This window comes from Acidimicrobiales bacterium, from assembly GCA_036378675.1.
Classification (GTDB): Bacteria; Actinomycetota; Acidimicrobiia; order Acidimicrobiales; family Palsa-688; genus DASUWA01.
The window spans coordinates 1-57,671 of sequence record DASUWA010000058.1; the positions used below are offsets into that span (position 1 = coordinate 1).

General features: G+C 63.6%; 44 protein-coding genes and 1 tRNA gene (1 of these 45 running past the window's edge). 29 read left to right on the top strand and 16 right to left on the bottom strand.

What is annotated here, in order from left to right; genetic code table 11:
- A partial coding sequence (locus tag VFZ97_18435) for a VWA domain-containing protein (GenBank protein ID HEX6395419.1) occupies positions 1-1,334 on the bottom strand: 1,334 nt, incomplete at its 3' end.
- The gene (locus VFZ97_18440; protein ID HEX6395420.1) at positions 1,331-2,236 is read right to left on the bottom strand and encodes a MoxR family ATPase; all 906 of its coding nucleotides are present in this window, start codon (positions 2,234-2,236) and stop codon (positions 1,331-1,333) included. The genes VFZ97_18435 and VFZ97_18440, both read right to left, overlap by 4 nt.
- A 242-nt stretch (positions 2,237-2,478) precedes the next feature.
- On the opposite strand from VFZ97_18440, the gene VFZ97_18445 reads away from it, so the two are divergent.
- The 3 genes from VFZ97_18445 (at position 2,479) to VFZ97_18455 (ending at position 6,210) form a co-directional block, all read left to right on the top strand.
- Positions 2,479-3,783, top strand: coding sequence for an MATE family efflux transporter (locus tag VFZ97_18445; protein HEX6395421.1), 1,305 nt, complete (start codon positions 2,479-2,481; stop codon positions 3,781-3,783).
- Between the two features lie 257 nt (positions 3,784-4,040).
- Positions 4,041-5,249: an SPFH domain-containing protein gene (locus tag VFZ97_18450; protein ID HEX6395422.1), complete on the top strand. Its 1,209-nt coding sequence runs from the start codon at positions 4,041-4,043 to the stop codon at positions 5,247-5,249.
- A gap of 1 nt (position 5,250) precedes the next feature.
- The gene (locus VFZ97_18455) at positions 5,251-6,210 is read left to right on the top strand and encodes a transporter (GenBank protein HEX6395423.1); all 960 of its coding nucleotides are present in this window, start codon (positions 5,251-5,253) and stop codon (positions 6,208-6,210) included.
- A 7-nt stretch (positions 6,211-6,217) separates the two neighbouring features.
- Here the strand turns inward: VFZ97_18455 and VFZ97_18460 are convergent, their stop codons facing one another.
- The 4 genes from VFZ97_18460 to VFZ97_18475 all read right to left on the bottom strand — a co-directional run bounded on the left by VFZ97_18460 (position 6,218) and on the right by VFZ97_18475 (position 11,977).
- On the bottom strand, positions 6,218-7,960 hold the full coding sequence (locus tag VFZ97_18460; protein HEX6395424.1) for a hypothetical protein: 1,743 nt from the start codon (positions 7,958-7,960) through the stop codon (positions 6,218-6,220).
- A gap of 95 nt (positions 7,961-8,055) precedes the next feature.
- The gene (locus VFZ97_18465; GenBank protein ID HEX6395425.1) at positions 8,056-8,751 is read right to left on the bottom strand and encodes a phosphoadenylyl-sulfate reductase; all 696 of its coding nucleotides are present in this window, start codon (positions 8,749-8,751) and stop codon (positions 8,056-8,058) included.
- Between the two features lie 24 nt (positions 8,752-8,775).
- Complete coding sequence (locus tag VFZ97_18470; protein ID HEX6395426.1) at positions 8,776-10,581, bottom strand: nitrite/sulfite reductase; 1,806 nt, start codon at positions 10,579-10,581, stop codon at positions 8,776-8,778.
- Between the two features lie 52 nt (positions 10,582-10,633).
- Entirely contained in the window at positions 10,634-11,977 is a 1,344-nt protein-coding gene (locus VFZ97_18475) for a 3-deoxy-7-phosphoheptulonate synthase class II (protein ID HEX6395427.1), read from the bottom strand.
- A 71-nt stretch (positions 11,978-12,048) separates the two neighbouring features.
- On the opposite strand from VFZ97_18475, the gene nadD reads away from it, so the two are divergent.
- Genes nadD through rsfS form a run of 3 tightly spaced genes read left to right on the top strand, consistent with a single transcriptional unit; the run spans position 12,049 to position 13,305 of the window.
- Positions 12,049-12,645 carry a nicotinate-nucleotide adenylyltransferase gene (gene nadD / locus VFZ97_18480; protein HEX6395428.1) on the top strand — a complete coding sequence of 199 codons (597 nt, stop codon included), beginning with the start codon at positions 12,049-12,051 and terminating at the stop codon, positions 12,643-12,645.
- The gene (locus VFZ97_18485; GenBank protein HEX6395429.1) at positions 12,642-12,875 is read left to right on the top strand and encodes a hypothetical protein; all 234 of its coding nucleotides are present in this window, start codon (positions 12,642-12,644) and stop codon (positions 12,873-12,875) included. Before nadD ends, VFZ97_18485 begins: the two co-directional genes overlap by 4 nt.
- A gap of 25 nt (positions 12,876-12,900) precedes the next feature.
- Entirely contained in the window at positions 12,901-13,305 is a 405-nt protein-coding gene (rsfS, locus tag VFZ97_18490) for a ribosome silencing factor (protein ID HEX6395430.1), read from the top strand.
- 15 nt (positions 13,306-13,320) lie between these two features.
- Here rsfS and VFZ97_18495 read toward each other — a convergent pair whose 3' ends face one another.
- Complete coding sequence (locus VFZ97_18495; GenBank protein ID HEX6395431.1) at positions 13,321-14,094, bottom strand: hypothetical protein; 774 nt, start codon at positions 14,092-14,094, stop codon at positions 13,321-13,323.
- Positions 14,095-14,763: 669 nt separating this feature from the next.
- Between VFZ97_18495 and lanKC the strand changes: the two genes are divergently transcribed.
- The 9 genes from lanKC to VFZ97_18540 all read left to right on the top strand — a co-directional run bounded on the left by lanKC (position 14,764) and on the right by VFZ97_18540 (position 30,578).
- The gene (gene lanKC, locus VFZ97_18500) at positions 14,764-17,484 is read left to right on the top strand and encodes a class III lanthionine synthetase LanKC (protein HEX6395432.1); all 2,721 of its coding nucleotides are present in this window, start codon (positions 14,764-14,766) and stop codon (positions 17,482-17,484) included.
- A 21-nt stretch (positions 17,485-17,505) separates the two neighbouring features.
- Entirely contained in the window at positions 17,506-17,649 is a 144-nt protein-coding gene (locus VFZ97_18505; protein HEX6395433.1) for a SapB/AmfS family lanthipeptide, read from the top strand.
- Positions 17,650-17,788: 139 nt separating this feature from the next.
- Positions 17,789-19,588, top strand: coding sequence for an ABC transporter ATP-binding protein (locus VFZ97_18510; protein HEX6395434.1), 1,800 nt, complete (start codon positions 17,789-17,791; stop codon positions 19,586-19,588).
- Positions 19,585-21,492 carry an ABC transporter ATP-binding protein gene (locus VFZ97_18515; protein ID HEX6395435.1) on the top strand — a complete coding sequence of 636 codons (1,908 nt, stop codon included), beginning with the start codon at positions 19,585-19,587 and terminating at the stop codon, positions 21,490-21,492. The genes VFZ97_18510 and VFZ97_18515 overlap by 4 nt, the downstream gene beginning before the upstream one ends.
- A 322-nt stretch (positions 21,493-21,814) precedes the next feature.
- Positions 21,815-22,912: a lysylphosphatidylglycerol synthase transmembrane domain-containing protein gene (locus VFZ97_18520; protein ID HEX6395436.1), complete on the top strand. Its 1,098-nt coding sequence runs from the start codon at positions 21,815-21,817 to the stop codon at positions 22,910-22,912.
- 64 nt (positions 22,913-22,976) lie between these two features.
- Positions 22,977-23,747, top strand: a complete 771-nt coding sequence (locus VFZ97_18525; protein HEX6395437.1) for a glycosyltransferase — start codon at positions 22,977-22,979, stop codon at positions 23,745-23,747.
- A 45-nt stretch (positions 23,748-23,792) separates the two neighbouring features.
- A complete protein-coding gene (locus tag VFZ97_18530) occupies positions 23,793-27,515 on the top strand; it encodes a glycosyltransferase (GenBank protein HEX6395438.1) in 3,723 nt (1,240 codons plus the stop codon).
- A 321-nt stretch (positions 27,516-27,836) separates the two neighbouring features.
- On the top strand, positions 27,837-28,928 hold the full coding sequence (locus VFZ97_18535) for a hypothetical protein (protein ID HEX6395439.1): 1,092 nt from the start codon (positions 27,837-27,839) through the stop codon (positions 28,926-28,928).
- 6 nt (positions 28,929-28,934) lie between these two features.
- Positions 28,935-30,578, top strand: coding sequence for a glycosyltransferase family 39 protein (locus tag VFZ97_18540; GenBank protein ID HEX6395440.1), 1,644 nt, complete (start codon positions 28,935-28,937; stop codon positions 30,576-30,578).
- Between the two features lie 29 nt (positions 30,579-30,607).
- Here the strand turns inward: VFZ97_18540 and VFZ97_18545 are convergent, their stop codons facing one another.
- Positions 30,608-30,874 carry a hypothetical protein gene (locus tag VFZ97_18545; protein ID HEX6395441.1) on the bottom strand — a complete coding sequence of 89 codons (267 nt, stop codon included), beginning with the start codon at positions 30,872-30,874 and terminating at the stop codon, positions 30,608-30,610.
- A gap of 185 nt (positions 30,875-31,059) precedes the next feature.
- Between VFZ97_18545 and VFZ97_18550 the strand changes: the two genes are divergently transcribed.
- From VFZ97_18550 to VFZ97_18580, 7 genes are all read left to right on the top strand, one after another.
- Positions 31,060-32,217, top strand: a complete 1,158-nt coding sequence (locus VFZ97_18550) for a glycosyltransferase (protein ID HEX6395442.1) — start codon at positions 31,060-31,062, stop codon at positions 32,215-32,217.
- A complete protein-coding gene (locus VFZ97_18555) occupies positions 32,214-33,377 on the top strand; it encodes a radical SAM protein (protein ID HEX6395443.1) in 1,164 nt (387 codons plus the stop codon). The genes VFZ97_18550 and VFZ97_18555 overlap by 4 nt, the downstream gene beginning before the upstream one ends.
- A complete protein-coding gene (locus tag VFZ97_18560) occupies positions 33,346-34,410 on the top strand; it encodes an NAD-dependent epimerase/dehydratase family protein (protein ID HEX6395444.1) in 1,065 nt (354 codons plus the stop codon). Before VFZ97_18555 ends, VFZ97_18560 begins: the two co-directional genes overlap by 32 nt.
- Before the next feature lie 110 nt (positions 34,411-34,520).
- The gene (locus VFZ97_18565; protein HEX6395445.1) at positions 34,521-37,262 is read left to right on the top strand and encodes a hypothetical protein; all 2,742 of its coding nucleotides are present in this window, start codon (positions 34,521-34,523) and stop codon (positions 37,260-37,262) included.
- Positions 37,263-37,827: 565 nt separating this feature from the next.
- Positions 37,828-39,300 (top strand): glycosyltransferase, encoded by a 1,473-nt coding sequence (locus VFZ97_18570; protein ID HEX6395446.1) that lies wholly within the window; start codon positions 37,828-37,830, stop codon positions 39,298-39,300.
- 5 nt (positions 39,301-39,305) lie between these two features.
- Positions 39,306-40,985: a glycosyltransferase family 39 protein gene (locus VFZ97_18575; protein ID HEX6395447.1), complete on the top strand. Its 1,680-nt coding sequence runs from the start codon at positions 39,306-39,308 to the stop codon at positions 40,983-40,985.
- Between the two features lie 181 nt (positions 40,986-41,166).
- Positions 41,167-42,729 carry a hypothetical protein gene (locus VFZ97_18580; GenBank protein ID HEX6395448.1) on the top strand — a complete coding sequence of 521 codons (1,563 nt, stop codon included), beginning with the start codon at positions 41,167-41,169 and terminating at the stop codon, positions 42,727-42,729.
- 34 nt (positions 42,730-42,763) lie between these two features.
- Here VFZ97_18580 and VFZ97_18585 read toward each other — a convergent pair whose 3' ends face one another.
- The 5 genes from VFZ97_18585 to VFZ97_18605 form a co-directional block, all read right to left on the bottom strand.
- Positions 42,764-43,789 carry an NAD-dependent epimerase/dehydratase family protein gene (locus tag VFZ97_18585; protein HEX6395449.1) on the bottom strand — a complete coding sequence of 342 codons (1,026 nt, stop codon included), beginning with the start codon at positions 43,787-43,789 and terminating at the stop codon, positions 42,764-42,766.
- A 13-nt stretch (positions 43,790-43,802) separates the two neighbouring features.
- Positions 43,803-44,606: an SDR family oxidoreductase gene (locus VFZ97_18590; GenBank protein HEX6395450.1), complete on the bottom strand. Its 804-nt coding sequence runs from the start codon at positions 44,604-44,606 to the stop codon at positions 43,803-43,805.
- Between the two features lie 2 nt (positions 44,607-44,608).
- Positions 44,609-45,643 (bottom strand): NAD-dependent epimerase/dehydratase family protein, encoded by a 1,035-nt coding sequence (locus tag VFZ97_18595; protein HEX6395451.1) that lies wholly within the window; start codon positions 45,641-45,643, stop codon positions 44,609-44,611.
- Between the two features lie 16 nt (positions 45,644-45,659).
- Entirely contained in the window at positions 45,660-46,661 is a 1,002-nt protein-coding gene (locus VFZ97_18600; GenBank protein ID HEX6395452.1) for an NAD-dependent epimerase/dehydratase family protein, read from the bottom strand.
- A gap of 562 nt (positions 46,662-47,223) precedes the next feature.
- Positions 47,224-47,296: transfer RNA gene (locus VFZ97_18605), tRNA-Ala, on the bottom strand.
- Between the two features lie 200 nt (positions 47,297-47,496).
- Here VFZ97_18605 and VFZ97_18610 point away from each other — a divergent pair.
- From VFZ97_18610 to VFZ97_18620, 3 genes are all read left to right on the top strand, one after another.
- Positions 47,497-48,141 (top strand): DUF2461 domain-containing protein, encoded by a 645-nt coding sequence (locus VFZ97_18610; GenBank protein ID HEX6395453.1) that lies wholly within the window; start codon positions 47,497-47,499, stop codon positions 48,139-48,141.
- Between the two features lie 43 nt (positions 48,142-48,184).
- A complete protein-coding gene (gene leuS / locus VFZ97_18615; protein ID HEX6395454.1) occupies positions 48,185-50,668 on the top strand; it encodes a leucine--tRNA ligase in 2,484 nt (827 codons plus the stop codon).
- Between the two features lie 136 nt (positions 50,669-50,804).
- Complete coding sequence (locus tag VFZ97_18620; GenBank protein HEX6395455.1) at positions 50,805-51,821, top strand: LLM class F420-dependent oxidoreductase; 1,017 nt, start codon at positions 50,805-50,807, stop codon at positions 51,819-51,821.
- 25 nt (positions 51,822-51,846) lie between these two features.
- Here VFZ97_18620 and VFZ97_18625 read toward each other — a convergent pair whose 3' ends face one another.
- The gene (locus tag VFZ97_18625) at positions 51,847-52,713 is read right to left on the bottom strand and encodes a PAC2 family protein (GenBank protein HEX6395456.1); all 867 of its coding nucleotides are present in this window, start codon (positions 52,711-52,713) and stop codon (positions 51,847-51,849) included.
- Between the two features lie 81 nt (positions 52,714-52,794).
- Positions 52,795-53,865 carry a phosphotransferase family protein gene (locus VFZ97_18630; protein HEX6395457.1) on the bottom strand — a complete coding sequence of 357 codons (1,071 nt, stop codon included), beginning with the start codon at positions 53,863-53,865 and terminating at the stop codon, positions 52,795-52,797.
- Positions 53,866-53,927: 62 nt separating this feature from the next.
- On the opposite strand from VFZ97_18630, the gene VFZ97_18635 reads away from it, so the two are divergent.
- From VFZ97_18635 to VFZ97_18650, 4 genes are all read left to right on the top strand, one after another.
- Positions 53,928-54,656: a tetratricopeptide repeat protein gene (locus VFZ97_18635; protein HEX6395458.1), complete on the top strand. Its 729-nt coding sequence runs from the start codon at positions 53,928-53,930 to the stop codon at positions 54,654-54,656.
- Positions 54,657-54,725: 69 nt separating this feature from the next.
- Positions 54,726-55,556 (top strand): dihydropteroate synthase, encoded by an 831-nt coding sequence (gene folP, locus VFZ97_18640; GenBank protein HEX6395459.1) that lies wholly within the window; start codon positions 54,726-54,728, stop codon positions 55,554-55,556.
- Positions 55,553-56,563 (top strand): DNA polymerase III subunit delta, encoded by a 1,011-nt coding sequence (gene holA, locus VFZ97_18645; protein HEX6395460.1) that lies wholly within the window; start codon positions 55,553-55,555, stop codon positions 56,561-56,563. The genes folP and holA overlap by 4 nt, the downstream gene beginning before the upstream one ends.
- Before the next feature lie 5 nt (positions 56,564-56,568).
- On the top strand, positions 56,569-57,453 hold the full coding sequence (locus tag VFZ97_18650) for a sulfite exporter TauE/SafE family protein (protein ID HEX6395461.1): 885 nt from the start codon (positions 56,569-56,571) through the stop codon (positions 57,451-57,453).
- Positions 57,454-57,459: 6 nt separating this feature from the next.
- Here the strand turns inward: VFZ97_18650 and rpsT are convergent, their stop codons facing one another.
- Positions 57,460-57,671 carry the 3' portion of a 30S ribosomal protein S20 gene (gene rpsT / locus VFZ97_18655; GenBank protein HEX6395462.1) on the bottom strand. Its footprint extends 76 nt past the window's final position, so 212 of the gene's 288 nt are visible here — the last part of the coding sequence; its start codon lies beyond the right edge, outside the window; it ends in the stop codon at positions 57,460-57,462.

The window sequence follows — 57,671 nt, forward strand, 5'->3', positions numbered from 1 at the left end:
AGCCAGTACACGTGGCGCGCTTTCTTCGACATCTCGGCGAGGACCCAGGCCTGGGCGGCGTGGTAGTTGTTGCGGGCGTCGCCGAGGAGCAGGACCGTCGTCTTCGGGTTGACCTCGCGTCCCCAGCGGTCCCAGAAGGTCTCGAAGGCGTGGCCGTAGTCGGAGTGGCCGTCGACCCAGATCACGTCGGCCTCGGTGTTGATCCGGTGGATGGCGAGGCCGATGTCCTCGTTGCCCTTGAAGTAGTCGGTGACCTCGTCGATGCCGTCGATGAAGACGAACGACCGGACCCGGCTGAACTGCGAGCTGATTGCGTACACCATCTGCAGCGTGAACCGCGCGAAGGCGGCGACCGAACCGGAGATGTCGGCGATCACCACGATCTCCGGCTTCGACGGCCGGGGATAGCGGAACTTGGGATCGGCAGGGACGCCTCCGTATGACAAAGAGTGACGCATGGTGTTGCGGAAGTCGAGCGGCCCCTTGCGGCCGTGACGACGCTTGCGGGCAAGACGGACGGCCAGCTTCCGTGTCAATGGAGCGATCGCCTTGCGGAGAGCGACCAGCTCCTCCCTGCTCGCGTGCATGAAGTCGATGTCCTCGGGAAGCGGCTTGCGCAAAGACTTGGCGACCGCTTCGGCTCCGCGGTCGGCGACCAGGCGCCGGCGGATCTCGGCTTCGATCTCGCGCCGCAGAGCGTCCAGGCGCGCTTCGTACTCCTCCTTGGCGAGCCGCTCCTCGAGTTCGGTCAGCTCGCCCGGTGCACGGTTTCTGGCCGATTCCATCATCCTGTCGAGCACCGCGTCGAGATCGAGCTGGCGGAGGGTGCGGTACAGGTAATAGGTGCCGCCGACGGGACGACCCGGCTCCATGCCCGCGAACCGGGTGACCGCTGCGCGGGCGATCGCGCGCAGCATCGCGTCGTTGCCGTCCATCAGCGCCTTGAACAGCAGCTCCGCGAGCTGCTCCGGAGTCAAGCCTTCGGTGCTTCCTGATGCGGACTCGCCCTCGCGTGATCCGAGGATGTCCTGGATCAGGTCGTCGAGACTCGAGGCCTCGTCGCCGGTGAGCTTGTACTCCCGGCCGCGCATCGAGAAGTAGACCTCGAAGACGGTTTCGAAGGCCTTCCAGTGGGCGTTGTTCTTCACGAGCGTCGCGGCGAGTGCGTACTTGAACGCGTCGCGGTCCTCGAGCGGGATGTGGCGCAACGCCTCCATAGCGTCGAGGTTTTCGGTGAGGCTCACCGGGATTCCCGCAGTCCGCAGCTCCTTCACGAACCCGGACAACGACTCCAGCAGCCCCGCCGAGCTCCCCTCCGGAAGGGTTGCGCTCACCGCGCCGGAGAAGACGAGCCGGCGAGGTCCTTCGCCGCCTTCTCGATGTCGGACTGGTACTTCAACAGGATGTGCAAGGTCTCGGTGGCAGTGTCGGCGTCGACCGATTGGATGCCCAGCAGCAGGAGCGTGCGTGCCCAGTCGAGCGTTTCGGACACCGACGGAGCCTTTTTCAGCTCCAGGTTCCGGATCGAGCGAACGATGCGCACCACCTGATCGGCGAGCGACTCGGAGATGCCGGGAACCCGGGTGAGCACGATCTCGCGCTCGCGGTCGATGTCGGGGTAGTCGATGTGCAGGAACAGGCACCGCCGCTTGAGGGCTTCCGAGAGCTCCCTGGTGTTGTTCGACGTGAGGAACACGAGTGGGATCTGGGTCGCGCTCACCGTGCCCAGCTCGGGAATCGACACCTGGTAGTCGGAGAGAATCTCGAGGAGGAGCGCCTCGGTCTCGACCTCGACCCGGTCGACCTCGTCGATGAGCAGCACCACGGGATCGTCCGCCCGGATCGCCTCGAGCAGCGGCCGGGTGAGCAGGAACGGCTCCGAGAAGATGTCCTCCTCTATGTCGGCCCAGCTGGTCGGCCCGTCGGACTCGGACACCCGTTGCGCCTGGATGCGAAGGAGCTGCTTCTTGTAGTTCCACTCGTAGAGCGCCTTCGACTCGTCGAGCCCCTCGTAGCACTGCAAACGGATCAGGCGCGAGCCGGTCAGCTCCGCCACAGACTTGGCCAGCTGCGTCTTTCCCGTTCCCGCCGGGCCTTCGATGAGCACCGGCTTGCCCAGCCGCTCGGCCAGGTAGACCACCCCGGCGATGCCCTCGTCGGCGAGGTAGTCGACTCGTCGCAGCCCTTCGCGGACTGAGGCGGGGGACTCGAACCGGCTCGGCGCAGCGTCGCTCACGTGTCAGATCCTTTGATGCTCTTGGTGCCCGAATGGCACGGCGTCCCAGCTTACCGAGAGGGTCCTGAGCGGCGCCCGTTCGGTAACACCGGCCCGGACGGGGCCCCAGCCCCATCCTCCTCCGGAGCGTGGGGACCCCAGCCCCACGCCCGTCCGTAACACCGGCCCGGACGGGGCCCCAGCCCCAGCCTCCTCCGGAGCGTGGGACCCCAGCCCCACGCCCGTCCGTAACACTGGGCCGGATGGACGGTGCGGCCCCACGGCGAATACTGGCCTTGGCGGGGTCGGCGTTCGTGGTGCTGGCGGCGGAGCCGTTGTACCTGCTGGTCGATACGGCGGTTGTCGGTCATCTCGGTCCGAAACCGCTGGCCGGGCTAGGTGTCGGCGCGGCGCTCATGACCCTGGTCCTGCTCCTGGGCACGTTTCTCGAGTACGGGACCACCAGCCGGGCGGCCAGGTGGTACGGCGCCGGCCAGCGCGACGCGGCGGTGAACGAGGGGGTGCAGGCCGGGTGGCTGGCTCTATCTATAGGAGTCGCCTCGATCGCCCTCGGCGAAGCGCTCGCGGGTCCGTTGACGAGCCTGCTTGCCGGGCACTCGGGCTCGCCGGTGCAGCAGGCCGCCGAGTCCTGGTTCCGGATCGCCGTGGTCGGCCTTCCGGGAGTGATGCTCGTGCTCGGCGGGAACGGTTGGATGCGCGGGATTCAGGAGACCCGCCAGCCGGTTCGGATCGTTCTCGCCGCCAACGGTGTGTCGGCAGCGCTCTCTCCGTTGCTGGTGTACAGCGCCGGCCTCGGACTGCGCGGCTCTGCGGTGGCGAACGTCGCCGGCCAGGCGGTGGGCGGGTTTCTGTTCGTGCGGGCCCTGTTGCGTACCGGTGTTGGGATGCGGCCGGAGTGGGCGGTCATGCGCAGGCAGCTAGTGGTGGGGCGCGACCTGATGTTGCGGAACGTCGGTTTTCAGGCGGCGTTCCTCTCTGCTGCGGGCGTCGCCGCGAGGATGGGGACGGCTCAGGTCGCTGCTCACCAGATCGCGCTGCAGCTGTGGGAGTTCGCCGCGCTGGTGCTGGACTCTTTCGCCATTGCGGCGCAGTCATTGGTGGGCGCGGCGCTCGGCGGTCGTGACGAGGAGGCCGCGCGGCGCACGGCGTGGCAGGTAGGGGTTTACGGTCTGTGGGCGGGGGTCGGTTTCGGGGTTTTCCTCGCCGCCGGCTGGTACCTCCTGCCGCAGGCGTTCACCTCGTCGCCGGCGGTGCTGAAGCAGTGCCACGAGCTGTGGCCGTGGTTCGTCGGCATGGAGCCGGCGGCGGGGCTGGTGTTCGCTTTGGACGGGGTGCTGATCGGCGCCGGCGATGTCCGCTTCATGCGCACGCTCACGCTGGTCGCCGCTCTGGGCGCCTTCGTTCCGATCAACCTGGCCGCCCTGCACTGGCACTGGGGGATCGGCGGCGTGTGGGCGGGACTGACCGCTTTCGTCGGCGTGCGGCTGGTCGGGATGCTTGCCCGCACACGGAGCAGCCGTTGGGTGGTGCTCGGGGAGCAGCTGTGAGCGCTTTCTGGGCGTAGATTTCGCGTTTGGGTGTGGGTTTCGACCTTCCGCTGCTGAAACCGCCCGCCCAAACCGCGAAAGCCACCACCAAAAAGGCGGCGAGCAGGCCGGCGGGCATACATCTCAAGGTTGATTTCGGGGCGTCGATCACCTTAGGAAGGGCGACGCTCGCTACCCTGATTCGTAAGGGGCAAGCCTTGTGCGAGCCCCCCGAATCTGTACAGAGAGTTGGACAGAGAGAAGGAACAGGATCAGCCATGGCCATTCTCGGACGTGAGTTCATAGCGGTACCGGACGACCGCAAGAATCAGATCGTCTACAAGTGGCCGGACGTCAGCATCCGCCGCTACACCAAGGCGATCGTCAACGCCGACGAGATGGCGCTGTTCGTCAACACCGGCCAGGTGGTCGCGACCATGGGCCCCGGCCGCCACGAGGTCGACGCCGACGAGTTGCCCGGGCTCGGCATCCTGATCGACGCGGCGACCGGCGGCAGGGCGTATCGCGCCGAGCTGTACTTCGTCGGAACGCGCGAGTACCCCGGCAACACCTTCGGCGGCCGGATCGACGACGTGCAGGACCCGCAAACCGGGATGATCGTCACCCTGCGCGTCTTCGGTGACTACTCGGTTCAGGTGAAGGATCCCGCGGCCCTGATCACCAACTTGACCGGGACGGTCAACGTCGCAGACAACGACGCGATCACCGGATGGGTCAGCGACCAACTACTCAAGGTCATGCGCACCCACATGACGGTTCAGATCGTTCGCAACGGATGGCCGATCCTCGGTCTCTCGGCGTACACGCCCGACATCGAGAAGGAAGTGATCGCCGCCGCGAACGGCCAACTCCAGCCTTACGGCGTCGCGCTGATCCGCATGGGTAACTTCGACATCAACCTGTCCGATGCCGACGAGGCACAGCTGAAGACGCTCGCGAAGGACACCGCCTACTCGCGTCTCGCGGGGAGCTTCAACCAGTACGCCGCCGGCGAGATGCAGATCGGCGCGGGAGAAGGGATGGCCAAGGGCGGCGGCGGAGTCGGCGGAGCGTTCATCGCCGCGGGTATGGGCGCGGCGGGCGGAGCGGCTTCGACTCAGCCGGGGCCGACCCCGCCGGCGGGCCCAGGATTTGTCGGGGGCGGAGCTGGTTTTGCTGGCCAATCGGTGTCGCAGCAGGGCGCGCAGGGCGTCGAGTGCCCGAACTGCCATACCGAGAACGCGACGGGCGCGAAGTTCTGTTCGTCGTGCGGCACGTCGCTCGCGCCGGCGGCGGTGGTTTGCTCGAACTGCCAAGCAGAAAACGCACCAGGCGCGAAGTTCTGCTCGTCCTGCGGCACCGCGCTCGCAGCCGAACAGGCGGGGCCCGCCGCGTGCGCGTCGTGCGGAACCGAACTGGCCCCCGGCGCGAAGTTCTGCGCGTCGTGCGGCACGGCCGTCACTCCGGAAAGTCCAACCGAAAGCTGAGATGAGCCTCCTTGCGACCGCGATCGTCGAACGTGCCGGTGGGGGGCACGGTTTCGGCGGAGGTGGGGGCAGTAGAGGCGGTGGCTCCTACGGCGGCGGCGGCGGTTTCTTCTTCTTCCCCGGCGGCGGGGGCGGAGGCGCAGGCGCCGGATTCGGGATCTTCATCCTGATCCTCATCCTGCTGTTCATCTTCTTCGCCGTGATAAGGCCGCGCATGAACCGCCGCATCGGCGGCGGGGGAAGCCAGTTCGGCAGGTCGTTTGACGACGATCGCGGCGCGCCGCCCTCACCCCCGTCGGCAACCGACTGGTCCCATTCCGATCAGCCGGCGATCAACAGTGTTCGCGGGGACCTTTTTCCCGGGACCGCCGACACTGCAATGCATCCGGAAAACTCCGCCGAGGGGCTCGCTGCGATCACCGCCCACGACCCTGACTTCGACCGGGAGGCGTTCCTCGAGCAGGCGCAGCGGACGTTCTTCATCGTCCAGGAAGCGTGGAGCCAGCGCAAGCCGGACATGAGCCGGCAGGTGATGGCCGACGGTTTGTGGCAGCAGCACAAGGTTCAGATTCAGGGCTACGTCGACGCGCACAAGCGGAACGTGCTCGAGGACCTCGCCGTCGCCGACTTGTCGGTCATCGCCGCGCACAGCGACGCGACCTACGACACCATCACCGTGCGAGTCACCGCCTGCTGCGCCGACTACGACGTCGACGACCAGTCGGGCAAGGTCGTGCGCGGCAACCGAGCGGTCGAGAACTGGATGGAGGACTGGACCTTCCAGCGTTCTTCCTCCGCGACGACCAAGCCGGCGGGGACGATGACGGCTCACTGCCCGAACTGCGGCGCCCCGTTGGACCTCGACCTCGCCGGCGTGTGCAAGTACTGCAAGGCGCCGATCAGCTCCGGCGCGTACGACTGGGTCCTCGCCCGGATCGCCCAGGTTCCGGCGTACTACTGACGGTTCGTCAGTGCGGCTGCGGCAAAACCGCGAGCGACGGGCCCTTCGTCGACGCCGCCGGCGGCGCCGGCGCGGTGAGCCCGGCGGCCTGCAACCGTTGCGGGATCACCCACGCGAGCATCTGCTGGTAGACGGTCATGATCGAGATGCCGTACTCCAGGCTGGACGCCCATTTCCCGGCGAGCGCCATCCACGTCGGGCAGCAACCGCCGACGCCAACGTTGCCGATGAGATGCGTGTCCACCTTCGTCGTTGAGGCGTAGGACTCGAGGAGCTCCATCTGGGCGCTGACACCGGTGAGGGCGTCAGGAAAACGCCACCCGTGAGCGCAGGAGTCGCATGCGCCGATACCGGCGAAGTTGTTGTCGGCGGGGGTCAGCTGCCCGTAGGACGGGAACGAGAAGTAGCCGGTCTCGACGACCGACTGGGCGAACGCAACGTCGAAGCGCACCCCGGTGGTGATGCCCGCCTGCTGGTAGTCGGCGGCGAGCTGCTGGATCGGCACCGTGACGTTCGCGTTGTGGCTGGTGCTGGCGAACCAAGCAGCGAGCTCGTCCTGGGTGAGCATCGAAGCCCCGAGGATCGAAGGCGAAACCGGCGGCGGGAGGGTGACCGACGCGGCGACGCTGCCCGGCGACCCACGACCTGGCGGCTTGCCCGGTTTCGTGGTGGTGGTCGAGATGGTCGGAACGCCTCCCGACGAGCCGTCGCCGGCCGGTGGGCTGCCCGGGGCAGTGGTGGTCGGCGCGTCGGTCGCTTGTTGACCGTTCGGGATGGCGAGCAGCCCGATCTCGGCCGCCGCTCCTGGAACGGTGGCAGCCTGGGTAACAACTGCGAGGGTCTGCTGACTGGACTGCAGGTTGTTCTGGGCGACGGCCACCGCCGCCTGCGCCTGCTGGACCCCGGCGTTGGCAAAAGCGGTGACCTGCTCGGCCTTCTCCAGTCCCTTCTTGGTGTCGGCCAGATCGTGGCGCACCCGCTCGGCGACCAGCTTGAGCATCTCCTGCGCGTCACCGGCCAGCTCCCCGCTCAGCCCTCCCGGGGACTTGACTGTCGACAGACCCTGGTTGCCGACGCCCTGCGGCCCCGCCGCCGGCGACGCGAAACCGAGCCCGACATAGGCGGCGATCGCCAGGTGCTCGAGTCGCTTCGAGGCGTCCCCGACCCGGCCGGCGGCGTCCTGCTGTGACTTCACCGCCGAGGCGAGGACGTTCTGGGCTGACTGCAACTCGGCGCCGGCGGAGGTCACCCCCTGCTGCATCGAGGTCACGGTCGCCTGGGCCTGCTTGTAGTCGCCTATCGCGGTCAGCTGGGTGAGGTCGGCGTCGACCGCGGTGAGGATCGGGTTGGGGTCGGGAGGAGGTGGCGGAGGAGCGCCCTTCGGCGGGGGCGTAGTCGGCGGTCCGGCGACCGGCACGGAGGGAACCCCGGTCCCCTTGGGGATCGTTGTCGTCGTGGTGGTCGAGGGCGCGGTGGTGGAGGGGGGAGGTGCGGTTGTCGTCGGGCCCGGCAGCGGGGAAGGAGGAAGAGTGGTCTGGCTGGGTGTCTGCCCGGGTAGCACCTGATTTGACGTGCCGGGCGACGCCGATGCCGCTGGGATCCCGGCGAGCACGAGGCCGGTCACGGCGGCGAGTGAGGCGAGTGTGGCCAGTGTGGCGAGTGTGGCGAGCACCGCCCCTGGGGCGAGCGCGCCTGCCGCTGGACGCCCCGGACGAACCGGGGGAAGCCGGTTGGATCTAGCCCTTGACATGAAACCCGCGAATTCTTCGACGGTCAGTACCGTATGCCTCTTTGACCTCCGCCTCCGCCCGGCGGGGCAGGCTAGCAGCTAGCTGCTGAGAGCAGCTATAGGTGCAGGCCGCACTCCGTTTTGTCCTGCCCGGTCCAGCGACCCGAGCGCGGGTCGTCGCCCTCGGCGACCGGCTGGGTGCACGGCCAGCAGCCGATGGAGGGGTAGCCCTTCGAAAGGAGCGGGTTGACGGGGACGTCGTGGTCGGCGATGTAGCCACTCACGTCTAGATCGGTCCAGGTGGCGATGGGGTTGACCTTCACTAGGCCGCGGAGATCCCTGGCCACGATCGGGGCGGTCGCCCGGGTGGGCGCCTCCGCACGGCGGAGCCCGCTCATCCAGGCCAGCTTCCCCACCAGCGCACGGTCGAGCTGCTCGATCTTGGCTACCGAGCAGCAGTTGGACGGGTCCTGCTTCCACAGCTCGACCGGCTGGGGCGGGACGGTCAGCACCCGCAGGTTGAGGCCGTAGTGCTTCCGGACCAGCTCGACGGTCTCGAGGGTCTCGGGGAAGTGGTAACGGGTGTCGATGAACACCACCTCGATCGACGGCTCCACCTTCACGGCCAGGTCGATAAGGACCGCGTCGGTCATCGACGCCGACAGGCACATGAAGGGGTGGAACTGCTCGACCGCCCACTCGATGACCGCCTGGGCGGGGAGGTGCTCGAACTCGCGGTTCAGGGCGGCGAGCTCCTCGTCGCTGAAGTCAGGAGCGTGTAGGTGGGTGCCGGTGCCGAGCAGGCTGGTCATGGTCGAGTTCGTATCCGGTTCCGCTCAGCTCGCCGCGCACTCGCCTTCGCCGACCTCGCCCGAGAACGGGCCGGTCTCGTCGAAGTCGATGTAATAGTCGGGTCGCTCGTCGGGCTCGGGCCACTCGTCGAGGTCCTTGAGCTCGGCGGCGATGGCCTTCACCCCGCCGGCCCGCTCCATCCATCCGGCGAACGCCTCGCCGGCGCCGCGTTCCTCGGCGAAACGGCCCACCAGCCTCACCGTCGCCTCGGCCGCAGCCTTGGCGGGGAGGCGCAGGGCGCGCTGGCCGAACTCGACCTCCGTATTGCCGATGCGCCCGCCGAGCAGGAGCTGGTACCCGGGCGCCGGCCGGCCGTGCGCCCGCCGCTCTGCCCCGTAAAAACCAATATCCGCCACGTGATGCTGCCCGCAGCTGTTCGTGCACCCGGAGATGTTGATTCGCACTCCTCCGACGTCGGCGAGGCCGGCCTCCTCGAGGGCGCGACCGATGTCGTCGGCGAGGCCCCGGCTCTGGGTCACCGCCAGGTTGCAGGTGTCGGCTCCCGGGCAGGCCACGACGTCGCGGGCCAGCTCCGCACCCGGCTCGGCCATGCCGATCTCCTCGAGACGGCGGTACAGGTCGGGGAGCTGCTCGGCCGTGAGGTCCCGAAACGCCAGGTTCTGTCGGTTGGTGGCCCGGACGGTCACACCGAAGTCCCGGACGATCTGGGCCAGCGCGCGGAACTGGTCGGAGGTGATGTCACCCAACCGGGCGTACGCGATCGCCGAAACGGTGCCCTTGGCGGCACCCACAACCACATTGGTGGACTCCCACCGGGTGTACGGGTCGGCCTTCGAGTCGACCCTCAGCGTGACCGGAACACCCAGAGGGGTCGGGTCGAGGCCGGTGGCGACACCGGCGGGGGCGTCGCCCAGCTCCTCGACGATGGAGGGGATGCCTCCCGGCCAGGTCGACGAGGCGAGCAGCAGCTGCCGTTCCCGGAGGACCCGCCGGCGCAGCTCGTCGATGCCGAGCTCGTCGACTACCCACTTCAGGCGGGCGCGCAGCTTGTTGTACCGGTTCCCGAAGTGATCGAACGTGCGGAGGATCGCCTCGATCGTCGGAAGCAGGTCCTCCCGGGCGGTGAACTCCTCGAGTGCCTGGGCAGGGTGGGGGTTTGCGCCGAGGCCTCCGGCCATGAACACCCGGAATCCCGGCTCGACCGTTCCGTCGGGACGGGGACGGGAGACCGCCACGACGCCGACGTCGTTGAACATCGCCTGGCCGCAATCGGTCATGCACCCGGAGAAGTTGATCTTGAACTTGCGGGGAAGCCGCTGCGCGTAGGGGTGGTGCAGGAAGTGCCGGAAGGTCGCCTCGGCCCACGGGCTGATGTCGAGCACCTCGTACGGGCAGGCGCCGGCGAGGTGGCATCCCATCACGTTCCGCACGGTGTCGCCGCAGGCCTCGCGCGTGGTCATGCCGACCTCCGCGAACTCGCGCAGCAGCGCCGGCACGTTCTCGAGCTGGACGAAGTGGAACTGGATGTTCTGGCGGGTGGTGATGTGCCCCCAGCCGCGGCTGTAGCGGTCGGCGACGCTGCCCAGCAGCTCGAGCTGCTCGGCGGTCACGTTCCCGTACGGCATCTTCACCCTGACCATCTGGTTGTGCCCGCCCTGGCGCTGGCCGTAGATGCCGTTGTTCAATCGGAATACACGAAAGGCATCCTCGTCCACTCTGCCGGCCAGGTGGTCGGCGAGGAGCCGTTCGAACTTGGCGATGTCCTCCGCCAGCTCCGGATCGATCGGCTTGCGCGTTTGTCCAGTCGTCCCTATTTGGGTCGTCTCCACAAGGCCAGTCAACCAAATGTGACTGTGTTAATCAACTTTTGAGGGTTTTAATTTATCTGCGGAGCAAATCGGCGACCTGGAAGGCCAGGTCGAGGGACTGGCTGCCGTTTAGGCGGGGGTCGCAAGTGGTCGTGTAGCGCAGCTCGAGCTGGTTCTCGAGGACCTCCTCGGTACCGCCGAGGCACTCGGTGACGTTGTCACCGGTGAGCTCCACGTGTACCCCACCCGGCCAAACCCCCTCCTGGCGGCAGACGCCGAAGAACTCCCGGATCTCGGCGAGCACGTGGTCGAAGTGCCTGGTCTTCCTACCGCCGGGGCTGCTGTATGTATTGCCGTGCATCGGGTCGCACGCCCACACGACCGGATGCCCCGACGCGCCGACCGCCTCGAGCAGCGCGGGCAGGACCGCCTCGACCCGTCCCGCGCCAATACGGCTGATCAAGGTGAGCCTCCCCGGGACCCGGTCGGGGTCGAGCGCGTCGCACAGCGCCACCACCTCCTCGGGGGTCGCCGTCGGTCCGATCTTCGCCGCGACCGGATTGGACAGTCCCGACAGGAACTCGACGTGCGCCCCGCCCAGCTGCCGGGTCCTTTCCCCGACCCACACCAGATGCGCGGACGTGTCGTACCAGTCGCCGGTGAGGGAGTCCTTGCGGGTCATCGCCTCCTCGAAGCCGAGGATCAGCGCTTCGTGGCTGGTCCAGAACTCGACCTCCTGGAGGTGCCGCTCGCCGGACATGTTGATCCCGCAGGCCTGCATGAACCGCAGGGCCCGATCGATCTCGCCGGCTAGTTGCTCGTACTGCTGACCCCCGGTGCTCCGCGCGACGAACTGCTGGTTCCACGTATGCACCTGGGAGAGATCCGCGAACCCGCCCTTGGTGAACGCCCGCAGAAGGTTCAGCGTCGACGCGGCTTGGTGGTAAGCGGCGAGCATCCGGGTCGGGTCGGGGATGCGGGCCGATTCGGTCGGCGCGTCGTCGTTGACGACGTGACCGCGGAAGCTCGGCAGCTCCCGCCCGTTGACGATCTCGGTTGCAGAAGTCCTGGGCTTGGCGAACTGGCCGGCGATCCTCCCGAGCTTGACGACAGGAACGCCGGCGCCATAGGTCAGGACCACGGCCATCTGGAGGATCACTTTGAGCTTGTCGCGGATGCTGTCGGCGGTGAAGTCGTAAAAAGACTCCGCGCAGTCGCCTGCCTGTAAAAGGAACGCTTCACCCGCCGCGACCTCTGCGAGGGCCTGCCTCAGGCTGCGGGCCTCGCCGGCGAACACGAGCGGGGGCATTCCGGCGAGCGTCTTCAACGCCTGATCGAGGGCGTGCACGTCCGGCCATTCCGGCTGCTGTTCCGCCGGAAAATCCCGCCAGCTCGACGGAGCCCAAGACGTCCTCATGACTCACCAGCGTGGCGGATGAGGAGCCTCATAGCAAAGCAGATCCCCGGATCTCCTAACGTCGGGCGGTCATGCGCGAGCGGATCGGCATCTTCGGAGGCACGTTCGATCCCATCCACGTCGGTCACCTCGTCGCAGCGATAAACGCGAAGCACGCCGTCGACCTCGACCGGGTGGTGCTAATGGTCGCAAACGTCCCGTGGCAGAAGGCCGGGACCCGGGTGGTCAGCAGCGCCGCCGATCGGCTGGCGATCGTCGAAGCCGCGGTGGGCGACGTGCCCGGCCTGGAGGCCGGCAGCATGGAGATCGAACGCGGGGGCACGTCGTACACGGCCGACACCCTGGCCGCGATGCGGGACGCGTCGCCGAGAGACGAGTTGTTCCTGATCGTCGGATGGGATGTCGCCGGCGAGCTGCGTTCCTGGGAGCGCCAGGAGGAGATCAAGGCGCTGTCCACTCTCGTGGTGGTCAACCGGCCCGGGGCGGGCCGCCCGGCCGAGCTCGAAAAGGAAGGTTGGCGGGTGGTCGAAGTCACCGTCCCCAACCTCGAGATCTCGAGCACCGACCTGCGCGCCAGGGCCGCCGACGGCAGGCCCCTCGACTATTTGATACCTGAGGCTGCAGTCCACTGCATCCGGCAGCGGCGTATGTACGCTGTGGGTGGATGACAACGGTCGACTCGCCGAGCACCGCGCCCCCAGCGGACGCGGTGGGGGTGTCGGTAGAGATACCCACTGGCGAGGTCTTGATCGGGGACCGGCTCCGCCGGCTCGAGCAGCGACGCAAGCTGGTTCGCGAAGAGGTCCTGGCCGTTCTCGTCCTGTTCGTCGCCTTGGCCGCGACCGTCGCGGTGCTGGCGATGCAATGGTTGGGTTCATCTTCAGGAGGTTTGACTTGACTCACTCGGCGGGCGTTCTGCAGTGATGGCGGTAGAAAACCGGGCGACGTTGGATGAAGTCCGAGAAGCGACTGCGGTCGCGGCCCGGGCAGCCTGGTCGAAGGGCGGTGCCGGCACGATCATCTTGTCGGTAGGGAAGGTTCTCGCCATCACCGACGCATTCGTTATCACCAGTGGGTCGAATCCGCGAATGGTGCGCACGATTGCCGAAGAGGTTGAGAAGAAGGTGAAGCTCGCGTCGTCCAGGTCGCCGCTCGCGATCGAAGGGCTCGACGATGCGCGTTGGGTACTCATGGACTATGGCGACTTCGTCGTGCACGTGTTCATCGATGAGGCTCGAGAGTTCTACCAGTTCGACCGTTTGTGGGGCGACGCCGGGCGATGGGATTGGGATCCAGGAGATTCCGGCGCACTCGCGTCGGGAGAGTGAAGCGGTAGCTAGCTCTTAAGCGCCGGTTGGTGGTTGCCACCAACCGTTGTCGGAGGTGGCGCTGTTTGTTGGAGGAACCGGGCCCCCCGTGGGCGGTAGCGGCGCGGGCGCCGGTGCGCTCGGTCCCTGTTGACCCGACCAGTCGCTGCACCAGCCGTAAGGATCGTATGGTCCGGTGCCCACGTGCCAGGAGTTCCAAGCCTCGTTCTCGTAGGCCGCGGGGCAAGGATCGGCGATCACGATCTCCGCGCTGTCGGGACACACGCCATCGCGGTGATAACAGGTCATCGCCTGATGGCCCATCGCGTTCCCGGGGCAAACCAACGAGAACTCTGGGTTCGCGTGTTGCGCCAGGTATTGCAGCGCAGCCTGGCAGCCGAACCCGTTCTGAGTCGACTGTTGGTAGACCTGGCCGACCGTCGACGAGCCGGACATCGAACCGCCGGCGTCATAGGCGGATGTCGCGGGCGGGTTGGTCGCTGGAGAAGCTGGCGACTGCTTCGCGGACGGCACTCCTGCCGCAACGACAGTCGGTTGGGGCGTCGGTTCAGCGGAGGCAGCGGTGCTCACCGGCTCCGAGCCCACAGCGGATAACGCGGCCGCGCGGTCCTGCTTGGCGACGTTGCCAGTCGACGCCGCTTGGAGGCCGTCGACCGATGATGCGGCGACACCTGCATGGGATGCCGAAGCGAGGGACCGAACAGTCAAGTCCCCGGCTTGCGCGGCGAGCGCTCCGGCCCACACCACGCCGCCGATTGCCGCGACCGCGACCTTGTGTCTCAACGCCATCGCTTCCCCCAGCTTGCTGGCGAACCTGTTTTAGCCGATTAGGCCGGCTTTCCGAAAATTCGGCCCAGTAGTTCCTTTTGACGCGTGTTACACACCCGACGGCGCTGAGATTCGCCGCCGGGTGCGCGAATCTGGTTGACCCCTTCCCCGTGCAGGTGGCTCAGGTTTGTCCAGGTTTGCTGCGAAAAGCCACGCGTAGTTTAGAGACGAAGCGACTCACCAAATCAAGACCAATTGTCGATATTTGCTCCATTTGACCTCGGCCATGCCTCCGCCTCGGGCACTGGAAATTCGCCAAACCAGAGCGTGAGGTTCGTCTCCTCTTTGATACATGCCTTTTTGGCACATGCCGGGCGGTTGGGAGCTCCCACACTTCCAGCCCAACGCTGCTGTCTCGGCCGGACACTCTGTGTGTTTATCCTCTCACTACCGGCGCACACTTGACCTTATTGAGCGTGGCAGCGGAGGGGCGTTTTGCAACATATCGGTATTGCAATGATGGTTTATCCGATTTATGCTCTTTGCCATCTACCGGCGTCAACCGCTCGGCGCGGGAAGTTAGGTCGTGATGGTGAGGGAGGTCCTACAACACTGAGCCGGTAGCTCCAAGTACTACAACATTGCACCAGTAGGCGGACAAGTCGCAGGGCACGGCGGCGACTCCAAGAGGTGTCGATCGTAGGTGACGATCCGCCTTCGGTGGAGCTGGGGAGAAGCAATGCACGTTGGCTCAGAGGGCTGCTCGCCGACTGTCGGTGGCCGTCCCGGTACCTGCGTAACGGCGGTGTGGGAGTAGTGGATCGCGGTTACGAGCACTACTGCCTCGTCGATCCGACGTTCTATGACTCTCCCTACCTGCGAAGACCAAACGATCCGGACCTCCGCGCTGCGCAGCGACCCGTTCCGTCAGGATGGCTGAGAGAAGAGCTGGGTGACTGGCTCGCCTATTCCCCGGACCCTGTTGAGCTGCCGTTGCAGGGCTGGAAGGTCCATGTCTCGGCGTGTCTCGACAATGCCGAGGACATAGGCGAGGCCGTATTCGACTACTGCGTCGCCAGGAAGTTGACGTTCAAGTTTGTCCGGAGCGTTCAGCTGCTCTTGTTGCGCAACGGCAAATACGCCGACCGAGCCTCGAGCGGAAAGTTCGCCGCGATATACGCGCGCGATGAATCCGAGCTGCAGAGCATCCTCGAAGGACTAGGCGAAAAGCTCGGTGGGCAACCGGGTCCTTACATACTGAGCGATCTCAGATGGGGGGACGGCCCGCTGTACGTCCGCTACGGCGGATTCGCCGAGCGATATTGCGTCGGAGAGTCGGGAGAGCAGGTACTCGCGATCGAGGATCCCACCGGTCGCCTGGTTCCGGATAAGCGCGGACCCCGATTCGAGCCTCCGTCTTGGCTCGATCTGCCGTATTTCCTGGGTCCTCATCTTGCCGCCCGCAACGCCGTCACCGTCGACGAAATGCCGTACCAGATAGAAGAAGCGCTTCATTTCTCCAACGGAGGCGGGCTTTATGCAGGCGTCGATCGGCGCACCAACCGCCCAGTGGTGCTGAAGGAAGCTCGCCCTCACGCTGGCATCGCGTTGGACCGATCCGACGCAGTGACCCGGCTGGCCAGAGAGCACGACACCCTCCAAAGGCTGGCCGGGAATGGAATCGTGCCGGAGGTCCTCGACGGTTTCTCTCTTGGGGACCATCGGTTCCTCGTGTTGGAGAAAGTTGATGGCGAGCCTTTGCACTCAGCGTTCGTATCTCGCTACCCGTTGATTGCCTGGGCGCCGACCGACGAAGAGATCGCGTCCTATACGGCTTGGGCGCTCGATATCTACGAAAGAGTCGAAACCGCTGTCGACCTCGTCCACGATCGAGGGATCGTCATCGGGGACCTCCATCCAAACAACGTTTTGGTGACGCCGGACGGTGGCGTGGTGCTGCTCGACTTTGAAGCTTCGAGTCCTGTTTCCGACTGGGATCGTCAGACGATGGCTGATCCAGGGTTCATGTCTCCGCCTGATCGATCCGGATTCGACGTCGATCGCTATGCCCTCGGATGTCTTGCCCTGTATTTGTTTCTTCCGTTGCCGACTCTCATGCGGTTGGCGCCGGCCAAAGTGGGCCAATTCAAAAGAGTGATTGCCGACGCGTTCCCCGTCCCGAAGAAGTTCCTGACGAAGGCGGTCGCGACGATCGCACCTGGCCGCCGACCCAGAGCTCCTTCTTGCTGGTCCGTTGACCCGAGCTGCGACGGCTGGTTGTCATCCCGAGCATCCGCCGCTCGGGCGATAATCGCCAGCGCCACCCCCGAACGCGACGATCGTCTGTTTCCGGGCGACGTGAAGCAGTTTGCCGAAGGTGGGCTCAACATCGCCCACGGGGCCTCCGGAGTGCTCTACGCGTTAGCCGTTACCGGGGCGGAGCGTCGTGAGGAACACGAGCAGTGGCTTTTGCGACATGCACTGTCCCCATCGACTGGCACGCGGTACGGTTTCTACGACGGTCTGATCGGCGTTGCCTTCGTCCTCGATCGTCTGGGGCGGCGCGAGGAAGCGTTGAAAGTTTTGGAGCTTTCCATGCTCGACCTGCGCGGGAAATGGGCCCAGTTGGGAATAGATCTCTATGGTGGACTCGCCGGCATCGGGTTGGCCCTGATGCACTTTTCGACGGCGATAGAGGACAGCTCCTTGTGGGGTGAGGTGCTGTCCATAGCCGACACCTTGTCAGGGCGGCTTGGGTCGGAGACGGCTGTTCCGGAGATCAGTGGCGGTGAGTCGGGTTTCGCAGGTCTCTTGAGGGGATCATCAGGCCCGGCGTTGTTTTACTTGAGGCTGTTCGAGCGAACAGGTGAGGCGGCCTTCCTAGACCTTGCTCGGACCGCGATCGGTCAAGACCTGCGTCGCTGCATCATCCGGGATGACGGTGCCATGAATGTCGACGAGGGTTGGCGCTCGATGCCTTACCTGGGGGAGGGCAGCGTTGGGATCGGCATGGTCCTTGACGACTATCTCATCCACCGCCAGGAGGAACAGTTTGTCGACGCCGCCGTCCGTATCCGGGGAGCCGCGGAGTCGCAGTTCTACATCGAGCCGGGCCTTTTCTACGGTCGGGCGGGAATGATCCTGTATTTGGCCCGCAAGCAAGCACCCGGCCAGGGCGGCGACGATCCCGTTGTGGCGGGGCAGATCCGACGGCTCGCGTGGCACGCGCTCTCCTACAAGGGCCATCTGGCGTTCCCAGGTGAGCAACTTCTCCGACTCTCGATGGATTTGGGGAGTGGCACAGCTGGAGTGCTGCTGTCCCTCGGCGCCGCGCTGCACGACAAAGCGGTGTCGCTCCCATTCCTCGAGAGTCGCTGCAACCCCGGCATTAGGCCACCAAGATCGGAATGAGCAAGGAAAGGAGGTGAACGGATGTCGGTTCTCGACCTTCAGAGCATGAAGCAGAAGGCGCCGGCCAGCGGAGCAGGAGCTCGGAACAGCGGTGCGAGCAAGGGCTGCTTCCTGGGCGGTTCCGCTGGAGAAGGGCCAAGCACGTTGAGCCTTCTTCTCTGCTAGTAGCGAATTGACCAGCTGGGACAGCCGCTACTTGGGGCCGCGGCTGTCCCAGCCACCACACAGAACCAGCCGGTGCCCCCCTGAGAGGGTCGGACAACCGGGGGTTCCACCAGACATCGTTCCACACGAAGCGGCGCTAATGGAGGCAGCAGAGCCGGGCATGCCCGCCATCGACTCAGCAAGGGCGAAGGATCCAACCGCCGAGGCGGACCATAAGGCCGCTAACCGGCTGCTCCTGCTTGCCACCCGCCAAAGCGGGCCCTGGCTTGCAGTGCTCGCTGTGAGCGCTTTGCTACTCGCCGCTGCCTACGTTGTGCTGCCCGCGGTGATCGGGCTCGCGACCGACGCATTGCTCGGCCGAGCCTCAAAGTCTTGGCTCACCTGGCTAGGCGTGCTGGCCGTCGTTATGGTCTGCCTGGACGCGGCCGAGGATCTGGCGACCGGCGAGACGACCGCCCATTCGACCGCCTGGTTGCGTCGAGCCGTGTTCCGACAGGTCCTTTCGGCGGGACCGAAGGCGGTCGAGCGGTTCGGCGCTGGGGACATTGGGAGCCGTCTAACCGGTAACTCGGCCGACGTCGGGCGAGTCGCTCCCGACGCTGTGCGAGCAGTAGCGAACGTGATCCCGTCGGCAGGAGCGTTAGTGGCGCTCGGAATAATCGACCCCTGGCTGTGCGTCACCTTCGTGATCGGACTTCCGATTCTTATGCTGTTAGTCCGGCTTTTCGCCCGTCGAGCAGCCGGGATCGCGCATGACTATCTGACGACGCAGGCCAAAATTGCCAACACCCTGGTGGAGGCCTTATCAGGGGCCCGGACGATAGCCGCGGCCGGGACCGCTGATCGTGAAGCGGAACGGGTTCTGCGCAATCTGCCCGAGCTCCGCGGACACGGCATGGCTCTGTGGCGGAGCCAGATCACTTTGATGACCCAGAACGCCGTCATCGTCTCCTTGCTGGAGGTCGCCGTCCTTGCAGTCGCCGGCGTGGAGGTCAGCAACGGCCGGATCACCCCCGGCGAACTGCTGGCCGCCAGCCAATACGTTGTGCTGGCAGCGACACTCGGACATACATCTTCCTCGTTATCTCGGATCACTCGAGACAGAGCAGCGGCTCGGCGAGTTTCCGAGCTTCTCGACACGGAGACCCGCAACTACGGCACGCAAAACCTTCCGAGCGGACTCGGTCGGCTCGAGTTTCGCGACGTCACAGTTCGATCTGGCGATCTGGTTCTCCTTGACCGCATCAACCTGGTCTTGCCGGGAGGCACGCTCGTTGCGGTTGTTGGTGCCTCGGGTTCGGGAAAATCACTCCTGGGTGCGGTCGCCGGAAGGATGGTCGATCCGGACGAGGGTGACGTATTGCTCGACGGCGTGTCGCTTTCCGAGCTCTCTCGTCACCTTCTGAGAAGCGTAGTTACCTACGGTTTCGAGAGGCCCTCTCTCATCGGTGACACAGTCAGCGCGGCGATCCGATTGGGTGTGTTCGAGCCGACGGAGCGAGAAGTTCAAGCGGCTGCCCAGGCTGCACGGGCGGACGGGTTTATTCGCCATTTTCCACGAGGATACGAAACCCCGCTTGTAGAGGCTCCCATGTCCGGGGGGGAGGCTCAGCGAGTGGGATTGGCGAGAGCATTCGCCCACGCCGGCCGTTTAATCATCCTGGACGATGTTGCAGCCAGCCTTGACACGGTCACCGAACACGAGGTCACTTCGACGCTTACTACGGAGCTGCGTGACCGAACCCGGATCGTCATAGCGCACAGGGCGTCCACCGCCGCACGAGCAGACTGCGTGGTCTGGATGTACAAGGGACGCATCCAAGAGGTCGCTCCGCATGATGAGCTCTGGCACGATCGAGCCTACCGAGCGCTCTTCAATAGCGAAGACGAAGACACGGACCTCGCCAGTGCATCGCCCCGGTCGGGATGGTTGCAATGAGCAGTTCCTCGTCGCGGCCACTAATTCGGAGCCTCCTCGCCGGCTCGATGAAGGCTCGGATGCCAATCGTGCGGTCGCTCATTGGCTGGTCAGCGATCCAGGCCATTCCGGCCCTGCTATCGGGTCGTCTGGTAGCTCAAGCAATCGACCATGGCTTTCTCGCCCACAGCACCCGCGTGGGCTTATTGTGGCTGGTTGCTCTCGCCGCATCGCTGCTGGTCGGAGCGTGGGGAAGGCGGCGCGCCTACCAGCGCCTCGCGTCTCTGACTGAACCGTTTCGCGATGAGTTAGTCACCACAGCGGTGCGCGGAGCGCTCCGGGACTGTGCATCCGGGTCCCGCTCGGACACCGGGTCCGTCGCCCGCCTGACCCGGCACATCGAGATCGCGCGGGAGGCCTATGCCAGTGTCTTCATGGTCGCGCAGGCGTTCGTAGTGTCGGCCGTGAGCGCACTGCTCGGATTGTTCAGCCTCATGCCTGCGGTGCTTGTCTTCGTTCTGCCACCGTTGCTCGGCGGACTTGTGGTCTTCGTTGTGGCTCTAAAGCGGACCGCGTCGCAGCGTCGTTTGTCCCTGCTCGTCGAGGAGCGGATCGCGGAGGCTACGGGTGAGTTCGTGGACGGTCTGCGGGACATTGTTGCGTCGGGCGCGGAGGACATCGCGTCGACACGTGCGGACGAGGAGATCCGCAGGCAGGCCATCGCTACGGTCCAGGTGGCGCGGTTCACCGCGGTCCAGACGGGCGCGATTGCGCTTGGCGGGTGGCTGCCGGTCGTCCTGATCCTCGCTGGTGGCTCGTGGCTAAGGAGCAACGGAGCGACCATCGGGGTCATCCTTGGCGCGTTGACGTACGTTCTCCGAGGTGTGCAGCCAGCGCTCGAGGCGCTGATTCGCGGCGTGGGAAGCAACGGCCTATGGCTGCTCGTCACCCTGGAGCGAATCGTGGAGGCTATCGGCACGGACGCTGGCGTATCTGCTAGCCGGGGCGGCGACGGCTCGCGCCGGTCTGCGGTCTCGGGGGAGCCGGATCAGGGGAACGGCAGTGCGAGAGTATCGAGCGCCGAAGTTCCAGGCGTGACGCTAAGCGACGTCTCCTTCGGGTACGGGCCCGAGCCAGTGATCCACGGTCTCAACCTCAACATTCCGCCAGGCGATCATCTAGCCGTCGTCGGCCCCAGCGGGGTGGGAAAATCGACCCTCGCAAACTTGATGGCCGGGCTCCTGGAGCCGCAAGCCGGCCGGATAACAATCGGCGGGAAACCTGTCAGCGAGCTCGACCACGTCGTCCTGACCAGCACTCGGTCGTTGATACCCCAGGAGGCGTATGTCTTCGTAGGGACCCTCTGGGATAATCTCGTCTATCTGCGCCCCGACGCGGGTGAATCGGAGGTGGAAGCCGCGGCGGCAGCCGTTGGGATGACACCTCTAGTTGAGAGGGTGGGCGGCTACCGGGCTGAGCTCGCCCCGCGGGCGCTGTCAGCTGGCGAACGTCAGCTTGTCACCCTCGCTCGTGCGTACCTCTCGCCGGCGCGTCTGTTCATCCTGGATGAAGCTACCTGCCACCTGGATCCGATCTCTGAAGCCCGAGTCGAGAACGCTTTTGCTCGTCGCGGGGGGACAGTCGTGGTGGTCGCTCATCGAATCAGCTCGGCCCGTCGAGCCAAGCGAATCCTGGTCATGGACGGAGTCCGGGCGGCTGTGGGCACGCACGAGTCGCTCGTGCTCGAGTCGAAACTCTACCGGGATCTCGTCGGTCACTGGACAGCCGGAGACTTGGCTGAGCCTGACCCTTCTGTTACGAACGGCCACCTCCCCGGCAGGACTAACGGAGCGGGAAGCCCGCTGGGAAACGGGAAGCATGCCGGTGATCTGCGCTCCAAGCCTTTACGAGCCAGACCGGGTTGACGTGACGTCTACGTAGCCCGGGCGGCCCGGAGGCGTAAGCACCCGGGCCGATGAGATGTATCAGGGGGCTGTGTAACCGCTCTCATTCCCGATGACTTGCCGGGTTACCCCGTGGCGCGGGGCGCGCCATCGAAGCAGTCCCATCAGGCCTTTCGATGTAGTCCCGGGTCATCTTGTGGATGCCGCGAAGCGGATCTTCAAGCTCTTCAAGCCCTCGACGATCGCCCAACTGGCCAGCGACGGTTCGACCGGAGCCGTGCCGCCGGTCGCAGGGGGCGCAGGCCCCCCATCGGACTAGGTCGTGTACCTTCCTGCCCCACCTGTGACACCGGGCTCGGACGTCGCGACCGGCGCCACAGTCGTCGACTTGACCCGTCTGGAGGTCGTTCCTGCTCGAGCATCGGGCCGGCGCAGGCTCGTCATCCGGATGACCGTCGGGCTTCTAATCGGTGCTGCTCTCGTGCTGGTCTTCCTGAGGTTCATCAACCTCGGTGCGGCCCTGCGCCGGGTTGAGCATCTCAACCCGTGGGTTGCGCTGCTCAGCGGGCTGGTGTTCCTCAGCGCGTACGCAGTACGCGCGCTCCGCTGGCGTCGGTTCCTCGCGCCGGATGAGGTACCAGTTCACAGAGTCGTGTCGATCTATCTCGTAGCGGTCTTCCTGAACTGGGCGTTGCCAATCCAGGGCGGCGAGCTAGCCAAGACCGCCATCCTCCGGCAAACAAACGGCATCCCTGTGAGCCGGTCGCTCGGGACGGTGAGCATGGACAAGGCGATGGATCTGCTACCGGGAGTAGCGCTCCTCATGGTGGTGCCTTTTGCTCATCTCCAGCTGAGCGGTGCTCTGTGGTTCATGTTGCTCATGGCCTCGGTTGGGTTCGTCGGCCTGATCTTCGTGCTCACCTTCGCCGCCTGGAGAAGGGATCGAGCGCTCGCCTGGATTTCCAGGGCCGTGGTCATCATGCTCCCCCGACGTCTGTCCGAGCGTGTCAATCCGTTCGTCGCCCAGTTCGTCGACACGATGTTGCGGCTGGTTCGCCAGCCGCGTCTCATGCTTATCGCCTCGATGTACACCGCGGTCGCCGCCTGCCTCGATGCGCTCTTTTGCTATCTGGCGTTCCGGGCAGTAGGTACCACCATCCCTATCGGGGTCGCCTTCTACGGGTACACCTTCTACAACCTCGCGTACATCCTCCCGACACCGCCCGGGCACGTAGGCACGAATGAGGTCGTCGGATTGTTGGTGTTCTCCGGTGTATTCGGTGTTCGCCGGTCGGCCGTCGGTGCCATGTTCCTGTTCTCGCACCCTTGGACGGGCCTTCTCATGACGACCAGTGGGCTGATCGCCCTGAAGATAGTCGGTTTGAGAATCCCCGCCGCGCTCGCGATCGGATCGGACAGCAAGGGCGAGGCGGAGAAATGAACCGCCCGTTATTACAACGACAGACAACTGACAGCACCGTAAGACTCAGCAAGGGGCACGTTAGATGGGCGATCTGAAACCAGAAGTTAGCGTCATAGTTCCCACCAAGGACGAGGCAGAGTGCGTCGAGCCTCTAGTGGAGCGTTTAGTCGCCGCACTAAGCGGTATCTCCGCGGAGATCATCTTCGCCGACGACAGCAGCGATCACACGCCCTCGATCATCGAGAAGGTATCTGACACTGCGGTGGTGCCCGTCATTTGCGTCCATCGACCTCCCGGAGAGCGAACGGGCGGTTTGGGCGGGGCCGTCGTTGCTGGGTTGCGGGTGGCTTCTGGAGAATTTGCCGTCGTGATGGACGGCGACCTCCAACACCCACCAGAGTGTGTTCCACTATTGGTCGAGGCTCTCAACGTTCAGGCGTTTGATTTAATTGTCGCCAGCCGGTACTCCGATGGAGGACAGGCCGGTGGGCTGAGCAATCAAACTCGAAGAACCGTTTCCCGCGCGGTTACGGACTTGGCGCGGGTGATGTTCCCGAGGCGGCTCCGAGCGGTGTCGGATCCGATGAGCGGCTTCTTCTCCTTTCGGATCGCTGCCGTCGACATCGAACGACTTCGGCCGATCGGCTACAAGATCCTGCTCGAGGTCATCTTGCGAACCAAGTATCTGCGGGTCGGAGAAATCGGGTTTGACTTTGCGCCACGGTTCGGCGGAACGAGCAAGGCGACTTTCCGTGAGGGTATGCGCTTCCTCGTACACATCTTCCGTCTACGCGTCGCAACCGTCATTAGGTTCCGGCGACCCGTCGGACCGCTTCAAGTAGCGCACGCCTGATATGGAAGCTTTGACGGGGTTGGGGGAGGCCAGGGAGGGAGGGCCGTGAGTATCGAGACTGAGCGTCCTCCGGCTGAGTCCGCCTCCGCGGACTATTGCCTCAGCCTCGAGGAGCACGGCCTCGAACTCGAAAACTCGCCTAACGGTCAGGAAACGGGGGTGAGGGACGTCCGCGGCTGGCTCGGACCGGAGCCCGCCGCACGCGTCTCCAGACTGCTGGTACTCAGCGTGTTCGCTGCGGTGCTGTGGCTCTTCTTGGAGAGGCCCAGGCCCTGGGAGCCGTTTCTCGCTCTAGGACTTGTCAGTGTTGTGGTCAGTCGAAATCGCCGCGTGCGCCACTGGGGTCCCTTTGCGTTCGTCCATCAAAGGATCGGACAGACGGTCACAGCGAGGAGCCAACGGCTCCGGCGCGGTGGAGGGCTCATTGCCAAGATGCTCGGTTGGTGGAGCGGAGCGCCCGACTCGCTGAGGGTGACCGTAGCAGCGCTCCTGGCGCTCAACACGGTGATCGCCGCCACCTTGCTGCACAGGAATGTTCTCGTGTTCTTGGCGATGGCTTGTCTGAACTTCCTCGCCCTGACCCTGGTGCCCGACGTCCGTCCGCACGCTGTCGAGCCTGAGGAGATTCGGGTCCCATCTAGTCCACCGGGACCTGTGAGGGATTTCGTGCCGAGTGAGGGTCGGTCAGAGTCGAAGCTCATTTCGCTTCCGTCGCTTCGGCCGTTCCCAACTCTGCACGCTCCAGGGTGGGACACGTGGGAGAGTTGGGACAGCCTCAAGCCTCCGGAGTTACCTCAGTCAGCAACGGTCGACCCCCGAGGCGAGAGCCTCGGAGACGAAAGATCGGTCGTCACTCTGGGGATGGATCTTGACGACTCAGCCGCTGCCCTGGATCGACGATTGGACTCCGCGGACACCGGGGACTCCGTGGATTCCCGGGACGCGGCGGGCGCCGAGGACGTCGGGGACGCCGAGCCCGATACCGAGGAGGTGCGGCGGCATCCAGGCGTCGTTCGGTTCCTCGAAAGGTTCAATTCCATGGCGTCGGTTGGGGTCCTCGTCGTGGCTGGGGGATGGATCGCGTACGCCCACCCCGGTCCGTTCCTCATCCCGTGCGTACTGGCTATCGGCCTGGGCTTCATGCTCGTGAACAAGGCCAATCGCGACGAGACCGTCCGGATGGTGCTCGCGCTCGGAGTGGTGGTCGGTGGGATCGACTATGTGAGTTGGCGGTTCGTCGTGACCAACTGGAGCGGCTGGTGGATCGCGATACCACTTCTGGGAGCAGAGACGCTGGGAGCAATCCACGTGCTTGGCTTTCAGGTCACTCTGTGGCCTTGGGAGGCACCCAAGACGCGACAACTGGACGACCCGACGCAATTCCCGATCTTCATCCTCGTCCCAACTCTCAATGAAGGCCCGGAGGTATTGCGGCCGACGGTTCAGGCGTGTCTCGTCGCACGCGAGCGTTATGTCGCTCAACATCCGAACGCACGCGTGAGAGTGATCGTCTGCAACGACGGTCGAGCCGCCGGTTACTCCGATTGGAAAGAAGTCGAGTCCATGGCTCGGAGCCTCGGGGCAGCGTGCGTGAGCAGACGCCACTCCGGGGGCGCTAAAGCCGGAAACATCGAACACGCTCGTCGATGCTTCAGGATCACCCGCAAGGCTCTCCTCGTCATATTTGACGCTGACCAGGTTCCTAGCTCCAACTTTCTTCTGAGGACAGTTCCGTCCTTCGCGGATCCGAAAGTGGGTTGGGTTCAGACGGGTCAGTACTACGCCAACCGGACGAATCCCGTGTCGCGTTGGGCGGACGACCAGCAATCGTTGTTCTACAACTTGCTTTGCCCAGGCAAGGCGGCGCACAACTCCGCCTTCATTTGCGGTACCAATGTTGTAATCCGAGCGGCCGCCCTCGACGAGATTGGCGGATTACCACAGAACTCGGTGACGGAGGACTTCGCGGCGTCGATAGCCTTGCACGCGCGGTGGCAGGGCATTTACTTGACCGAGGTGCTCGCCACGGGACTTGGACCTCTCGATCTTCCGTCATATCTCAAGCAGCAGCGACGCTGGGCTGTCGGAACGCTCGGTGTTCTGAGAACTAACTGGCGGGACATCTTCTTGCCTAAACGAGGTGGACTGCGAGGAATACAGCGAGTCCAGTACTTCCTTGCGTGTACGCACTATCTAAGCGGGATCAGAGACGTCGTGTACCTCGTCTGCCCGATGATATTCATAGCGACCGGCGTGCCCGCGGTCCGCAGTGCCAGTCTCGGTCAGTACCTCTCGCATTTCGTGCCATACGGGATTCTCAGCTATTCCGCTCTCTGGTACTCCGCGCGGGGCGTCACGGGCCTCAGGGGAATCGTGATGGGTTTCGGAAGCTTTCCTACACTCGTTGCGAGCTTCATCACGGTTGCCAGCGGGCGGAGGGCGTCATTTGCCGTAACCGCCAAGCGGCGACACGCCAAGCAGTCTCTCAGGTACCTGCGTACCTACATCCTGTGCGCCTTGGCGTGCCTTGGCACGATCGTCTGGGCCACCCAGGTGGGCGCCCGACAGCACGCGTCGATGTTTATCAGCCTGTGGTGGGTCGTCTATACCTTGCTGATGCTGAGTGCGTTCTTGTGGCTGGCCATAAGTGACCTTCGCACCCAACGAGCTCAGTCACAGGGTCCTCAGATCAGCGAAACGAGCTCGACAACTCCGTACCCGTCTCGGCTCGAACATCGGCCCGTTGGGCTTCGGCCCGTATGGAACCTCGGTGCGGCAGCACTCTTGGCTGTCCCTCTTCTGCTAGCGGGGCAACTGAAATCGGCCGGGCTGTTCGCTCCAGAGGCCTCCAAACAATTCGCAATCGGGGTTGGACATCCGGGCGCTCCGTACGCCGGGGTGTCAATCCCAGCGCAGTTGTTGAGCATCGAAAGGCAGTTGGTCGCCGAAGACTTGGGAGGCACGGCTGCCGTTGTAGGGAGAACCTTGGATTTATCGGATCACTTCCCGGGTCGATGGGCCGAAGAAGTTGCTGCAGACGGGGGGCAACCATGGATAACGCTGCAGTTCGGCGAGTTTGGGCGCGGCGGCGCCGTTCCGCTCTCTGCGAGCCTGCCTGCGATCATAAACGGCGTAGATGATGGCGCCGTAGGACGGTGGGCGACGGAGATTCGCGACTACGGAAAGCCCGTCTTCCTGACGATCCTTACCCATGTTGACCGTAACTGGTCGGTGTCGTCCGGGGTGGCGAACGGCGGGATCCCCGAGGACGTGCCAAAGGCCTGGCTGCACGTGAGATCGGTTTTTCGCAGCCACGGAGCTAGGAACGTCGCGTGGGTTTGGGCACCGGCCGATCCGCTCCACGATCAGGAGTTCGCTCCGCCGCTCGCTTCTGTCGATGCTGTGCTCCAGAACTTCATCAACTATCCGGGGACAGTGTGGGGCAATCCCAACGTCGTTCTGCATGATCTTCAGAGTCGCTACCCCACGAAGCCGTTCTTCCTTGACGTGAGCGTGAATGGGCCCTCGGTGGAGAAATCAGCGTGGCTAGCCGGTCTCGGACGCGCGATCAGGAGCACCCCGAACGTCTATGTAGTCTTGTACCACGAAGGTGGTCCGGAGTTGGCGCCGACGGCGCAGCAGGTGAAGGAATGGTCGGTTGGATCGGATCCCTCGTCGCTGATGACGTGGCGTAACGACCTGGTCGACCTCGGACATGGAGCAAACCGAGGTGAAGTTGCGCCCCAGTCGTCGGCCAGGGTGGGATAGCTCGTGGTTGCGTACCGGCCCCGGCATCGCGCGGTCTATGACCGAACGCGCACGCTCCGTTTCTTCTTGGCGGCTGCCGTGATCCTGGAGGTTTTGGCGGCTACGGCGCGGGCTGGAGGCCTCGCGGATCCTGGGGCTAGCCCGAGGCCGCGCCCCGGAGTCGTTTCCGTCGAGCCAGGTCACGTGCCAGCGGGGGCTTGGACGACTCTGAGCTTTTCGGTCCGAGCGGGTAAAGCAGGGGTTGACAGCGGAACCGTCGGCATCGATGTCCCGGTCGGTTGGTCGGCCCCGAGTACCGAGGTACTGGCCCCGGGACGAGTAATGGCATCTACGGGATCTGTGACCATCGAGGGGCGGACCATCAACGTGAAAGGAATTCGCCTTCTCCCGTCTTCAACTTTCATCGTTACGTACGGCGGAGGGTATGGTGGCGCCACTGAGCCAACCGAGGTTGGAACCTATCGGTTCGGAGCCTCGGTGATCGCTGACAACGGGACGTGGGTCGGCGAGAAGCCGCAATTCGCGGTCGTCGCAGTAACAGCTCCTCTGTACGGTTGTAACTCTGCGACTCGACCAGCTGGCGTTGGCGGGCAGTTTCCACTTCAGAACGGCGTTGTTCAAGCCAACCTCTACAACACCTGGAAGTCAGCCGGGTCGATCCGCCAGTGCTCCGGCCCGACCGGAGTGACCAATGACCTCGCGCTTGGCGACCTCAAGGCGACCAACTACGGACCGGCCGGCTATCCCGAAGTAGCTTATGGATACAACTTGAACGATGTCTCGTTCTGCGGTACCTGCCCAACTCGCCCGTTCCCAGTGCGCGTATCCGAACTCCTGGGCGACAGCAACGATCTACGCCTGTCGCTCGACTACGCGCTCGGGAAGGCCTTCCCCCCCACCTTGCCGCGGGACTTCATCTATGACATCTGGCTGGAACAAGCTGCGCGCCCAGGCCGGCCCCCAGTTGCTGGCGACGTCGAGCTGATCGTCATTCTGTATCAACACGCAATCGCAACTTGCTCCGGCGGAACCGCCCCTGTGCCATTTTCGACTGTCCTTACTGTCAACGGGAAGGCAGTCCGATCGACCTGGCACGTTTGCCGCATCAAGGGAGGAACTGCGGCGACCCCAGTTGCATTCTTCCTTGATTCTCCAGCTCAGTCGGATAGCGGCCGGTTAGTCCTCGGCCTTCGCGACTTCGTTGCCGCGGCAAGCACTTACCTTGGTCAGAGTCTGTTGGATCACTCTGTTCTAGGCCTCGAAGTCGGCGGAGAGTTCGACCAGTGCTCAGTACACGACGGCTGTGAGGTTCCCCAACTGAGGTGGGGATGGAGGGTCCACGATTTGACGATCATCAACGGTCGGGGATCCGTTCCAATCGTGTTCAGCCAACGCCAACCGGGCCTGGGTTAGGTGTCGATGGCCGCGACCTTCCTCCCCGCCGAAATCGCTCCAACGACGACGAGCCGTGCGATCGGTGCGCTTGCCCGTTGGCCCTTGGCAATGGTGATGGCCGTCCAGGCGTTGGTCTCGGTCGCTCTATTGCACAACACCGCCTTCCAGGACGAGGCTCTGTATTTATACGCCGGGCGGACGATCGTCGGTCACTGGCTGGGAGGTCCGGCGCCTCTAGACCACTACGCCAAGTACTTCTCGGGGTACCCGCTCATATATCCGGTCATCGGGGGGTCTCTGGATCGCATCGGTGGACTGGGCCTGGCCCGCCTGTTCAGCCTCGGCTGCATGTTGGGTGTCACTGCGATCGTCTACCACGTCACGGCGAGGCTATTTCAGCGTTCGGCAGCCTTATTCGCCTCGGCGACCTATGCGTTCTCGGGAGTAGTTCTCTTCGTCGGGCGGCTGGCAACCTTTGACGCGCTGTGCCTGCTGTTCATTGCGCTCGGGACTCTCGTCGCCATCAACGGGGCAAGTTCGGAGCGCCCATTCCTGGTCCTTCTGCTAGGACCTATTTTTGTGCTCGGGGTACTGACTAAGTACGCCGGGTTGCTGTTTGCTCCACCCGTACTCGGGCTAATGGTGATCTACAGCTGGAAGACTGGTGGTTGGAAGCGAGTGGTAGCTAGGACCCTCGCTGCCGTGTTCTCGCTAGCGGTAGCGATGGGGGTCGCCTACTTCGCGGTTGACCATGCCGCTTTTCACGCGATCAAAGGGAGCACTACCAATCGCTCCATCAGCAACCCGGGTAATCGGCTCCACCTCTTCACTCACGGCTTGGGACTCGTGGGCCCCCTTTATGCGATGGCAATTTTCGGCGGAATCGTGCTGTTCAGCCAGAGAAGGCTCCGATTCCTCGGCCTGGGTCTGCTTGGCACGTCTCTCCTTACTCCCGCTTACCACATCTACATGTCCGAGCCGGTGTCTTTCGAGAAGCACCTGGCATACGGCCTGTTCTTCGCCGCGCCCTTGGCTGGGGTGAGCCTGGACTGGCTTTCCGTTGACGCACGACACGCCCTGCAGACTCGGCGACCGCAATGGGTTGCCGGCATCGCGGTCGTCGCTGTTATCGCCGCGCTCGGACTCCAGCAGGCCCACTCCCTGTATGGGGAGTGGGCCAACACATCGGGATTGGGTTACTCGCTACATACCCAGCTCCGGGACGGTACCGGGCGCATACTCGCTGAGGACATCGAGGTCGCCCGTTTCGACGCCCGGGACGTGACGCAAGAGTGGCAGTGGAACAGCTTCTACTACCCGTATTACTTCGACGAGTCGCACGTCGAGTACTTTGGACGAGACGCTCTGATCAAGGGCGTTCAGACCGGTTACTACGATCTGGTCGAGCTGAGCTTCGTCTACTTCCCACAGCAGGCCTTCTTCTTGGCCGAGAAGATGGCTGAATCGAGGAACTACGACCTTGTGGCTGTGGTTCCTTTCAAGAACACATATGGCAGGGGGCATTACTTCCTCTGGAGAACGGCCCTTGTCCCAGGCCAAGGCAATTTCACCGATCCGGCACAGGCCGAAACGCCCGCCTGGTTCAAGGCGTGCGCTGGGCCGGTCTGCCAGCCCACATCGTCAGGATGGCCAGAGAGCCACCGTTGATAGTCCCGCGTGCTGGAGTTGGAATAGGGTTACGGCCGTCCTTCGCCGACCCGGCGGCGGAAGGTCCGGACTTTTAGCGCCACCGCGTCGGGGTGCCGTTCTCTTTCGGCGACGGCGTCGTCATGCGCCCTCACCAGGAAGGACGGAACGGCAGCAGCGGAGCTGCCCAGCCCTTGCCCCGCCCGGAGCTCGGAAAGTGCCTGGTAGTGGTACTTCGCCCAGTACAGATTGATGTGGCATGCCGTGCAGTTCAGCCCGTCGTCAGGGGTTTCCTCATCGCAGCGCGGACACTTCATATTCTTTCCCCTTCGGAGATCGCCCTTTGGCGGTCTAGGACGCTGTGTTGTTGTCCCTGCTCCCCATGACAGGTTGATGGTGCCTGTCGTGGCGATCATCAGAAAAGAGGCTAGGGCCGACCGGCCTGATACGTGTAGGGACAATTTGTATCTATCAAGACGGGTCGTGCTCTGTAACGGCAACTGTGAAAGCTGACCTGCTAGATGGCAAACGGCGCCGATTCGGGGGCGAATTCGCCGCCAGTGGCGCGCGGTCGCGAGAAAAGTTGGCTTCAACCGCGTCGGCGCCACGGAGAACAAAGGGCCGGGAGCGGTCTTCCGACGACGCGTTGCTCTCGTGCAGCGTCGGCATCATGGCGTACAACGAGGAAGCCAACATCGCCGAAGCAATCACTAGCGTGCTCAATCAGCAGGTCTCGTGTGGGAAGGTCGCCGAGCTGATTGTGGTCGCCAGCGGCTGCACCGACTCGACCGTCGAAATCGTCGCGGGGCTCGCGGCTGTTGACCCCCGGATCCAACTGATCGTTCAGGAGGAGCGGGCGGGCAAGGCTTCGGCGATCAACCTCTTCATCGAGGCTGCCCGGTCCCCGATTCTTCTCATGGTCGGCGCTGACACCGTGGTAGCTTACGGGTCCGTCGGCGAGCTGCTCCAGCACTTCAAGGACCCCACGGTCGGAATGGTGGGTGGCCACCCGGTTCCGGTCAATGACGACGAGACTTTCATTGGCCACTCGGTTCACCTTCTGTGGCGGCTTCACGACCGGATTGCCCGGCGGACACCGAAACTAGGGGAGATCGTCGCATTCCGGAACGTCATCACTGGCATCCCTTCAGATACTGCAGTCGACGAGATCTCTATCGAAGTCGCCATTAACGAACTCGGGTATCGGCTGGTGTACGAAACGCGAGCCTTCGTTTACAACAAGGGACCGACGACGGTTGCCGATTTCCTTAGGCAGCGACGGAGGATCGCGGCCGGGCATCATGAAATCGCCAAGCAGGACGGCTATGTCGCCTCCACCATGAGCGTGTGGCGCATCGTTCAAATCGGTCTTCGGTCGGTTATCTGGACCCTAGGCGCGGTGGCCCTCGAGGGAACGGCTAGGGGGCTGGGCTATTACGACTTCCGCCGGCACCGACCGCATCACATTTGGGAAACGGTCAGCACCACGAAGACGAACATAGCTGAGCAAGTAAGCGCCGTGCGAAGTACAGGAAGGTTACCGGCCACCCGCGATGATTCGAATGAGCCCTGTGGCGACGTTGTGGTCGACCTAACTGCAAGTTCTCGGCTCTCCCACTTGGATCGCACGTCCGAGGAGGTCCGATCGTCGTGGGGATGACAGAAGTGCTCGGCCAGATACCGGCCCTCAAAGCCTCGTACATGAGCGGACGGGTTACGACGCTGCCTGTGAACATAACGGTAAGCGTCAGCTACAAGTGCAACTCGCGCTGCAAGACCTGCAACGTGTGGCAACTGCCTAACGATGATCTGACCCTCAACGAGTGGGATCTGGTCTTTCAGTCGCTTGGTAAGGCTCCTTACTGGTTCACCTTCAGCGGGGGAGAGCCGACCTGGCGACCTGACCTACCCGAAATGGTCGAGAGTGCATACCGGCACTGCCGGCCGGGGATAATCAACATTCCGACGAACGGCATTCTCGACCGGGTCATTCCCGGTCGGATCGAGCGAGTTCTGCAAGTGGCACCCGAGTCGGAAGTAGTCGTGAACCTGTCGATCGATGGCTACGGCGAGAAGCACGACGAAATTCGTGGCGTCCCGAACAACTGGCGACGCGCGATGAGCACATACCAGCAGTTCAAGGAATTGAAGAGCAAGTACAGCAACCTGACCTTGGGAATCCACACGGTCCTCTCCAACTTCAATATCGACTCATTTCCGGAGCTGTGCGAGTTTGTTCAGAAGGAGTTGAAGCCGGATCAGTACATAACCGAGATCGCCGAGGAGCGCGTTGAGCTCGACACGGTCGGGCTCGGAATAACCCCCACAGCGGAGAGGTACGAGGTTGCCATCGACGTTCTTCTCGACAGTTTGCGAGGGCAACGCCTGCTCGGCGTGGCCGAGGTGACGCAGGCTTTCCGGCGCCGGTACTACGAGATAGTCAAGCGGACCCTTCGAGAGCAGAAGCAGATCATTCCGTGCATGGCGGGTGTTGCTTCTGCTCAGATCGCGCCCAACGGTGATGTATGGACGTGTTGCATCAGGGCACAGTCCATGGGGAACCTGCGCGAGCATAACTACGACTTCGGTACAGTATGGCGCACCGGGAAAGCGCAGGAGTTGCGCCGGAGCATCAAGGCTGGCGAGTGTTATTGCCCACTAGCAAACGCCGCCTACACCAACATGCTCACCCACGTGCCAACCCTCGCCCGGGTGGCGGGAGAAGTCGGGCGTTCGAAGGCCGTCGCCTTCCTCGGCAAGCGCCCGATCTCGAGTGTCGAAGGCCTCAGTGAGTCAGCAGAGCCCGCTCCCGCAAGCTGAAAGTGGAACCAGCGGTACCGTCCTAGTAACAGGCGGCGCGGGATTCCTCGGGTCTGCGCTCGTGCGAGAACTGGTCGCCAGAGGGGTTAGGGTCCGGGTGCTTGTTCGACGGGCGAAACAGGCGGAGGAGCAATGGCGTCTCGGCGCCGAGCCAATTCTCGGCGACGTCGCAGATCGCTCGGCTCTCGAAGCCGGGCTGGACGGCGTAAGTTGCGTCTACCACCTCGCGGGGAAGCTTCTCGAGCCAGGTGAGCCACCTGAGCAGTACCGGTGTACACATGTCGAGGGAACCCAGCTTCTGCTGGAGTGCGCCAGGCAGGTATCGAGTCTCAGGCGCTTCGTGCACTGCAGCACGACTGGAGTGCTCGGGCCTACCGGAGACAAGCCTGCGGACGAAGAGGCACCGATGCGGCCCAGCAACGTCTATGAGGCAACGAAGTCCGAAGCTGAGCTCGCGGTGCGCGCGGCGATCCAGCTTGGTCTTCCGGGGGTAATCGTCCGTCCTGGCCTCGTGTACGGTCCTGGGGACTGGCACCTCCTGAAATTCTACGATGCCATCCTGCGCCGGCAGTTCCGGCCAATCGGACGACGAGAGGTGTGGCTGCACCCTATCTACATCGATGACATGACCCACGCGTTCGTACGCTGCGCCTCGGAATCCAAGGCGGTCGGCGAGTGCCTCAACGTGGCTGGCCAAGAAGTCGTGTCGCTTGCCCAGCTCGCAGACACGATCGCCAGGGCCGGTGGAACCTTCCTGCCTGTGGGCCGTATACCGCTGGCCCTAGCCTGGGTAGCGGCTCTGACGTTCGATGCTCTGCCTGCCAGGCTCCGGCAGCGGGCGCCCCTGACCCGGGACCGGCTCGACTTCCTTACTCACAGCCGTGTTTACGACGTGGAGAAGGCTTTCGAGATCCTGAACTTCCGTGCGAAAACTGACCTTGTTACGGGTGTTGGCCGAACGATGGCCTGGTACCTCGAATCCACTTCTGAGCGCCCGCCGAGGACGGTCCCTCGGGTCGCGGTGGCTGACTGACCCGACCCAGCGGCGGTCTGCGACGCCCCTCCGTATCGCCAATACCAATTTGGCACCAAATTGATTGAGAATCACGTATCGGGAAGCGACCACCCTTCTCTGTTTAGGAGATGAGGTCCCGAAGGCGGACGGTCGCGGCATCAGGGGCAGTCGGGAAGCGAATACTTGTAGTTGCCGGAGTCGTGTTCGTATTCGCCTGGATAGCCGGCGTCTGGTCCCCCTCGGCTCGAGCGTCGAGCATCACGAGCACCAGCAGTTTTCCGACGCCCTACAGCGATCCTTGGGGAACTGCATTCGACAACGCCGGCCGCGTCTGGGTCGCGATGCCCCAGTGTGATCCATCACCCACTTGTTCCAGCACCTTTCCTGGGAAGCTCGGACTTTTCGATCCGGCCACCGGGTCCTGGACCACAACTGTCGACCTTCCCACGGGTTATGGGCAGCCGTTGTTCGTGCAAGTCGACTCGTCGGGCGCCGTTTGGTTCGCGATGCCGATGAGCAACAGCATCGGCAGGTACAACCCATCGACGACTCAGGTGTCACAATGGGCGGTCCCAACTTCAGGATCAGGACCCTGGGACCTAGCTATTGATTCCCACGGCAAGGTCTGGTTCACGGAGCATTACGGCAACAAGATCGGCTCCTTCGATCCCAGTACTCAGACATTCAACGAAGTCGCTACCCCGGCCACGAACAGCCAGCCGTATGGGATCACGGTCGACAGCTCAGACAACGTCTGGTTTACGGAAAACAACAGCTCTGTGGCCCTGATCGCTGAGTACACCACGGCTGGGACGCTGACGGAGTACAAGATTCGCAACGGCAATACATCTGGGTTGACTCCTCACCTGATAACCATCGGCCCGAACGGTAACCCCTGGTGGTCCGAAGGGTTCGTAGGAGAGATCGGAACCCTGGACCTGTCTCAGGCCCAACCAGGCACCAACAAAGGCGTTACCGAGTTCAGCTATTCACGCACCTGCTCCAATTGCGGCACGCACACGTCCGGGATTGCTGTGGACGCAAACGGTCTTATCTGGTTCGACGACTCTCTTCAGAATACGTTCGGATCGTTCACTCCTAGCAGCTCTGCTTTCAACGTCTTCACCAGTCCGAACGGCGGACATCCGCATGACGGTCTGAACGTCGACTCCCAGAACCGAATTTGGTTCGACGAAGAGTTCAACAACGCCATCGTCGAGGCGGTCCAGTCGGGATCTACGACCACGACAACCAGTTCACCTACTACGTCGACTAGCACGACATCGACGACGGTGGCTCAGACGACCACGACTACGACGACTACTTCGACGACGGTGCCTCAGACGACCACGACTACGTCGACTACCTCGACGACGGTTCCTCAGACGACCACGACTACGTCGACTAGCACGACATCGACGACGGTGCCTCAGACGACCACGACTACGTCGACTACTTCGACGACGGTGGCTCCGACGACCACGACTACGTCGACTACCTCGACGACGGTGGCTCCGACGACCACGACTACGACATTGCCGTCGGGACCCCCACTCCTGGCGAGTGACAACTTTCGACGATCCAACCAGACCTTCTGGGGAACCGCTTCAGACGGCCATGTCTGGGGAGGCGATGCCAATGGCCTCAACTTGTTCTCGATTTCAAACAACACAGGTATGGTTTCCAGTAGCTTTGCCACCTATAGCGCGGTCCTTGGACCTTCCGCCACCGACGCGGAGGATTTCGCAACGGGATCTATGAGTGCGTTTTCAAATGCCAACTTTGGTGACGTTCTCAGGTGGACCGATGGCAACAACTGGTACAAGGCGTATATCGACGGCTCCAGCTTCATTCTCCAAAAGAAGGTGGGTGGAACGACATCGATCATTGCCACCATGCCGTTCAGCGCGAACGCTGCCACTTCGTACACCATTCACTTCAGGGCGTTGGGTTCGACCCTTTCCGCCAACGTTTGGCCATCATCCGGCGCAGAACCAGCCGGATGGATGCTGACAGCGAACGACACCACCTTTACCTCCGGGACCTGCGGCATGCGCTTCCTCACCCAATCCGGGGCCGCCACAATCACTTCATTCCAGGCTTACAACCTGAGCAGCTCCGGGCCACCTCCGACCACCACGACCACCTCTACGACATCGACCACCTCTACGACATCGACTACCTCTACGACATCGACTACCTCTACGACGTCTACGACCATCCCGTCCACAACCACGTCGACCACGTCCACCACCGTTCCGTCGACCACGACAACCACCACTACGACACTCCCCGGCTCTGGATCCACGATCGCGATGGACAACTTCAGCCGGAGCAATCAGACCTTCTGGGGTACCGCGTCGGATGGTCAGAAGTGGGGTGGTGATGCCAACAACCTCAACGTGTTCTCGGTTGCAAATGGGGCTGGCGTCGTATCCAACACGAGCTTCGCCACCTACAGCGCTGTTCTCGGGCCATCCGTCACCAACGCGCAGGTGTTCGCGACCGGGTCGATGAGCGCGTTCTCGAGCAGCAACTTTGGTGATGTGCTTCGCTGGACGGACGGTAACAACTGGTACAAGGCCTATATCGACGGCTCCAACCTGATCATCCAGAAGAAGGTCGCAGGAACAACCACGATTCTCACAAGTGTGCCATTCGCGGCGAGAGCGGGCACGGCCTACACCATTCACTTCGAGGCCGTCGGCTCGACGCTGGAGGCCAATGTCTGGCCGTCCACGGGAACCGAACCAGCCGGATGGATGGCTACTGCGAACGACACCACATTCACATCTGGTTTCTGCGGGATGCGCTTCCTGACCCAAGCTGGATCAGCCACGATCACTGCCTTCAGGGCGGCCACAGTCTGAGAGGCTGAAAAATGGCGGAACTCACTACAAGAGTCGCAACGCTCGTGCTGCTCGGCGCATTCGTTGCCCTGTCGGCGTCCTGCACCAGCGGCCCCGAACACAAGGATCAGAATGGTGCCGCGCGGTTGGGTGGGACGCCGACGGCGATCATCCCTACTTCTAGCGGTGGAAGTCCCGGGACAGGTCCCATACTCGGCAGCAACGCGAGCGGGCCCATCGCTCTTCCGGACCGAAGCCTAGCCATCGTCAGTTTCACGAAGCGCTTGCAGAAGAGTAACCAGGCCGAATTCGTCGATATCAGCCTCACAATTAGGAATGAGGGGCAATCGTCCATTACCAACGAGCCGAGGTTCTTCTCACTGATCGGAAGGGGGGGTGATGTGTTTTCCTATCAAGACAATAGTTCCGACGACTTCTACCTTCCTATCGACCCGCACACTTCACGTACGGGATTGATCGAGTTCGAAATCCCCGCAGCGGCGGCGCAAGGGTTGCAGCTTCTCTACCGCCCAGACGCCCCAACGGACACGGTGATAGCCAGGCTCGTTCCCTCCTAATTGCAATCGTGACCATCACCCGCGAGACCGGCGAAACGCATCTCATCTTGGTAGACGCTCCCTTCGACGCGCCCGAGGAGGATTGGTCGACGTGGGGCGCTGCTGCCTCCGGTGCAAAGCAAGTAATCACCCCGGTCCAAGTCGGCGTGCTCGTGTCGCTGCTTGCCTTGTTCATCGTCGGGCTCTACCGGGCCCCGGATCACGCCCTGAGAGCTGCCCTCGACGCGACCACCTTCGTCTATCTGTTGACCGGGCTGCACAAGGTCCGACTCCTAGTCAGAAGCGAGAGTGCGTCTGGAAACATCGCTAGCGAGCCGATCCTTCCGGAGGACGACCAACTCCCTATCTATACAGTGATGGTGCCGCTTCACCGCGAAGGTCGGGTGATCCCGTCGCTAGTCCAGCGGCTGGAGGCTATCGACTACCCCCCGGACCGTCTCCAGATCTTGTTGCTGATCGAAACTGACGACGAGGAAACCGTAAACGCTGTGGCGGCCTATCCGCTTCCCGTGAACATTCGCCCAGTACTCATGGCCCCTGGCGAGATCCGGACCAAGCCGCGGGCACTCAATATCGGGCTCCAGCATGCGGCCGGTGAGTTTGTCGTGGTGTACGACGCGGAGGACCAACCTGAGCCGGATCAGTTGAGGAAGGCTGTCGCAGCGCTCAGGTCCGCGCCTGAGGAAGTCGTGTGTGTCCAGGCCCGGCTCAACTTCTATAACCGACATCAGTCGACGCTCACGCGGCTCTTTGCCATTGACTACGCCATCTGGTACGACCAGCTGTTGCCTGGGCTCTCAGGCGATCGCGGCCAGCGGCACGCTTTCGTCCCCCTAGGCGGCACCTCCAATCACTTCTGGACCGAAATGCTCCGGCACATCGGTGGCTGGGACCCCTACAACGTGACCGAGGACTGCGATCTTGCCGTGCGCCTGAGCCGGGAGGGATTCAAGGTAGCGATGATGGACTCGGTGACTTGGGAGGAAGCTGTTCCGCGAGTCCAACCATGGATCAAACAACGCTCACGGTGGATCAAAGGCTACTTACAGACCTTCTTGGTCCACACGCGACACCCGTTTCGCCTGTGGCGCGAAGTCCACTCTCGCGCCTACGTCGACTTTCACGTACTTGTGGGGGGCACTGCGCTGCTGTTGCTGCTCAACCCGTTGATGTGGACCTTGACTGCGGTGTACATGTCAACCAAGGGAACCCAAGTGGGGGGTTACATACAGACGCTTTACCCCCCTTACGTCTACTACCCGTCGCTCGTGAGTCTCCTCCTCTGGAACTTCATTCTCTTCTATACGGGGGCCTACGTCTGCGTTCGGCACGGTCTGGCCGACCTCGCCCGGTACGCCCTCCTCGTTCCGTTTTATTGGGTCATCCTTAGTGTCGGCGCTTGGGTTGGGCTGATCAGCCTGGTTCGCAATCCGTTCTACTGGGACAAGACCGAGCACGGCGTTAGCGTTAACGGTACCTGATCGGTATGGTTCAAGTAGAGATCGAAGCCCCCACTCGTGTCAGGGCGCTACAAAATCCTGTTTCGATCCGAGATCAGGTATTCGCCCTCTATAAATGGCTCAGAGTGCATGTCTCGGACACGTGGTGGGTCGGGATAATTGCCGCGTCTGTGAGCCTCGCCGTCTACGCCTGGTACGAGTCGCGCGGCATGACCACATTGTTCAACGACGCCCGTGTCCGGGAGCTGATCGCACGACGCGTAATTTCGAGCCGCACACCCGGGCTCGCCCAACTCGGAGCTACCTGGCTGCCATTACCTGGCATTCTCATGATGCCGTTCATTTGGAGCGATGCCCTTTTCCGGGACGGTCTCGCCGGCGCCATCCCATCGATGCTGGCATATGTGTTGGCCGCCACCTACGTGTACCGCTTCGCCAGACTCGCCACGTCGAGTCGCGCAGCTGGCTGGCTTGCCGCAGGGATTCTCATGGCCAACCCCAGCCTCCTGTACATGCAGAGCACCGCGATGAGCGAGACGGTTTCGCTCTGCGCATTTGTGGCCGGCCTCTTTTATGCGTTTCGGCTGACAAAGACACATCACTCCTCCGACATCGTCAAATGTGCCTCGGCGGTAGCGGCCGGGTCGCTCGTCCGTTACGACGACTGGCTAATCGCGTTTGCCCTAGTTCCAGTGCTGGCTTGGATCGCCTGGAAACACGGGGGGTACCTCCTGGCCGAAGCCTGGGTCATCCTGTACAGCCTCCTTGCTTTCGCCGGGTGTGTTGCTTGGGTCATCTACAACGCGGTTATCTTCCACGACCCGCTCTTGTCCTTCTTCTACGGGCAGTCCAGCCACAAGTACTATCCGAATACCCCCGGCCGGCTCCTTCCCGCCCGGGGTCACCCGATCGTCGCTCTGAAGATGTACGGGTTTTCGGTAGCTGGGACCGTTGGCTGGCCGCTGATAGCGCTCGCGCTGGCCGGACTATTGGTCGCCATGTGGCGGTTGAGGGTGCGAGCTGACTCGCTGCCTGTGTTCATGAGCCTCTTACCCTTCGTCTTCTATTCGCTCGTGTTCTATCTCGGGGTGAATACCGCGAACGTTCCCCAGCTGAGTTTTGGTGGTTACTACAACGTCCGGTTCGCACTTGCCATGGTTCCGGCTGTCGCGCTATTCGCCGCTTTCTTCGCCTCGATGGGCGAGTCGCGCACGCGAAGATGGGTGGCGGGAAGCCTCCTGCTTCCCGTGGCGGTCTGGGGATTTTGGGGATCCACCCACCAGAAGCCCTTTGTGGTGCGCGAAGCGGTGTACGGAAACGCCAACCTTCGGGTTCCTGGCCACACAGAGGCGAACTGGATGGCCGCGAACTACCACGGGGGGAACATTCTTCTGACCTACCTGGACAACTCAGCGATGGCGTTTTACCTGATGACCGACTACCGGGTCCCCGACCGTGCGTTCCTAACCGACGCCAACGGCGTCCAGTTTGCAGCAGCGCTTGCCCACCCCCAGGATTCAGTGACCTGGATAATCCTGAGCCTCAATCTCCAGGACGGTGGGAACCGGATCAGGACTGCGCTGCTGGGGGATCCTGCCTGGCGGTCGTACTTCGCCCTGCGGGCGACACTTGGGACAACCCAGATATACGAGAAACTCCAGAACGTCTCCTCCGGCGGCGAGGCGACTTACGCACTCGGCCCCTAGCCGTCGCTCAGGGAGAACAGAACTCCCAGGTCAGAACACCTGCGGAGGGGCGCGGAATGTCAGTGGGCGACAGCTTGGCCGCCGGCCATTAACCTCCCGACCGGGGCTTAAAGGTTACTGCCGATCCGGCCGAGACCTCGGAGTGCGCCGGGGCGCGACCGGCCGCGAACGGAGACATCCGATGAAGCTCTCCAGGCTGCGGCGTCTTCGGTGGTTGGTCGTCGGCCTGCTCGTCTTGGGTGTGCTCCCCTTTATCGCGTTCGTGCTCGGGACGACACCTCCGACTCCGGCTCGCGCGTCCCTACACAACAGGAGTCACACGTCGAGCACGACGATAACCAATCCCACCACGACTTCCTCGATTGCGACCACCACAACCGTGGCCCGCCCGAGCACCGCATCAGTCACTCGCTCCACGGCCACGACCGTGGCGTCGTCCCGGACCGCCGTTCCCGCGCCGGTGACGATTCCGGCCTCGCCGCCTCCCCACATCGGGATTGGAATCTCTGCTGGCCAGGATGCCAACGGTCTCAACGGCTGGGTCCCGAACAGTCATATTCCCTTCGACTACACGTATCAGTACCTTTCCGGCGGAGTCAACACCGGCCACGGTTGGCAAGGGTGGAACACCGACGCGGAGTTCCCCGTCTCCTATGCCGAGTCAGCCGCCGCGGGTGGCCACACTCCGGTATTCCCGTATTACATGCTTCGTCAATCGAATGGGCCCTGCAACAGCTGTGCAGAGGCCAACGTCGACCTGGCCAACCTGAACAGCCAGACGGTCATGACGTCTTATTACGCCGACTTCACGACCCTCATGCAACGCCTCGGACCCGGGACATACGGAGGCTTAACCGGGTTCGGCGGAAAAGTGATCGTACAGCTTGAGCCGGACCTCTCCGGCTATGCCGAGCAGGCAGTCCTCGATGCTTCGCACTGTTATAGCTTCTGCACCGGGGGCGCAAACGATCCGAACAATCTCACCGCCTCGGTTGCGAGTTCAGGTGATCCAGATGTGACGGCCTATCCGAACAGTTACCGAGGCTTCAATCTCGCCCTCCTCCATCTAAGAGACCTGTACGCACCGAATGTTGAGCTCGCCTTTCATATCAGCGACTGGGCCTCATTGCAGGACATCGGATCGTCGACGAACCCGAACCTGAACGTTGTCAGTCTTGGGAGCGAAGTCGCCGCATTCGCCAAGGCCAGCGGCGTCGGTGGCGCCCCAGCCGGGACGTCTAACTACAACCTCCTCTTCAACGACGTCAGCAACGGCGATGCGGGGTATTACTCGACCGTCATGCACGATTCCTCGGGATGGTGGGACACCCTCAACGCGACGTTCCCGAACTTCCATCGTTGGGAGCATTACCTCGGGACCATCACCAGCCAGCTGGCCAAGTCCGCCTTCGTGTGGCAGATTCCACTGGGCAACCAGTGGTTCGACACGGAGAACAACACCAAGGGTCACTACCAGGACAACAAGATCTCCTACTTCTTCGACCACATGGCGGAGCTCTCCGATATCAAGGTCACCGGGCTGCTTTTCGGTAGCGGCGTCTCGGGGAGCACTGTCAACTTCGACGGGATGAAAGACGGAGTAACCAACCCGTCTCCTACATGCAACAGCTCGGGCGTTAGTAGCGGGACCGTGTGCGCCAACCGCACGTCCAGTGTCTCCGATGACGACGGCGGCTATCTCCGAATTGAGGCGGTAGCGTATTTCGCATCCCACCCTGGATGAGTGGTGGGAAGGTTGTCAGGGCAGCAAGGATTACCTACGAGACGGCCGCTTCTGACCGGTCGTTGACTGTCCAAGCAGGGCCGTATTCCTGCTCGTACCACCGGCAGCTGAGGCGGACTCCCTCGCGCACTGTTACCTTCGGTTGGTAGCCCAACCGCTGACGGGCCTTCTGGATCGAGTGGCGATTGGCGGTCCCGTAAAGCTTGACCCCATGCCGGGTGACCACGGGGGAGCCATTTCGTGTGAAGCCGGCCGCTCCCTCGGCGACGGCGGCAGCGGTCAAAGCGAGAGGGTACGGCACGTGGATTCGCGGAGGTCTAACACCCAGATCGACTGCGACCGAGTCGAGGAAGGATCTCTGGGTGAGCGGCTCGTCATTCGTGATATTGAACGCCTCCCCTTCAGCCTCCTGCGCGTCGGCGCACAGAAGCAGCCCTTGTACCACATCAGTTACAAAGACCAAAGGCAAGAAGTTGCGACCTGACCCGATCACGATCGCCTTGCCGGCGCGGATCTTTTCGGCCACCCGAGCGAAGTTGAGACGGTCGTGAACTCCGAAGATCGTTCCTGGTCGCACTATTGCTGCTGGCAGGGCGTGCTCTTCAATCCACCTTTGCACCAAGAGATCGCCTTGAGCCTTGGTGATCCAGTATGGGTCGTCGCCTGGTGCCGGTTTGACGCTCTCCTCGAGCGCCCACCCCCGGTTGATCCCATAGATCGTCCAGGAACTTACATGCACAAGGCGACGAATGCCGGACGCGAGCACTGCGCGGCACACGTTGTCGGTACCTTGGACGTTCACCTCTGCGTACTCCTTCATCGGGACCCACTGGCCCTGCAGGGCCGCGAGGTGGAAGAGCGTGTCTACACCGTTCGTGGGTGCCTCTAGCGATTCGCGGTCGCAGACGTCCCCGCGGTAGACCTGCACACCGAGCTCCTCCAATTGCCGAGTGTTCTCAGCGGGCAAGACGAGGGCCCTGACGGAATCGCCTCGGTCCAGCAGGGCTTCAACCAGATGGCGCCCCAATAATCCGGTTGCGCCTGTGACGAGTGCCTGCACGGGGTCTCCTTTCCTAGATAGATGCCGGGGGCTCCGCGTACGCGGGCATCTTGCTTCCTTCGGGCTGGCCCCGGTGCCTCCACGAGAACGCGGCATCCGCGAGACCAGGAGCCACCCGGTCCAACCAGACAACTCCGAGATACTTCGTGGGCACAACACGGTCCCGGCGGGGCCGCTTGGCGATTCGAACGATTGCCTTGGCGACCGCCTCCGGCCCTGGCATCTCCTCATCGAGGGAGCGAGTCATCGCGGTGCGGATGTTTCCTGGCGAGACGAGGCAGACAGAAACCCCGCTGCCAGAGAGCTGTCGCCGCAGTGCCAGCGAGAATCCTCGCACACCGAATTTGGTTGCCGAATAGAGAGGCTCTATCGGCACGTGCCCCGCTACGGAGCCAACCGAGATGATCGTTCCCGTTCGGCGACGCTGCATGTCTGGCAAGACGGCGAGCGACAATTGCACGGTGGCCAACAAATTGACGGACACGACCCGGCGAACCTCATCGGGCGACGTGTCCCCGAGCCTTCGAGACCAATTCACGCCTGCGTTGTTCACGAGGATATCGATTGGTCCGAACTCTTTGGATGTCCGCTCGACAAGGTGGGATACCTGTACGGGATCGGTCACGTCGGTAGGGATCGCCAGAACTCGTCCGCCGGCCTCAACGACTTCGCGCGCCCGTTCCTCCAGCATGCCGCTTCGCCGTGCAGCAATGACCACCCGAGCACCTTGCTGGCCGAATTCCATTGCAGTCGCTGCTCCGATTCCGGAGCTCGCTCCCGTTACCAGCACAACACTTCCATCGAGTGACCGGCTCATCGTCAGCTCTCTAGCCCAGTTCGGATACCGGCGACGGCGTGAGATCCTGATGCCGTGTCCCGATCGAAGTACCACCTGCAAGCGGTGCGTACAGCGTCGTCTGCACGTACCTGGGGCTCGAATCCCAGCTCCGCTTGGGCCTTTGCGATCGAGATCCAGTTGTTCGCGCCATATAGCTTGACCCCATGCCGCGTAACGAACGGTCTGATCCGGTTGTTCGTTATCCGTGCGACTCTCTCGGCGATGCCTGCGGCGGCGTAGAGCGCCGCGTAAGGGACATGTCTTCGTGGCACATTGACGCCGCACTCATCCGCGATGATCGACAGGTATTCGATTTGGTTTATCGGAACGTCCGGTCCGAGGTTGTATACGTTGCCGAGCGCTCCAGCCGACTCGAGTGCCAAGAGCAGGCCGCGGACCATGTCGGCCACGTCGAAGAGTAGAAGGGCATTGGCGCCCGACCCGATCACGACACCTTTTCCGGATCGAATCCGGTCCGCCATCCGACCGAAGTTCAACTGGTCACCGGGTCCAATCAAGGTTCCTGGTCGGATTACTGTCGCCGGAAGGCCCTCGTCGAGTACAAGACGCCTCACGAGCTCATCGCCCTGCGCCTTCGTCAGGCTGTATGGCTCATCGAGCGGAGAGAGAGGGTCGCTCTCGGTCGCGGGGCGGTCGCCGGAGGTCTCGTACACCATCGCCGAGCTGACGTGGATCAATCGACCAACACCGGTGCCCATCGCGGCGCGACAGACGTTCTCGGTTCCTCGAACGTTAACGGCGAAGTAGTCGCTCATCGGACGCCAGACACCGATCATCGCCGCCAGATGGAACACAGCGTCAACACCATCGAACGGCGTCCGAAGGGTATTGGGGTCGAGGATGTTGCCGCGGTAAACGGCCACGTTGCGCTCTTGAAGCCAGGTGGTGTCCTCAGCATCTAATGCAAGGACTCTTGTGGAATAGCCGCGATCCTGGAGCGCGCTGACGAGATTGTGGCCGAGGAACCCGTTTCCTCCAGTGACAAGGATTTCCAACGAGCAAGCCCCTTAGCTAGTGAAGAGCGGTAGTCAACGCCTGGGTGCGAAACCAAGCGACGCTGTCTCGGACCCCGGCTTCTAAACCAAACTTGGGGACGAATCCGAGTTCGTGACGTGCGCGGTCGACGATGAAGCGGTTCTCACCCCCGAACTGCTTGAGGCCGAAACGGGTCACCGGTGGCGGTTGTTTGCTTCCCATGATCCGAAATGCCGTTTCTACCGATCCCGCCAGTGCAAGGGCCGGGCGATACGGGATATGGAACCGTGGGGTTGCGGCTCCAAGCTCCTCGGCGATCCTGCTGAGAAAGTCGAGCTGGGTCGTGGGTTCGTCGTTGACGAGGAGGTAAGTCCGACCGACGGCGTGTCGAGCCTCGCTGGCCAGGAGGATCCCACGCGCGGCGTCACTAACGTGGATGAGCGGCATCTGATTGCGCCCTGACCCGATAATGACCATCCGGCCACCATCGATAAGTCGCGCAATCCGACCGAAGGTATGGGAATCTCTCGGTCCGTAGATCATTCCGGGCCTGACAATGGTCACTGAAGCATTCTCTTGGGCGATCCGTTGCTGCAAGACTTGCTCGGCCTCGAGCTTCGTGCGCGTGTATGGATCGCCGTCGGAAACCAGAGGGCTTGATTCGGTGGCGGTACCCCTGACGTCGGCCCCGTGAACGGTGATCGAACTCACGTGGATGAAGCGTTTCACGCCCGCCTGCAGCGAGGCGTTCAGCAGCCGCTCGGTGCCTTCGACGTTGATTCTGTGGTAGTCGAAATAGTGTCCCCATGGTCCGGTCTTTGCTGCGCAGTGCAGTACAAGTTCGGCTCGGTCGACAGCGCGTTCGAGGGAGTCCCGGTCGTCGAGGTCGCCATAGCAGATGTCCGCGTTCGTTTCCGTCAACGCGGTGACGTCCTCCCCAGGTTGCACGAGCGCGCGTACCGCATATCCCGACGCGCGCAGGGTTTCTGCGAGGTGGCCTCCGAGGAATCCCCCTGCTCCAGTGATTAGTACCGTCATTCGATCAACTGAAGGTCAGGGCCGCGCCGATGCGTGGAGCGGTCTCGCCGTGTCTGGCTGTGCGAATGTCACCTAGAGCGAACTCCATAACGATGTTGAGAGGAAGCAGGCGCTGGTTTGATACATTGGCGCCCGGATTTGCGGACTCCCCGGACTGTGAAGGCCGCGCGGGCGGGGCCGGGGCGAGGCGTGCTACTCGTCGAACCCGTAGGTTTTCCCCACCTACTTCCCGCGCTTTTCCCCAAGTTCATCCACTGGACTTTGGCCGCGCATGTGCTTTGATAAACGACGGCCGACGGCCCCTGACAAGGAAAACGTGCGGCCGACCCATCGAGGGGGAGGATCTGAGTCCCGGCGGTTGTTGCGGGCTTCCAGACCCCGCGACAAGGAACTGCCGGAGGAGCCGTGTCCCTCCGGCCGCTGGAGACCCCCGTCCGACCTCTCGGGGGTCTCCATTCCTTTCCGGGGTTTGGTTCGAGCCCGCGGGCGCCCCCGCCGATTCGGACTGAAAGCAGTGACATGGCGCCGGCTGGCCCCTGAAGCGCCGGCGGGTGCCTGGAAGTGGAGCTGACGGGAATCGAACCCGTGGCCTCTACAATGCCATTGTAGCGCTCTACCAACTGAGCTACAGCCCCGCAACGGAGCCCCCAAAGCTACCACTGGCGCGCAGATGGCGTCGCCGTCACACCCGCTTCATATCGTCTCGGTCCATGAGTGGGACACCTTCGGAAGTGGGCGCCCGCACCGGGTGTCACTTGCGCCTCGGCCCGACCCTGAATAACCAATCGAAGGGCATCCGCTTTGCCGCCGACTACGCGGTCGGTACATTCGAGCCGTGAGGTTCAAGGGCTGGCCCGTAACCGCGTTGGAGTTCTACGAAGGCCTCGAGGCCGACAACTCCAAGGTCTACTGGAACGACCACAAGCATCTCTACGAGCAGCATGTACGAGCCCCGATGGAGGCACTCCTCGCCGAGTTGGCCGGCGAGTTCGGCGAGGGCAAGATCTTCCGGCCGTACCGGGACGTGCGGTTCAGCGCCGACAAGTCGCCCTACAAGACGGCGATGGGAGCGACGGTGGGCGACGGATACGTTCAGATCTCGGCGGAGGGGTTGTTCGTTGGATCGGGGATGTACCACCTGATGACCGATCAGCTCGAGCGCTACCGCAAGGCCGTCGATGCCGAGACGTCCGGTGAGGAGCTCGAGAACCTGATCGTCCGGCTGAGGAAGTCGGGGCTCGACGTTCACGGGACCGACCCCCTGAAGACCGCGCCCAAGGGGTTCGCGAGGGACCACCCTCGTGTGGAGATGCTCCGGTACAGGGGCATCATCGCCGCCAAGCGGTTCGCGGTCGCCGCATGGCTGGGAACCGCCAAGGCCAAGGCAGAGATCGTCAAGGTGCTGAAGGCTGCGGCGCCGCTCAACGACTGGCTGGCCCGCAACGTCGGGCCTTCGACGATGGACGAGCCCCGCCGTTAAGCCACCGGGCCGCGGCTCCTGTCGCCAGTACCCTGTAACACCTATGGCAGAGCAGTACGATCCCCAGGCCGTCGAGTCCAAATGGCAGCGGCGCTGGGAAGAGGAAGGCGCTTACGAGGTCGAAAACGATGACCCGCGTCCAACTCAGTTCGTCCTCTGCATGTACCCCTACCCGAGCGGCCCAGCCCACCAGGGTCACGTCCGGAACTACACCTTCGGCGATTTGCTCGTTAGGCACCGGACGATGCAGGGCTACGCCGTCCTGAGCCCCATCGGCTTCGACAGCTTCGGTCTTCCCGCCGAGAACGCTGCGATCAAGACCGGAGTCCACCCGCGGACGTTCACCGAGGCGCGCATCGAGGAGTTGAAGGCGAGCCTCAAGCGCCTCGGCGCCTCCTACGACTGGAGGCGGGAGCTCAGGTCCCATGACCCGCTGTACATGCGTTGGAACCAGGTCATTTTTCAAAAGTTCCTCGATGCCGGACTGGCGTACCGGAAGAACGCGCCGGTCAACTGGTGCCCCGGCTGTCACACGGTGCTGGCCAACGAGCAGGTACTTCCCGACGGCACCTGCGAGCGCAGCGGCGACCTGGTGGTCAAAAGAGACCTGGAGCAGTGGTTCTTCAAGATCACCGCTTACGCGGACGAGCTGCTAGAAGCCATCGACGGGCTCGAATGGCCGGAGCGGGTCAAGACCATGCAGCGAAACTGGATCGGCCGTTCCGAGGGCGCCGAGTTCGATCTTCGGGTCGACGGGCGCGACGACCTGCGGCCGATAAGGGTTTTCACCACCCGTCCGGACACCGGCTTCGGGATGACGTTCGTCGTCCTCGCGCCGGAACACCCGCTCGTCTCCGAGATCACCACCGACGACCACCGCGGCGACGTCGATGCGTTCGTGCAGCGGGTCAGCACGGAATCGGAGATCGAGCGGCAATCAAGCGAGGGCGCGCTGGAGAAGCGGGGGGTGTTCACCGGCGCGCACGCAATCAACCCCTTCAACGGCAAGCCCGTTCCGATCTACCTCGCCGACTATGTCCTGATGACCTACGGCACCGGTGCGATCATGGCGGTACCGGGGGAGGACCAGCGCGACTGGGACTTTGCGACGGCCTATGGGCTGGACATCATTCCGACGGTTCAGCGTCCGGAAGGCTGGCAAGGCGAGGCCTACACCGGGGACGGTCCCCGCATCAACAGCGAGTGGCTCGACGGCATCGTCGATACGGCGGAGGCGAAGAGCCGCGCGATCGAATGGCTCGAATCGCGAGAGATCGGCGCCAGAAAGGTCAACTACCGCCTGCGTGATTGGCTCCTGTCACGGCAGCGCTACTGGGGTTGCCCGATCCCGGTGATCCACTGCCCGACGGACGGGATCGTCAAGGTGCCCGAGAACGAACTCCCCATCCTGCTGCCGGACGACGTCGAGTTTCGCCCCACCGGCGAGTCGCCCCTTCGCTACCACGAGGCCTTCCTTCACACGACGTGTCCGACGTGCGGGGGCCCGGCGGAGCGCGAGACGGACACCATGGACACCTTCGTCGACTCGTCCTGGTACTTCCTGCGCTTCTGCAACCCCTGGACGACCGACCATGCCATCGACGTCGAGGCCGCGCGCGCGTGGATGCCCGTCGACCAGTACATCGGCGGGATCGAGCACGCCATCCTGCACCTGTTGTACGCCCGGTTCTACACCCGAGCCCTGGGCGACGTCGGCTTGAGCCCGCGGGAGGTGCGGGAGCCGTTCGCACGGCTGTTCACCCAGGGAATGATCACCATGGACGGCTCGAAGATGTCCAAGTCCAAAGGGAACCTGGTCGCGCCCGAGCGTTACTTCAACTCGGTGGGTGCGGACTCGTTGCGGTTGTACCACCTGTTCGTGGGGCCGCCTGCCGACGACTTCGACTGGAGTGAGCAGACGGATCAGATGCTGGAGGGGTGTCATCGTTTTCTGGGACGCCTGTGGCGCCTCGGGCTGGGTGGCCTGGAGGGCGCCCACGTTGTCGACCGTGATCGTCAAGCATCGGATGTCGAACTGGAAAAAGAGACCCACAGGCTGATCGACCGGATGAGTGCCGACTACGAGCGCTGGTCGTACAACACCGCGGTGGCCCGGGCCATGGAATTTGTCAACCTGGTGTACAAAGCCTTGCAGGGAACGGACGGGGTCGCCCGATCAGTGCTGGACTTCGCGGTCGACTCCCTACTTTTGCTGCTCGCGCCGATGACGCCACACATCACGGCGGAGTTGTGGGAGCGCCGCTACCCCGACTCGGCCCCTGTTCACTCGCAGCCCTGGCCCGCAGCTGATCCGGACATGGTCGCGGTCGAGCAGGTGACCATGATCGTCCAGGTGAACGGCAAGCTCAAAGATCGGCTGACTGTGGACGCCTCGATCGACGAGGCCGAGGCGATCCGCCTGGCTCTGTCGTCGCCGAAGGTCGCCGAGGCGCTGAAGGCTGCCGGACTCACCGAGCCAAAGCGGGTCATCGCCCGACCGCCGGCGCTGGTCAACGTCGTCATCTAGGACCCTGGCAGGTAGACGCCGGCGGGCCTTTCCAACCTTTAGTGGAATGCCTTGGGCGAGGGGCACCGCTTTGTGGAATGAAACGGGGGCCATGGAGCCGCCGGCCAGCGCTCGTGAGCACCGATATGCTCCGGTCATGAAAATCGACGGGGGGATCCGGCCAAACCTTCGCCACGCGGCAGCCGATGCGCAGAAGGCCGAACAAGCCGGGTACGACGCCGTGTGGACCGCTGAGACATCGCACGACCCGTTCCTGCCGCTGCTCCTGGCGGCGGAGCACACTGAGTCGATCGGTCTGGGAACGGCCATCACAGTCGCCTTTGCCCGCAATCCGATGACCACCGCGAACACGGCCTGGGACTTGAACAGTTACTCCAACGGGCGTTTCATGCTCGGCCTCGGATCCCAGATCAAAGCCCACATCGAGAAGCGGTTCTCGATGCCGTGGTCGCATCCCGCGCCTCGCATGAAGGAGTTCATTTCCGCCATGAGGGCAATCTGGGACTCTTGGCAGAACGGGACCAAGCTCGACTTTCGCGGCGACTTCTACAACCACACTCTGATGACACCATTTTTCAACCCAGGTCCCAGCGAGTACGGCACGCCGAGGGTGTTTCTCGCAGCTGTGGGCGAAGGTATGACACGAGTGGCCGGCGAGGTGGCCGACGGGATGCTGGTCCACGGGTTCACGACCGAGCGATACCTGCGCGAAAGGACATTGCCGGCGGTCCTCGAAGGGCTCGCGAGGTCGGGCCGTACGCGGGCCGAGTTCCAGCTCTCGTATCCGGCGTTTGTTGTCAGCGGCGAGACCGACGCGGACATGGAGGCGGCCGCCGGCGGGACGAGGAAGCAGATCGCCTTCTACGGATCAACGCCCGCGTACCGGCCGGTCCTGGAACTGCACGGCTGGGGTGATTTGCAGACGGAGTTGAACACGCTGTCCAAGCGGGGCGAGTGGGACGAGATGGGACGGTTGATCGATGATGACGTGCTGAACGCGTTCGCCGTCGTAGGTTCCGCGGACGAGGTACCGAAGCTGCTCAACGAACGATTCGGCGACGTCGTCGATCGGCTCAACTTCTACACGCCATACGAGGGGGCAGCGAGTGCGACGATCCCGCGCGTCATGGCCGGACTGCGCAGCAAGGGGTAAGCGCCACAGGCAAACGCCTCTCGGGTTATCGCTGATCGCGCAGAAACTTCTCGAGCTCAGCGGCGATCTCGTCGCCTGACGGGATCTCGCCGAAGTTGGTCGCCGCCGCGCCCTGCTCCTCGTCGTACTGCGTCTCGAGTTGCTTGACCAGCGCGAGGTGCTCTTCGCTTCCGGCCAGCAGCTGATCGATCTGCCGGTGGGTGGCGGTGGCAGCCGCCTGGAGACCCGAGACGTCGACCTCGATCCCGGTGAGCTGAGCGAGCCCGCCGACCAACGCGGCTGACGCGGCCGGGTAAGCCATCGCCGCCGCGTAGTGGGGCACGCGCGCCCACAGGCCGACGGCTGGTGTTCCAGCCTGTCCGAACGCGACTTCCAGAGCCCCCTGGACGCCCGACGGAACATCGATTCCGGCTGGAAGAAAGCCGACCTGAGCGGCTAGGTCGGCTTCGGTCGAAGTCCCCACCAGTCGCACGGGCCGGGTGTGCGGAACCGGCGCCGGAAACGCCCCGAGGCCCAGCACCATCTCGACTTCGAGTCGCGACGCAAGAGCGACTACTTCCTGCAGGAAACGGTTCCACTTCATGTCTGGTTCGGGCCCGGTGAGTATCAGCACGCTCCGACCTGTCCGGTTGGTCGCCGCGAGGAGGCGGATCTCCGGCCACCGCAGCTCGGTGTCGACACCGTTGACGATCCGAAGCGTGGGCCGCCGGGCACGGTAATCCACCAGCTCGTCGGCATCGAAGGTTGCAATCACCTCATACGGCATCGAGGCGACGAGATGGGCGACCGCGGTCGCGGAGCCCGCCCCTGCATCGATCCATCCCTCCATGGCGACCACCAGGATCGGTCTCTCCAGCGCCGGCCATGAATGGACCTGTGCCAGCTCCGTCATCGGATAATCCTGGTCAACGTCATGTGACCATCCTGGTCAATCTCATAGACCATCCTGGTCAATCTCATAAGACCATCCTGGTCAGGCTCCGAGGCTTAACGTCGCGGCCCGGGCCTGACTGGCAAGCCAGGCGATGCTGTCGGGGTAGCCGCCCGCGTCGAAGCCATCGTTCCCCATCGCACCCCCGACGTAACGCGCGTAGACGCCTTCAAGGATGCACGCGAGCTTCCAGTAGGCGAATGCCACGTAGAAGTCGATCCGCCCTATGTCCCGGCCGCTCACCTGGGTGTATTGCTTGGTCAGCTCGTCTCTGGTGATGAACCCGGAGGCCGTTGTGGGGGACCCTCCAAGCACGGAACGCTCGCCCGGCTCGGGCCAGTAGACGAGCAGCTGCCCGACGTCGGCGAGCGGGTCGCCGAGGGTGCACAGCTCCCAGTCGAGCACCGCCAGCATTTCCCCATCGGAGGAGACGATGCAGTTGTCGAGCCGGTAGTCACCGTGGACGATCGTTGCGGGACCCTGCTCGGGAATCCTGGCGCTGAGGAAGTCGTGGATCTCGACCACGTCGGCGAGCGTCGTCCCTCCGCGTGATTCGTTCGCGGCCCGGTAGTTGGCGTACCACCGCTTCAGCTGCCGCGCGATATATCCCTCGGTGCGGCCGAGATCTCCCAGGCCGACGGCCGCGGGATCGACGGAGTGGATCTGGGCCAGGGTGTCTATCAAGGACAGGCTCACCTTTCGGCGGGCATCGGCGTCCAGATTCTGCTGAGCGATCTCGGCGGTGCGGGCGATTATGCCGTCGACGAATCCCATTACATAAAAAGGAGCCCCGTTGACGGCCTCGTCCGTGCACAGCCCTAGAGCGGGCGGCACCGGCACTCCGGCAGGGCCCAACGCGGAGATGATCTTGAATTCCCGGCTCATGTCGTGCGCGGTAGGCAGGATGTGCCCAGTCGGTGGCCGGCGCAGCACGTAGCGGTGGGCTGCGGAGTCATCTACCTCGAACGTGAGGTTCGATCGCCCTCCTGCGACGAGACTGAACGTGAGAGGCGGCACCGCCCCGGGCACGTTGTCCTCGAACCAGGCGGTGACCTTCGGCACGTCGATACCGGCCGTAGCCTGGGTACCCTCGGAGGCAGCAGGGTGATTCATGCCCTGAAAACTAACCTGCGCCCGCCACGCGGCACAGTTTGCGACACCCGGAGGATCGCAGAATGGCAATCGACGTAACAGATGCCACTTTCGAGACCGACGTGCTGGAACGGTCCACGACCGCCACGGTCGTGATCGACCTGTGGGCCGACTGGTGCGGTCCGTGCCGCGTGCTCGGACCGATCCTCGAGAAGGTCGTCGGCGAGACGGCCGGGGTGGACCTGGTCAAGATCGACGTAGACGCCAACCCGCGATCAGCCGCGACCTTCCAGGTTCAGTCGATCCCGGCGGTGTACGCGATACGTGACCGGAAGGTCGTTGACAGCTTTGTCGGAGCACTTCCAGAGCCGGCCGTTCGGCAGTGGATCGCCGGACTGACCCGTCCCCCGAGCGAAGTGGACCGGTTGGTGGCCGCCGGCGACGAGGCGTCGCTCCGCAAGGCGCTTGAACTTGAACCGGCCAACGAGAAGGCGGTGATGGCGTTGGCGACCCTCCTGATCGACGGCGGTGCGGCCGGGGAGGATTCGCGGGAGGAGGCGCTGTCGATTCTCGCTCGCCTTCCGGAGACTCCAGAGACCCGCCGGCTAGCGGCACAGGCACGGCTTGGGTCCGAGCTCGCATCCGCAGAGTCGAACGGGGACGGCGTCGAAGCCAAGCTGGACGCGCTTCTCGAGAAGGTCAGGGACGACGACGGCGCAAGGCAGGAGTTCGTGGATCTTCTCGAGGTGCTCGGACCCGACGATCCTCGAACCGCTTCCTACCGCAGGGCGCTCACCGCGAAGTTGTTCTGAGCTGTTCCGAACCGTTCCGAACCAAACCGCAGCCGGTCGGGACTGAATGGCGCACTAGGGTCGCCGGACGTGTTGTTGGAGCTGGGCGACCGGGCTTTCGATTTGACCTCGCGGTCTCTCGTCATGGGAATCCTGAACCGGACGCCGGACTCGTTCTATGACCGCGGCTTGTATTGGGACATGGACGCGTTCTACCGCCGCGCCGAGCAGCTGGTGGCAGAGGGCGCTGACATTCTCGACGTGGGAGGCGTGAAGGCCGGTCCAGGACCGGAGGTCACAGAAGCAGAGGAGCTCGATCGGGTCGTTCCCGCAGTCGCCGCTCTAAGTCAACGCTTCGACGTTCCGCTGTCCGTGGACACGTGGCGGGCCGCGGTAGCCGGCGAGTCTTTCCGAGCCGGCGCGGTCATGGGTAACGACATCAGCGGCTTTGCCGACCCCGGCTATCTCCGCGTCGCGTCGGACGCCGGCGCGGCGGTGGTGGCGACGCACATCCGGCTCAGGCCGAGAGTCGCGGACCCTGAGCCCCATTACACCGACGTTGTCGCCGAGGTGTCCGAGTTCCTCGTGCAGCGTGCCAAGACTGCGCGCGACGAGGGCATACCCGACTCGCGGATCGTCCTCGACGCAGGACTCGATCTCGGCAAGACCGCCGCGCAATCGGTCGAGTTGCTCAGAGCGTCTGATCGCCTCACGGCCCTCGGTTGGCCGGTCCTTCTTTCTGCGTCCAACAAGACGTTTCTCGGAGTCGAGTTCGACCTGGAAATCGGCGACCGGTGGGAGGCGACCCTCGCTGCTCATGCTTTGGGTGTCAGCCTGGGTTGCCGCATCCTTCGTGCCCACGATGTTCGAGCGGCCCGCCGGGTGTGCGACACCATTGCAGCGGTACTCGAAGCCCGATGACTACGCCGACTCTGCTTTCGTTCCCGGTGGTCCTAGTCGATGGAGATGATCCTTCTCTCATCAGTGAAGCTCTGGCCGGGATGATGCGCGAGCTCGTCGGGGATGCCGACCGGGACCTGGTGGTAGAGGACTACCGGGGGGACAACGTCGACCTGGCGGCGGTGGCAGACAGCTGCGCGACTCCGCCGTTTCTTTCCGACCGTCGCGTAGTGGTCGTTCGTGACGTGGGGCGTTACTCCACCGATGAGGTGGCTCCTCTTATCGCCTACCTCGAGGACCCGTTGCCGTCGACGGTGCTGGTTCTCGGTGCGGGGGAGGGAAGCATCGCCCCCAAGCTGGTCGCCGCGATCAAGGCCAAGGGCCACGTCCAATCCACGAAGGTCGCGCCCAGGGAGGCAGCAGACTGGGTGAGGGCTCGGCTGCGATCGGCTCCGGTGCGACTCGACGCGTCCGCGGAACGACTCGTTCTCGATCACCTCGGCGAGGACCTCGGGCGGCTCGGCTCGCTGCTGGATGTCTTGGCATCGGCTTATGGCGAGGGCGAGCGAGTCGATGCTGGCGCCGTCGCTCCCTACCTTGGCGAAGCGGGATCGATCGCTCCGTGGGACCTCACCGACGCGATCGATGCGGGACGCACCGAAGACGCCCTGAAGAACCTTCACCGGCTTCTCGGGTCCGGTGAGCGCCACCCGCTCGTCGTGCTTGCGATACTCCACCGGCATCTGCAGTCGCTGCTGAAGGTCGACAGCCCTTCAATACGCACGGAGGCACAGGCCGCTGAGGCGATGGGGATCGCCAAGGGGCGCAGTACGTTTCCCGCCAAGAAGGCGCTGAACGCCGCTCAGCGATGGGGGTCTGCCGGCATCGCTGATGGAATCGGCCTCGTCGCTCGAGCCGAGCTCGACCTCAAAGGCGCAAGCTCCTGGTCGCCCGAGGCGACCCTCGAAGTCCTCGTTGCCAGGTTGTGCTTCCGCGCGCGGTCGGGGCGGGCGTCGGGCGCCCGCTGAGCTCCGTGGATCTCACCGCTCTCGACTATTTGGCTGCGGCGGGAGCCGCGGGCGCAGCCGGAGCGATCAACGCGCTTGCCGGGGGCGGAACGCTCGTGTCGTTTCCGACACTGGTAGCACTCGGGGTCGCTCCCGTTTCCTCCAACGTGACCAACACCGTGGCCCTGGTCCCCGGATACCTCGGTGGCAGCTGGGCGCAGCGCGACGAGCTTTTGCCCCAGCTGAAAAGGACTCGGCTGCTCAGCGCTGTGAGCATCGCGGGGGGACTGGCGGGATCGATCCTTTTGGTGAGTCTGTCCGAGCATGCGTTCCGCGAGGCAGTGCCGTACCTCATCCTGCTGTCGTCTGTCTTGCTGCTCGCGCAGGATCGGGTTCGGCGCCTCGCGGGGACTCACGACGAGGACGAGGCGCTCCACGCTCCCGAAGTTGTCGACGTCTCAGGACGCGCCGCCGGGCCGCCGGGGGTGGACGCGGGGCCCGGCACGGGGGCAGTCGCACCGGACGTGACCGCGTCCACCCGCCGCGAGGGCGGACCAAAAATGCGGCCTGCCCTGGTGATATTGGTGTTCGCCGGCGCAGTGTACGGCGGCTTTTTCGGGGCCGGTCTGGGAATCATGCTTTTGGCCATTCTCGGCATATTCACCACCGAAAGCCTGACCTCGTCCAACGCCCTGAAGCAGGGGCTGTCATTCCTCATCAATGTGGTCGCGGCGGTTTTCTTCGCATTCTCGGGCCACGTTCTGTGGTCGCTCGTTCCGGTGATGGCCGTCGCGAGCATCGCCGGCGGCTTCCTCGGAGGGCGGTTTGTTAGCCGGATAAGCGGTGAGTTGTTGCGGCGCTTGGTCGTGATCGCCGGGGTCGGAGTGGCGATCGCTTTTTGGGTCGGATAGCGCCGGCTACTCGCCCGAGCCGGCTTCCGGGCCGCCAGTCAAGGCGTTGATCCGCCGAACGAGCCGCGACTTACGGTTCGCAGCCTGATTCTTGTGGATGATCCCGCGTGCGGCGGCCTTGTCCAGGCGCTTCACAGCAACACGCAGATCCTCCGCCGCGGTCTCAGCGCCAGAACTGGCGGAGGCGACGGCCTTCTTGATGCGGGTCTTGACCTCTG

Bases quoted from the DNA above. Each gene is read 5' to 3' on its own strand.
- VFZ97_18510 (HEX6395434.1), top strand. From the start codon at position 17,789: ATGGAGGCAGCAGAGCCGGGCATGCCCGCCATCGACTCAGCAAGGGCG.
- VFZ97_18545 (HEX6395441.1), bottom strand. From the start codon at position 30,874: ATGAAGTGTCCGCGCTGCGATGAGGAAACCCCTGACGACGGGCTGAAC.
- VFZ97_18625 (HEX6395456.1), bottom strand. From the start codon at position 52,713: ATGACGGAGCTGGCACAGGTCCATTCATGGCCGGCGCTGGAGAGACCG.
- VFZ97_18630 (HEX6395457.1), bottom strand. From the start codon at position 53,865: ATGAATCACCCTGCTGCCTCCGAGGGTACCCAGGCTACGGCCGGTATC.
- VFZ97_18485 (HEX6395429.1), top strand. From the start codon at position 12,642: ATGACAACGGTCGACTCGCCGAGCACCGCGCCCCCAGCGGACGCGGTG.
- VFZ97_18535 (HEX6395439.1), top strand. From the start codon at position 27,837: ATGGCATCTACGGGATCTGTGACCATCGAGGGGCGGACCATCAACGTG.
- VFZ97_18450 (HEX6395422.1), top strand. From the start codon at position 4,041: ATGGCCATTCTCGGACGTGAGTTCATAGCGGTACCGGACGACCGCAAG.
- VFZ97_18555 (HEX6395443.1), top strand. From the start codon at position 32,214: ATGACAGAAGTGCTCGGCCAGATACCGGCCCTCAAAGCCTCGTACATG.
- VFZ97_18590 (HEX6395450.1), bottom strand. From the start codon at position 44,606: ATGAGCCGGTCACTCGATGGAAGTGTTGTGCTGGTAACGGGAGCGAGC.
- VFZ97_18505 (HEX6395433.1), top strand. From the start codon at position 17,506: ATGTCGGTTCTCGACCTTCAGAGCATGAAGCAGAAGGCGCCGGCCAGC.
- VFZ97_18620 (HEX6395455.1), top strand. From the start codon at position 50,805: ATGAAAATCGACGGGGGGATCCGGCCAAACCTTCGCCACGCGGCAGCC.
- VFZ97_18635 (HEX6395458.1), top strand. From the start codon at position 53,928: ATGGCAATCGACGTAACAGATGCCACTTTCGAGACCGACGTGCTGGAA.
- VFZ97_18600 (HEX6395452.1), bottom strand. From the start codon at position 46,661: ATGACGGTACTAATCACTGGAGCAGGGGGATTCCTCGGAGGCCACCTC.
- VFZ97_18495 (HEX6395431.1), bottom strand. From the start codon at position 14,094: ATGGCGTTGAGACACAAGGTCGCGGTCGCGGCAATCGGCGGCGTGGTG.
- nadD (HEX6395428.1), top strand. From the start codon at position 12,049: ATGCGCGAGCGGATCGGCATCTTCGGAGGCACGTTCGATCCCATCCAC.
- VFZ97_18580 (HEX6395448.1), top strand. From the start codon at position 41,167: ATGAAGCTCTCCAGGCTGCGGCGTCTTCGGTGGTTGGTCGTCGGCCTG.
- rsfS (HEX6395430.1), top strand. From the start codon at position 12,901: ATGGCGGTAGAAAACCGGGCGACGTTGGATGAAGTCCGAGAAGCGACT.
- VFZ97_18475 (HEX6395427.1), bottom strand. From the start codon at position 11,977: ATGAGGACGTCTTGGGCTCCGTCGAGCTGGCGGGATTTTCCGGCGGAA.
- holA (HEX6395460.1), top strand. From the start codon at position 55,553: ATGACTACGCCGACTCTGCTTTCGTTCCCGGTGGTCCTAGTCGATGGA.
- VFZ97_18515 (HEX6395435.1), top strand. From the start codon at position 19,585: ATGAGCAGTTCCTCGTCGCGGCCACTAATTCGGAGCCTCCTCGCCGGC.
- VFZ97_18445 (HEX6395421.1), top strand. From the start codon at position 2,479: ATGGACGGTGCGGCCCCACGGCGAATACTGGCCTTGGCGGGGTCGGCG.
- VFZ97_18540 (HEX6395440.1), top strand. From the start codon at position 28,935: ATGGCCGCGACCTTCCTCCCCGCCGAAATCGCTCCAACGACGACGAGC.
- VFZ97_18460 (HEX6395424.1), bottom strand. From the start codon at position 7,960: ATGTCAAGGGCTAGATCCAACCGGCTTCCCCCGGTTCGTCCGGGGCGT.
- VFZ97_18465 (HEX6395425.1), bottom strand. From the start codon at position 8,751: ATGACCAGCCTGCTCGGCACCGGCACCCACCTACACGCTCCTGACTTC.
- VFZ97_18575 (HEX6395447.1), top strand. From the start codon at position 39,306: ATGGTTCAAGTAGAGATCGAAGCCCCCACTCGTGTCAGGGCGCTACAA.
- leuS (HEX6395454.1), top strand. From the start codon at position 48,185: ATGGCAGAGCAGTACGATCCCCAGGCCGTCGAGTCCAAATGGCAGCGG.
- VFZ97_18565 (HEX6395445.1), top strand. From the start codon at position 34,521: ATGAGGTCCCGAAGGCGGACGGTCGCGGCATCAGGGGCAGTCGGGAAG.
- VFZ97_18525 (HEX6395437.1), top strand. From the start codon at position 22,977: ATGGGCGATCTGAAACCAGAAGTTAGCGTCATAGTTCCCACCAAGGAC.
- VFZ97_18455 (HEX6395423.1), top strand. From the start codon at position 5,251: ATGAGCCTCCTTGCGACCGCGATCGTCGAACGTGCCGGTGGGGGGCAC.